We start from the raw sequence: 57,671 nt of genomic DNA, 5'->3' as shown, positions 1-57,671 counted from the left end.
CGCACCCAGAGCTACACCGAGAAATACCTGCAACAAAGCGCCAACTTCTATGCGGCGTTGGACCACAAGACCCAACACTGAAATATCGCGCAACGACCGAAGCCTGCGATCTTTTCATCTTCACTGACCCTAAGGTGCAAGAGAAAAGATCGCAGGCTTCGCCGTTTCCAGAGAAATCCTGCTGTAATATCACTTGGCCATGTGTTTAAATTTGACGCTGACAAATTGACTCCTTTGCCGATAAGGATCGACACCATGGCGATGCGTCTGGCAGTGATGCTGCTGTTTCTCTATTCCACCCCGATTGTCTCCGCGGCCCAGCCGGATTCCGGCGAGTTGGAAGTGGCGCGTGAGCGATTATTGAGTTTGTTGAGTGACTGATCGAGTCGTGCGCTCAACAGTGGGGTGGCATGATTGCCTTTGTGGCGAGGGAGCTTGCTCCCGCTCGATTGCGCAGCAATCGCAGAAAGGGGGCCGCTGCGCGGCCCAGCGGGAGCAAGCTCCCTCGCCACAAAAGCGCCTTTGGTTACAAAAGGGCGCTCGCCGGGCAAATGGTTACTTGGCCATGATCGCCACGAACAGCTCGCCATCCAGAAACCTCTGCAACCAGTCCTGTAGCCGAGGGTAGGGCGCCTGGGCAAACCAGTCGCGGTCGACATGGGCGAACTGGCGTATGAAGGGCATCACCGCCACGTCGGCCATGCTCGGGTGATGCGCCGCCAGAAACGCCCGGGTTTCAAGCAAGGCCTCCAGCCTGCGCAGAAAGCTTTCACCCTCGCTACGGTAATGTTCCTTCGGGTACTCGGGATGGCGCTCGGGGTATTTGTAGCGATTCAAGTGCAGCTTGAACACCTGGTCGTTTTCCTCGATCAACGCCGCCGCCAGCGCCTGGCCTTCGGGGTCGTCCCGTAGCCTCCAGTCTTGCGGATCGTGCTGGGCCAAGGCCCAGTTCATGATCTCCAGGCTTTCATCGATCACCTGGCCATCGACCTGCAGCACCGGCACCGTGCCTTTGCTGGAGAGTGCGAGCATCTCGGCTGGCTTGGCCTTCAGGCTGACTTCGACAATCGCCACCTCGACCGCGCTGTAGCGCAAGGCCATGCGCGCCCGCATCGCGTAGGGACAGCGGCGGAAGGAATAGAGCGTGGCGTGGCTCATTTCACCTCCACTGTGCTCAAGCCGTTGCCCTGGCGACGCACCTGGATCTGCACCGGAATCCGCTCGTGCATTTCCTGCACGTGGGAAATCACCGCGACCTTGCGGCCCTGGGCCTGCAAGCCGTCGAGGGCGTCCATCGCCAGTTGCAGTGATTCGGGATCGAGGCTGCCGAAGCCTTCGTCGATGAACAGCGATTCAATCTTCAGTGTGCTGGACGCCATCGAGGCCAGGCCCAATGCCAAGGCGAGGGAGACCAGGAAGGTTTCGCCGCCGGACAACGAATGCACCGAGCGCAGTTCATCGCCCATTTCCGTGTCCATCACCAGCAGCCCGAGCATGCTGCCGCCACGCTTGAGCCTATAGCGGCGCACCAGTTGCCGCAGTTGGGCATTGGCGTGATGCACCAGCAAGTCGAGGTTGTAGGCCTGGGCCAGCTTGCGGAAGCGGTCGCCAGTGGCCGAACCGATCAGGGCATCGAGGCGTGCCCAGCGCTGGTATTCGGCGTAGGCCTGTTCGATCTGCTGGGCCAGGGCCTGGTTGGCGTTCTGCCGGCGCTGGTCCTCGGCCTGTTCGGCGCGCAGTTCGGCACAGTGCTGTTCGCTGGCGGCGAATTGGCCTTGCAGTTCGGTGAGGGCTTGGGCGAGCTGCTCGGGCGCCAGGTTGCCGTTGTGTTGGGCCTGATGGTTTTGCAGGCGCTGCTCGCGTTCGGTGAGCAGGACGCGGGCTTGTTCGATGGCTTTTTCGCTATTGAGCAAACGCTGGCGCAACTGGCTGACGTGGTGGTCGTCCAGGCCGAGCAGGGCCACGAGGGCGGCATCGTCCAGTTCCGGATGGGTGGTTCGCCATTGCGCGATACCGGCGGCCAGCGCCTGGCGTTCGAGGTCCAGGGATTGCGCCTGTTCCTGTCGGGCCTTGAGTTCGGCGGCCAGTTGCACCAGGTCGTTGCGCAATTGCTGCAACTGCTGATTGGCCGTCGCCTCGGCATCCCGCGTCTGTTCCAGGCGCTGGTCGAGTTGTTGCTGCCACTGTTCGGCGCTGGTGTGCTCGCCGAGCAGTTGCGTGAGTTTCTCCTGGCAGGCCTGTTGTTGCTCGCTCAGGGCGCTGAATTGCAGGCGGGCCGCTTCCAGTTGCTGGAGGCGGGTCTGCTGGCGGTCCTGCTCTTTCTCCAGGGTCTGCTGGCGCTGGAGCTGTTCGCCCAGCTCGTCGCGCTGCTGTTCCAATTGCTCCAGGCGCTGGGCGATCTGCTGGTCGAGCTGCAAGAAGGTTGCGGCGGGTTCGCTGCGCAAGGCCTGCAGGGTGTCAGCGGGTAGCAGGGTGCTGAAGTGGCTCAGTTCCTCGTCCAGGCGCTGGCGGTCGCGGGACAGTTCCTGCTGCTGGTTGCCCAGGTGCTGTGATGCCTGTTGGCTGGCTGCCTCGGCTTCACGCAGTCGCTGTGCCATGCGCGCGGCGTCCTGCTGCAGGGTCAGCAGGGCGGTTTGCCGCTGTTCGTCCTGGCTGATGCGCAGGGTCAGTTGGCTGTTCTGCTGGGTCAGCCAGGCGTCGCGCTTGTTCGCATCCTGGGCCAGCAGTTGCGCCGACAACGGGTGGGCTTCAAGGCTGGGCGCCAGGCTCTGTTGCTGGCTGGCGAGCTGTTCCTGCTGCTGTTTGAGTTCCTTGAGCTGGGCGATGACCCCGCTGTATTGCGCCCGCAGGTCGATGACTTTTTCATTGAGCAGGTCGACGGCCTGGCGGGCGTTGGCCTCTTCGGTTTCATCAAAGCGCCCGAGGTTTTCCAGCAGGGCTTCGGGCTGATGATAAGGATGCTCGACACTGCCACACACGGGGCAGGGCTGTTCATCCTGCAACTGTGCGCGCAGTTGCTCGACACTTTCGCTACGGGCCAGGCGCTGGCGCTCCAGCAGCTCGCGGGTGACGGTCAGCGTCTGCTCGGCAATGGTCAGTTCGGCCTTGGCTTCGCCGCCTTCGCGCACCAGCCGGTCACGTTCCTGCAACGCTCGTTGCTGGCGTTGTTCAAGTTCGGCGCCACGTTTGTCCAGCTCTTGCTGACTGGCCCATAGCCGGGTCAGGTCTTCGAATGCACGCAATTGCTTGCGGTTGTCTTGCAGCAGGGTGCCGAGCAACTGGATCTGTTCGGCGACTGCCTCCGGTTCGGCGCCGGCTTCCTTGTACAGCACTTCGAGGTCTTGCCGGCGGCTGGCCAGTTCCTCGGCGGCGCGGGTGGCGCTTTGTTCCAGTGTGGCGAGTTCGGCCTGGCCCTGGTTCAGGCGATTGCCGATCAACATCAGTTGTTGGAGGCGATCGCGATAGGCGTTCCAGGCATCGCTCAGCGGGGCCAGGTGCGTGCTTTGCTCAAGCTCCCCGGCGATGCGCTGCAAGCGCTCTGCCACCTGCCTTTGCTGTTCGAGCAAGGTGTCGATGGTGCGCTGGCCTTCGGTGCAGGCCTGTTGCGCCTGTTCCTGGCGCTCGGCGCCCTGGCTGGCGTCCCTGGCGAGGCGGGCCAGGGTGCTTTGCTCTTCAAAGGCCTGGCGCAGCAACGGCGCGCTGTCGCTGCTGTGTTGCCGGGCCGCAGCCAGCGCCAGTTGCGCGGCGCCCAGACTTTTTTCCAGTTCGGCCTGCTGGTTATGGAGATTGAGCTGCTGCTGGGTAAGCTGCTGGATCTGCGCGGCCAAGGGGTCGAGCTGTCGGCTCAGTTCGGCCTGGCGGATGAACTGATGGCGTTGGGGCGCCAGTTGTTCCAGGCGGACCAGTTTCAGGCGCTCGTCGGCCAGGGCGTTCCAATCGGCCTGGGCCTGTTGCAGCTGTTGGGCGGCGCTGGCGTGTTCATCCTGCAATAGGCCCAGGTCGCGCAGCCAGGTGTGCTGCTGCTCCAGTTGCTTGAGTTGCGCCTGTTGGGCCTTGAGTAATTGCTGGGCGTCGTTGAAACGCTGGTCCAGCTCGGCCCGGGCCTCGGGGGCCAGCGGCGTGACACCGGTGGCCTGGTCCTGCAACTGCCGGTGGCTGTCCTTGGCTTGCTTGGCCTTGTCGAAGGCGCGGCGACCGAGGCGGGTATACAGGGCGGTGTCGGTGAGTTTTTCCAACAGTTCGCTGCGATCGTTGTCATCGGCCTTGAGAAACGCGCTGAACTCGCTCTGGGCCAGCAGCACGGCACGGGTGAACTGTTCGAAGTTCAGGCCCAGGGCCGCTTCGAGCTGGGTCTTGTATTCGCCTTTCTGGCTCGCCAGCAGTTGATCGTTGTCCAGGTCCCGCAGGCTCTGGCGGCTGGCTTGCAACTTGCCGCCGGCCTTTTCCCGGGCGCGATTGGCTTCCCAGCGGGCCCGATAGCGGCGCCCGTCGATGCCGCGAAAATCCACTTCGGCAAAGCCATCGCCGGTGCCGCGGCGCAACAGCGTGCGTGGGTCGCCCGTGGCAATCTCGCCATCGACGTCCGGCACCTTGGCGTCGCGTCCGGTGTTATTGAGGCGCGGCACGGCACCGAACAGCGCCAGGCACAGGGCGTCGAGCAACGTGCTCTTGCCGGCGCCCGTGGGGCCGGTAATGGCGAACAGGCCGGCGCTGGCCAAGGGTTCGGCGGTGAAATCGATTTCAAACGGCCCGGCCAGGGACGCCAGGTTCTTGAGGCGGATCGCGAGGATCTTCATGGCTGCTCGCTCTCCATCTGCACGTCTTGCAACAGCACGGCAAAGTCCTTGAGGGTCTGTTCGTCCACTTCGTTGCCGTAGGTGTCCTGCCAGGCGCGGCTGAACAACTCCTGCGGGCTGAGTTGATCCAGCTCCACCAGTGCGCTGCCATCATCGGCACTGCCGGCGCCGCCGTTGCCGGCGTACTCGGCGCCGATCCGCACCAGGCGTACGGCCTTGCCTTGCAGTGCGGTTTCCACCTGGTGACGCAGGTCCGGCTGCGGTTCATCGAGGCGCACCCGCACTTCCAGCCAGGGTTGGCGCTGGACATCGGCCAGCAGGTCGATGTCAGGCAGGTCCTTGAGTTGCACCAGGAGATCGGCCAGCGGCGCCGGGCCCAGGCGTTGCAGGTTGACGGCGCGTGGGATCAGGCGCGGCTCGACCTTGACCAGGGTTTCGCCGTCCAGGGTGATGTCGAGGATCTGATGCTGATAGCCGATCTCCGAAAATGACAGCGGGATCGGCGAACCGCTGTAGCGGATACGCTCTTCACCGTTGACCTTCTGCGGCTTGTGCAAATGGCCGAGGGCGACGTAGCTGATGCTCGGGCCGAACAGGCTGGCGGGCAGGGCCTCGGCGTTGCCGATGATCAGGCTGCGTTCGGAATCCTCGGACACCGAACCGCCGGCCATGTGCGCATGACTGATGGCGATCAGTGCCTGGCCTTTCTTGCGCTTGCTGTTGGCCGCGGCGATCAGCCACTCATGCACCTGGCCGATGCCCCGCAGGTAGTCGTCGCCCAGTTGCGCGCCGGTGACTTCGGCGGGGCGCAGGAACGGCAGGGCCAGGCACCACGCCTTGACCTTGCCTTTGGCATCGGGCAACGGCAACAACAGGCGCTCGACGTCCAGTTGGCCGTCGTCCAGCCACAACACCCGACCCAGGGCGTGAGTGCGCAAGCGTCGCATCAGCGGCGCAGGCAATTCGATACGCGAGCCGGAGTCGTGGTTGCCGGCGATCATCACGATGGTCAGGTTGGCGTTTTGTTCATGGGCGCTGACGATGAAATCGTACAGCCGCTCCTGGGCTTTGACCGGCGGGTTGACGGTGTCGAAGATGTCGCCAGCGATCAGCAGCACGTCGGGCTTTTCGTGGGTCAGTTGACGCAGCAGCCAGTCGAGGAAGCAGGCGTGTTCGAAATCGCGTTCCTGGCCGTGCAGGTTTTGCCCCAGGTGCCAGTCGGAGGTGTGAAACAGACGCAAGGCAAACTCCAGAAAACAGATGATGGCCGCGGTGAAGAGAAGGGCGGCTAAAAGAGGGAGAGTTTACTGGGAAACCGGGGGGAGGACTTGTTCAACTTCGTTGGATCTACTGAGCGGGTCGATACTTAACTGCGGCGAGGGGATTGCTGGGTTCTGTAGGAGCTGGCGAAGCCTGCGATCTCTTGATCTTTGGCTCCGGGCTCAATTGGCACTGGAAAGATCGCAGCCTCGTTGCACTCGGCAGCTCCTACAGGTTTGGCAAGGCTACACAGCAAAAAAACTCCGGGTTATTTGGGGTAAAGCGGCGGCAACCCCGAATCACCCGCCGAGCCCAACCCCGCTTCGGTGGGCGGGATGGTACGGATGGCCCGCCACAGGTCTTCACCCTGCCAATGCTGGCCGGTCTCGCTGTAGAGCGCGCCGTTGAGGCCGTCCAGGGCGTCGGACAGCGGCACGAAACGCGCCGCCATGTCGGCCAGGGTTTCCGGCTGCTGGCGGGCCCAGGCGTCGAGGGCCTGGCGGGTGGCGTGGGGGTCGTTGGCCAGGCAGGTACGTTTGAGATCATCCAGCAGGGTGCGTGGGCTCGGTCCGGTCTGGGTCGAGCGCAGGATCGCCGGTTGCCAGCGGGCGCGCCACCACAAGCCAAAGCCCAGCAGCGTGGTGCAGGCGAGGAGGAAGGTGCTCAGTTGCCAGTACCACAGGGCCTCGCTGTCGACCGTTGTCACGATCTGCGTCGTGCCGGCCGGCGTGTCCACCATCAGGCTTGGATTGTTCGCCACTTGCAGGGTCCGCGCCGGGAGACTGGTGCGGTCCAGGTGGTCTTCCAGGGTGTTCCACCAGACCACTTCCACCGGTGGCAGCTCGATGGTCCCGCTGCGGTTGGGCACCAGGGCCTCGCGGTCTTCGCGGCTGCCCACCAGCCCGCGCTCACTGTTGCGGCTGCTGAGTACCGGTTGGTCCGGGTAACGCCGCAAGCCATTGATCTCCGTGGCCGGCAGCGGTGGCAGCTGGGCGCTGGCCAGGCCTTCGGCTTCCAGGGTCAGGCTGCGGGTCAGGGAATCGCCGACCTGGCTGTGGGTCGGTTCCGGGCTCCAGCTTTCACTCAAGGACAGGCTGCGTGCGGGCAGCCAGGGTACGTCGGCCGGGTAGCTGGCCGGCTTGGGTTTGACGCTTAGCAGCAGTTGCGCAGAGCTTACCCGCTTCAACTGGCCGGGCTTGGGGCCCGAAGGTACGGCGTCCTGGGCCACCGGCTCGACCAGGGTGGCACTGAATGTCTGGGCCGGAATCGTCAGTTCGCCGCTGCGCTGTGGGTAGATGCCGTAGCGCAGTTCAATCACGCCATGGCGGACATCGTTGATGACTTTTTCATAGGTGCGCGATTCGCCCAGTTGCTCGGTGCGGGCATCGGGGATGTGCAGCGGCGTGAGGCTGCTGTCGTCGTACAGCGACACCGAATGGTAGATGCGCAGGGTCAAGATCGCCTGGGCCTGAACATACACTTCGGTCTGGTCGAGGCTGGCCTCGATGAACACCGCCGCCAGGGGCTCCGAGGCGTTGCGGGTTTCGCTTTCGATCACTTGCAGGGTAATCGGCTGGCTGGTCACTTCGCCCAGTTGCAACGGCGGAATGATCACGGTGCCGCTTTGGCGCGGCAACAGGGTCACGATCCAGCGGGTGGTGGCGCGGTTCTCACCGTCAAGGGTCGTCAACTGGTTGACCTGACGGGTACCGCGCACATCGAACAAGGCCTGGAGCGGGCCGAGGTCCGGTTTGCCGAACAAGGTGGCGTCGTTGGATTCCAGGGTCAGTTCCACCGTTTCCCCGGAGTTCAGGCGGCTGCGGTCCACACTGGCAGTCAGCTGTGCAGCCTGGGTTCCAGAGGCCCAGAGCAGCAACACGAGGAAGTAGGCGGTGAAGCGGGTCATTGGGTTTTTTCCTGGGCCTGATGGCTTTGCTGTTCATACCAGAATTTACGCCTGAGCAGCTCCCCTGGATTATCCGGGATCTGGCGCAGCCATTGTTCCAGTGCCTGGCGCTGTTCTTCTTCATTGCGCTGACCTGCGGCAGGACGCAGCGGCGGGGTGGTGGTCTGCTCATCGGGCAGTTCGCTGCCTGGTACATCCTGGGCGGTAGGCGGTTGTGCCGTCCGCGGGGGCTGGGACTCGTCCGCTGTCGCGCTTGCCTCGGCGGATGGCTGGCCCGGTTCGGAAGACTGGGTGGGTGAGTCGCTATCCGGCGATTGCTCGGCGGGGTCCGGTTCCTTGTTTTCGGCAGGCTTGGGTTCTTCCGGTACGGGGGCCGGCTCTTTCAACAAGCTTTCCACCAGGGCCTTGTTGGTCTGGGCGGGGCGCAGGTCGGGTTGCAACTCCAGGGCCTGCTCATAGGCATCCAGCGCGGCTTCCAGTTCGCCGCTCCTGGCCAGGGCATTGCCACGATTGTAGTGCGCGCGGGCGTCGTTGCCTTCGGCGAAGCGCTGGGCAGCTTCGCTGTATTGGCCGGCTTCGTACAGGGCGACGCCTTGCCACTGGCTGTCCTCAAAATGGGTGGCTGCCTCGGCGGGACGCTTCTGCTTGAGCAAGTGCTGGCCCTGTTGGTCGGCCCGCAACCACAGGTCCTGGAATTCGAAGGCGTGGCCGGTTTGCGGCAACACGAACAGCAGCGGCAGGCAAAACAGCCAGCCTCGCCGCCCGGCGCAGGCGGCCAGCAGCAACAGGGGCAGGAGTAGCCAATAGCCCTGGTCGGCCCAGGTGTCCAGGCGCAAGGTTTGTCCGTCGCTGCGCAGATGGCGAGGGCCGTCCAACAGGCCCAGGCCGCGCAGGTCGCTGTCGTCCAGGCGCGCCGGCCGGTAGCGGCCGTCCAGCTTGTTGGCAAAGGCCTTGAGGCCCGGGCTGTCCAGGCGTGGCAGCAGGATCGAACCCTGCGCATCCTTGAGGTAACTGCCATCTTCCTGGGGCACCGGGGCGCCTTCGCGGGTACCAATGCCGAGCATCAGCCATTGCGTGGCGGAACCGTCCAGGGCCTGGCGAATGCCTTGGCGTTCCTGCTCGTTCAGCGTCGAACCGATCAGCAGGATCCGGCCATGGCCCAGTTCGCCCTGGTCCAACAAGGCCAGCGCCTTGCGGACCGCCAGGTCGGCACGATGGCCGCTCTGCGGCATGATCGATGGCGCAAGGGCTTCGAGCAGGTTGGCGCTGGTGGACAGGTCGTCGGACAGCGGCACCAGCGTATGGGCGCTGCCGGCATAGACGATGATCGCGGTCTGGGCGTCGCTGCGGTTCTGCAACAGGTCCAGTACTTTGCGCCGGGACTGTTCCAGGCGCGTGGGCGAGACGTCGGTGGCGAGCATTTCCGGGGTGAGTTCCATCACCACCACCAGCGGGTCGGCGGGTTTCTGGCTGGCCTGTTCGACCCGCGCCCAACTCGGCCCCAGCAACGCCAGCACGATCAACAGCCAACCCAGGCCCAGGGCAATCCATGGCAGCCGGCTTTCACGGCCACTGCCGCCACTGAGCAACACGGCATGAAAGGCGGGAGGCAGGATCATCTGCCAGCGACCTACGCGTTTCTGCCGGTGCCACAGTTGCCAGAGCAACCAGCCCAGCAGAGGCAGCAGCAACACGAACCAGGGGCGTAGCCAGTGTGGCCAGAGGGCGATCATCGACGCCTCCGCAAGCGCAGGCGCTTGAGCCGCTGGCGCCACTCGGTGTGTTGGGCCGGCTGGAACAGCGGCTGGTTGAACAGGCGCTGCAACGGATTGTCCGGCCAGCGCGCCCGGGCCACCAGCAACATGCTCAACAGCAGCGCAACGGCCAGGGGCCAGTGATACAGCGCCAGGGCAGGACGGGCCTGGGTCGGTTGCTGGGTCACCGGTTCGAGCTGGTCGAGTGTGGTCTTGATCGCCAGTAATTGCGCGCCGTCCTGGGCACGAAAATACTGGCCGCCGGTGGCTTGGGCGATTTCCTTGAGTGTCGGTTCGTCCAGGTCCAGGCTCGGGTTGACGCCGAGCAAACCCGTGGTGCCGCTTTGTTCCGGGTCGGCACCGATGCCGATCGGGTAGATTTTCACGCCTTCGTCGGCGGCCAGTCGCGCGGCGGTGAGGGGGTCGATTTCGCCGCCATTGTTGGCGCCGTCGGTGACCAGGATCAACACGCGGCTGTGGGCCGGCCGCTGGCGCAGGCGCTTGAGAGCCAGGCCGATGGCGTCGCCGATGGCCGTATTCTTGCCGGCGATGCCAATACGCGCCTCATCGAGCCAATGGCGCACGGTGCGGCGGTCGAAGGTCAGCGGTGCCTGCAGATAAGCCTGGCTGCCGAACAGGATCAGGCCGACCCGGTCACCTTCGCGGTCTTCGAGAAAGTCCCCGAGCATGTGCTGGACCAGCGCAAGGCGACTGACCTCTTCGTCTTTCCATTGCATGTCGGGAAAGTCCATGGAACCCGAGACATCCACCGCCACCAGCAGGTCGCGGCCGCTGGCGGCAATGGGTAATGGCTCGCCCAACCAATGCGGCCGGGCCGCGGCGATCAGCAACAGCAGCCAGAGCAGGATGAAGGGCGCCTGTTGCCGCCAGGTTGGCAGATTGGCCCGGGCTCGCCGGCCCACCACGCCTTCCAGGTCCCCGAGGAAACTGACCTTGAGCGCCGGCTCGCCGCTGTCGGCGGCCGGTAGCACCAGGCGCATCAGCCAGGGCAGCGGCAACAGGGCAAAAACCCACGGCCAGGCGAACTCAAACATGTTTGCGAATCCAGATTTCGACCGCCTGGGTCAGGCCGGCGATGGCTTTGTCATCGAGCTTGCATTCGGGTTTGTAGGCGCCTTCCACCAGCACCATCCAGCGGGTCAGGCCGGCTGCCGGGCAGCGGTTGTCCAGGAAAGCCAGCCATTTGCGCCCGTTGAGGGTGTGGCTCTGGCTGTAGGGGTAATGGTTGCGACACAGGCGCTTGAGCAACCCGTTGAGCTGCTGCAGCCAGGCCCCGGCCGGTGCTCCATCGTAGGGTTTGGACAGCAGGGCGAGTTCGGCCAGCGCGGCCAATCGCACCGGGTCCAGGGGTTGTTCGACACGGGCGTCGGTGCGCTTGGCGGGAATGAACCGGCGCAACTGCCACAGGCCCAGGCCCAGCAAGGGGATCAAAACCAGCAGCAACCACCAGCCCGGCGCGGGAGGCCAGAAACCGATAGGGGGCGGCGCTATCAGCGGCTGCAATTGATCCAGGTTGCTCATCGACTTTTCCCGGCCCGCTTGGGGTTCAGGTATTCGCGCAGTTGCTCGACCATGTCGCCCTGGGTGCTCAGAGGCATCATCAGGATCCGCAGCTTCTGCGCCAGTATTTCCCAGCGCTCCTGGCGTGCTTCGGCCTGTGCGCGATAGGCCTGGCGCAGTTCGAAGTTCAAGGTGTCGAGCTCCAACTGTGAGTCGCGCTGGGTGAAGCGCAGCAGGCCGGCGGCGGGCAGGGCGTGATCCAGCGGGTCCGACAGCGGCAGCAGCAACAGGTCGCAATGGCGCGACAGCAGGCTCAACTGCTGTTCGGCGCTGTCGGACAACGCGCGCTCGTCGCAAATCACGATCACCAAGCTGCCGGGCCGTAGCACTTCCCTGGCCCGGCGCAGGGCGATGCCGAACGAGTCGCGATCCGGCTCGGCCTCGGTGTGCAGTGACTGATTGACCCGCACCAGCCGGTTGAGCAATTGCAACAGGCTCTGTTTGCTGCGTCGCGGCTTGACCTCGTAATGGGTGTTATTGCCGAACACCAGGCCGCCGACCCGGTCGTTGTGCCCCAGCGCGGCCCAGCCGATGAGGCTGGCGGCCTGAGCGGCGAGCACCGACTTGAACATCAGCCCCGAACCGAAGAACAGCCGGTGGCTTTGCTCGATCATGATGAAGATAGGCCGCTCGCGTTCTTCGTGGAACAGTTTGGTGTGGGGCTCCTGGGTCCGGGCGGTGACGCGCCAGTCAATGGTGCGCACATCGTCGCCGGCCTGATAGACCCGCACCTGGTCGAAATCGACCCCGCGTCCGCGCAGCTTGGAGTGGTGCAGGCCGATCAGCGGACTGCGCTGTCCCGGTGTCGAGAACAACTGCACCTCGCGCACACGATGGCGCATCTCGATCAGCTCCGAAAGGCTGACGCGGATGCCCGGTGCGGGCGCCAGTGGGTTATTCATGACTCATGCTCAAGCGACAGCGACGACGTCGAGAATCCGCTGCACGACCCGGTCCTGGTCGATGCCAGCGGCCTCGGCTTCGAACGACAGGATGATGCGATGGCGCAGCACGTCGAACAGCACGGCCTGGATATCTTCCGGGCTGACAAAGTCGCGTCCGGCCAGCCAGGCGTGGGCACGGGCGCAGCGGTCCAGGGCGATGGAGCCCCGCGGGCTGGCGCCGTAGGCGATCCATTCGGCCATTTCCGGATCGAACTTGGCCGGGTTGCGGGTGGCCATGATCAGTTGCACCAAGTATTCCTCCACGGCGTCGGCCATGTACAACCCGAGGATTTCCTTGCGCGCGGAGAAAATCGCCTGCTGGCTCACGCGGCGTTCGGGCTTGGTCTCGCCGTTCAGCGCTTCCCCCCGGGCCTGCTGGAGGATGCGGCGTTCCACCGCGGCATCGGGAAAGCCGATCTTGACGTGCATCAGGAACCGGTCGAGCTGGGCTTCGGGCAGCGGGTAGGTGCCTTCCTGCTCGATCGGGTTCTGCGTGGCCATCACCAGGAACAGCGGCGACAGTTCATAGGTGCTGCGCCCGACGCTGACCTGGCGCTCGGCCATGGCTTCGAGCAAGGCCGACTGGACCTTGGCTGGGGCGCGGTTGATTTCGTCCGCCAGCACCAGGTTATGGAAAATCGGCCCTTGCTGGAACACGAAACTACCGGTTTCCGGGCGGTAGATTTCCGTACCGGTGATGTCGGCGGGCAGCAGGTCGGGGGTGAACTGGATGCGATGGAACTGCGCTTCGACGCCTTCGGCCAGTTCCTTGATGGCCTTGGTCTTGGCCAGCCCCGGCGCGCCTTCCACCAGCATGTGGCCGTCGGCAAGCAGGGCGATGAGCAGGCGCTCGATGAGTTTTTCCTGGCCGAGAATCTGCGTTGAAAGAAAGGTTCGCAGCGCAAGCAGCGCTTCACGATGTTCCATCGGTGACTGTTCCTGGAAAGGGTGGCCCCAGGCGTTCGGATAACGCCGGGGCTGGGGGCGTTACTTTAATGCATGGCGGGGGGTGGCGACTAACGGGATTTTGATCGGCCGTGTGAATTGTGATCGGCTTGGAAACATTGTGGGCTGGGTTTGCTTGCCATGAATCCCACCCGGACAGGCGCACTTACCCCGTGGCGAGGGAGCTTGCTCCCGCTTGAGTGCGAAGCACTCATAAAATGAAGGGGTGTTTATCCGGGCGTAGGAGTGCTCTGGAACAGGCTACGTTGTCTTGCGCCATTGCCTACAACTGCGCCAGAATTCGCCGGCTTGTGCGCTTGGGAGGCAGGTTCTATCGTTTCCGGGTCGCTGATGAATCAGCGATCGGGTTTGGTAGCCCGGTTTTCTGGCGCAGGTGCAGCCTGATATAGGGGGCTTTTCGTCCTCTGTTTTATGGTGGTCATGCGCAGGGCGTCCTTGGACGCGCCGGGTTGCCAGGTAACCGGTCTACCAACCTTCGTATGGCCACCTCCCTTCGTTTGGTAGCGAGAGAGATGGCTCCAATTTTCTAATCTGGAGTTTCATCTATGTTCAAAGTAACCCCCAACCCACCGAACACCGATTCGTCCTCACCGCGCCCAAAAACCAAGTCCCAAAAACACGACGAAGTCACCGACCGAGTCCTCGACCATTACCTAAACCCCAAACCCGAAGCAGAACCTGCCCCCGGCCAACTCTTCACCGTCAACAAAGACATCGACACCGAAAGCTTGCTTGCCTACCTCAGCGAAACCCTGGCTTCGGCCAATGCCATGGCCGATGACCTGGCTTTCGACCTGGACGGTTCACGCCGGCATTTCCTCCTGGGCATTCAGCAACTGATCGAACTGGGCAGCCTGTTGGCGAACCGTGCACTGGACAACATCGAAACCCGTCAGCCGACATAACCCCCGTGGCGAGGGAGCTTGCTCCCGCTGGGCTGCGCAGCAGCCCCAAACCGAGCCGGCGCGGTTCCCCATACACACCGCGCCCGCCGGGCCTGCGACTGCTACGCAGCCGAACGGGAGCAAGCTCCCTCGCCACAGAAGCGCTGCTGTGCTCGGATGATTGCTCAGCCTACCCACGCCCCCGCATTCACCAGATTCACCGGCCGCTCCCCCGACAATGCCATCAGCAAATTGTCCACGGCACAACGCGCCATCGCTTCCCGTGTCTCGTAGGTGGCCGAGCCCATGTGCGGCGTCGCGACCACGTTGTCCATTTGCAATAGCGGCGAATCCGCACTCAAGGGTTCGCGCTCGAACACATCCAGCCCCGCGCCTCGGATCTGCTTGTTGCGCAGGGCGTCGATCAGTGCTGCTTCATCCACCACTTTTCCCCGGGAGATATTGATGAAGATGCTCTCGGGGCGCATCTGCGCGAACGCTTGTGCACCGATCAGTCCTTGGGTCTCAGCGGTCAAAGGTAAGGTCAGGCAAATGAAGTCCGCCTGCTGCAACAGTGTGTCGAGGCTGCAATAGCGCGCGCCGAAACGCTGCTCGACCGCGGGCTTGGGCGAATGGCTGTGGTAGAGCACCGGCATGCCGAAGCCGAAGTGCCCGCGCTGGGCCAGGGCTTCGCCGATGCGCCCCATGCCGATGATGCCCAGGGTCTTGCCATGGACGTCGGTGCCGAAATGCCGGGGACCGATGCTCTGTTGCCAGCCGCCTGCGCGAACCAGGTTGGCCAGTTCGACCACGCGTCGAGCGGTCGCCAGGATCAGGGCGAAACCGGTGTCCGCGGTGGTTTCGGTCAGCACGTCCGGGGTATTGCTGAGCAGGATCTGGCGTTCGGTCAGGTAATCGATGTCGTAGTTGTCGACCCCCACCGAGACGCTGGCGATGGCTTGCAGGTTCGGCGCCAGGTCCAGCAGCGCCGCATCCAGCTTGAGGCTGGCCCCCAGCAGGCCGTGGGCGGCGGGGAGGGCGTCGCGCAGTTGCGCCAGGCCCTGGGCATCGAGGCGCTCGATGAGCGTGACTTGGGCCTGGGCTTGCAGGTGGGCCATCAATTGCGGGGACAGCGCTTTGTACAACACCACGTGTTTTTTCATGGGACGGGTCTCGATTCAGGGACGGGCGGGCGCCGGGTGTGGCGTCGCGGTATTGGAGGCTTCCCGGTCGCTGGCGCCGGGCTTGAGGGCGAGGGTCAGTACCACCGACAGCAGCAACGCGCCGCTCATCAGCAGGAAGGACATGCCGGGGGAGCCGGTGGTGCCGTTGAGGTAGCCCACCAGGTACGAGCCGCCGAACGAACCCAGCGCGCCCATGCTGTTGATCAACGCCATGGCACCGCCGGCGACATTGGCCGGGAGGATTTCCGGAACGATGGCAAAGAACGGGCCGTACGGCGCATACATGCAAGCGCCGGCGACCACCAGCAAGCCATAGGACCACCAGAAATGCTCGGCCCCCAGCAGGTAGGAGGCGTAGAACGCGACGGAGGCGATCAGCAGCGGCGGCCAGACAAAACGCTTGCGCTTCTGCGCCTTGTCCGACGCCCAGGACACCACCAGCATGCCGATCACCGCCGCCAGGTAAGGCAAGGACGACAGCCACCCGGCCTCGACCATGTTCATCTGCAGGCCGGCCTTGAGGATCGACGGCAACCACAACACAAACCCGTAGACCCCGATGCTCCAGCAGAAAAACTGCAGCGCCAGGATGATCACCTTGGGCGAGCGAAAGGCCTCGGCGTAGTTCTTCACTGCCTTGATGCCGACTTGTTCGGCCGCCAAGGCACTTTCCAGATCGTGCTTCTCCTGGTCGCTGAGCCACTTGGCCTGGGCCGGGCGATCATCGGCCAGGCGCCACCAGACAAAGGCCCAGAGTACCGCTGGCAGGCCTTCGATGATGAACATCCAGCGCCAGTCGAACTGTTGCACCAGGTAACCCGACACCACGGACATCCAGAGCATGGTCACCGGGTTGCCAAGGATCAGGAAGGTATTGGCGCGCGAGCGTTCGGCCCGGGTGAACCAGTGGCACAGGTACACCAGCATCGCCGGCATCACGGCGGCTTCGACCACCCCGAGCATGAAGCGGATCACGATCAACCAGTAGGCGTTGGAGACCACGCCCGTCAGGGTGGCCAGCGAGCCCCAGAGGATCAGGCTGACGAAGATCAGCTTCTTCACGCTGTGCTTTTGCGCGTAGATCGCCCCCGGTACCTGGAAGAAAAAGTAGCCGAGGAAAAACAGTGCGCCGAGCAGCGATGACAGCCCCGGGGTGATCATCAGATCCTTGGCCATGCCCGAGGCAGCGGCAAATCCATAGTTGGCCCTGTCCAGGTAGGCCAGGCTGTAGGTGATGAACACAATGGGCATGATGTACCACCAGCGGCGGGTGGCGAGGTTGAGCGCTTGCATGTCGTTGACTCCTGAGCTTGTTGTTTTTGTTGCAGCAGGTGCGTTTTGTGGTGGTTTCATCGCGAGCGAGCTCGCTCCCACATGGGGTCGAGTTAACCCCTGTGGGAGCGAGCTTGCTCGCGATGGGCGGTTTCAAATTCAGCCAATAACTCAAGGCGGGTCGGCAACCCTTCCATGTCCCCACGGCTTTGCACCGCGCGGCTGCCAATCCAGTTGGCGCGCTGCACGGCCTCGCTGATGGCGCGGCCTTCGAGCAACGCACTGATCAGACCGACGGCGAAGCCATCGCCGGCGCCCACGGTGTCCACCACCTGGGTGACTGGCACGCCAGGGATAACGCCCTGGTCCAGATGCGTGCGGTAATAGGCGCCGTCCGCGCCGAGCTTGATCACAACGATTTCGGCGCCTTGGTCCAGATAAAACGCGGCGATGTCGGCCGGGTCGTCGAAACCGGTCAGCAAGCGACCTTCGCCGAGCCCCGGCAGGACCCAGTGGGCGAGGGCGGCGAGGCGATTGATTTGCGCAATCATCGTCGACTCGCTGGCCCACAGGCTCGGCCTCAGGTTGGGGTCGAACGACAGGCTGCGGCCGGCCTCGCGCATGCGGGTCATCAATTCAAAGGACATCTCGCGGGCCGTGACCGACAACGCCGGGACGATGCCGGTGGCGTGCAAGTGACGGGCTTCAAGCAGCGCTGGCGCGATGGAATCGATCGACAGATGACTGGCCGCCGAGCCACGACGGAAATACTCGACTTGCGGGTCGCTGCCATCGTCGGTACGCGACTTGAACTGAAAGCCGGTGGGGTGCGTTGGGTCGACCGTCACGTGACGACAATCCAGCCCTTCGTTTTCCAGGGTCTGCACGACGAAGCGTCCCAGGGAATCGGCGCCGACCCGGCTCAGCCACGCCACCTTGAAGCCCAGCCGTGACAGGCCGATGGCCACGTTGCTGTCGGCCCCGGCGATGCGCTTGTGGAACTGGTCGACGCAGGCCAGGTCACCGCGCTGGTCAGCCACCAGCATCGCCATGGTTTCGCCGAACGACAACACATCGAACTCAGGCATGGGCAGGCTCCCGGCGCGATTGTCCGAGACGGGACAGCGTGGCGACATGTCCAGTGGTCAATTGCAGCAAGTCTTCGCCTTGTAGCGGGTATTCGGCGGCGCGCATTACACCGATGGGCATGTGCTTGAGCAGTTGCTCCCACAGGTGCAGGTCGGTCAGGGCCGGAGGTACGGCGACCAGTTTGCCGTCGGCGCGCTGGACCACTGCCTTGCAATGCACGTAAGCCACATACCGTCCGAGCTGTCGGGCGGCGACGGCGGCCGATTGGTCCTGCCATTGCCAGTTGCCGATGTCGAAGGTCATGCCGACGGGTATTGCGTGCGCTTCTGCTGCGGTGAAGAAACGTTGCAACGGTTCGATCCGTCCGCCTTGCAAGGTCTGGTCGTTTTCCACCAGCAACTGCACCGGGCTTGCGCCGAGCACATCCGCCAGTGCCGACAGATCATGGGAGTCGGTGAAATGCCCGAGGGAGACTTTCAGCCATGCCGAGCCGAACGTCTCGGACCGTTGCAGGGTCAGCGCCAGGGCCGGGTTGGGCCTGGACTGCCCGGCGAGCCACAGCTCCAGTGGCGACGAGAAAACACTTTGCAGCCCCTGGGCGCGAGCGCGAGCGGCCAGCTCGGCGGGCTGTTCGGTGGTGAGCAATTCTTCGCGCCATTCGATGCGCGAGGCACCGGCTGCTGCCAGCAGATCGATGAAACTGCCTTGGCCTTGTTGCCGTACCAGGTCGGCGCCGTAGCTGGAAAGACTGATGGAGACGGGTGGGTTGTGCATTGTTCTTATACCTCTGAAACCGGTTTCAGTTTTGTGCAAAAAAAGTGGTGTGCTTCAGGGCCTCATCGCGAGCAAGCTCGCTCCCACAGGGGGTCCGCGTCGCGCTGGAAATCCCTGTGGGAGCGAGCTTGCTCGCGATAGGGCCCGGCCGATCACCGGGAAACCCCAAGCGTCGACCCACGCTCGATCAACCGCGCCGCAAAATCGAGGGTCCGCACTGGCCCGTTGTCGCCGCGCAAACGCTTGAGCAGACATTCGAATGCACTGGCGCCGATCTCCGCCGTCGGTTGGGCCAGGGCGGTGATGCCGCTGCCCACCAAGGGGTACCAATCCAGGTCGTCGAGGGCAATCAGGCCCACGTCGTCGAACAAGTGACAACCGAGCTCGCGCAACACCGTCGTGGCGGCCAGCGCGGCAATGCCATTGGCACAGAACAGCGCCTTGGGGCCTTGCCCCGGTTGGGCCAGGAAAGCCTTGATGCGCGCGCTCAATTGGTCGCAGGTTTCCACCACGGCGCCGGTCAGGGCAGGGCGTCGCATGATGCCAGCCTTGAAACTCTCGACCCGTTCGATTCGTGAACTGGTGCCATCGAACGGTTCGGTCACCAGCAACAGATCGCGGTAGCCCCGTTGTTCGAGGTGATCGAGGGCCATCTCGACGGCCTTTGGGTTGTCCAGCCCGACCAGGTCGCTGTCGAGGCGATCGACCTTGCGATCCACCAGCACCAGGGGCATTTCGCTGCGCAGTTCAAACAGTTCGTCGCGGTGATGCCCCAGGGTGTTCACGATCAACCCTTCGATGTTGTAGGCGCGCAACAGCGCCAGGTGCTGGCGCTCCTGCTCGTCATCACGGTCGGTGTTGCACACCACCAGGCTGTAGCCATGGCGACGACAGGCGGTTTCCACGCCATGCATCACGGCGATCGAATAGGGGTTGCGGATATCGGCCACCAGCATGCCGATCAGGCGTGTGCGCCCGCGCTTGAGGCCGCGGGCCATCTGGTTCGGCCGGTAGCCCAGCTCGCTGATGGCTTGCTCGATACGCTTGGCAATGGCCTCGGAGAGCAAGGCGCGGTCCTCGCCAATGAAACGCGAGACACTGGCCTTGGAGACCCCGGCGCGTTCGGCGACGTCAAGCATGGTCACGCGGTTGCGCTGGGCGGCGGAGAAAGAAGTCACGGATTGAAACCTGCTTATTGGAGTTATTAGCGGTTCTGAAACCGGTTTCAGGAAACACCAGAACCCAATCGGACGTCAAGGGCGACGTGTCAGAGGCACGACCGACGGTGGTTCACTTCAGCCGGACAATGGCGACGCTCAAGGCAGGTCGGCAGGCCGAAGTAACAGAACAGGCCCTCCAGGCGATTTGCGGCGCGCAAGGCCGTGTGGTTAGCTGCCTGCCTTCCCCAACCCCTTTGACGACCGAAGCCTCCATGAACTTTTCCCAGCCTCGTTTGAGATTGCTGTCGATACTGAGTGTGACCCTGTTGGTGGTGGGCTGTACGTCCTATTACCTGTTCCGCCACAGCGGCGCGCCGGCCGATGAAGGTTTCGCCGCCGAGCAACTGAACGAAGGGGGCATGGAAGACATCGGCACGCTGGCACCGCCCGAGGTGGAGAAACGCCTCAATTATTTGATTCAGGACGCCGGTGAAAGCCTCAGGTCCCTGGAGTTGGTCAGTGATGTGCAACTGAGCCTGACCGTCGAGACGACCGGGCCCGCCGACGAGCAGCCGTTGCAGTACGAGCCGCTGTTTGTCCCATTAACCAGCGCGCAACTGAAAACCGAACTGGTGTCGATCCAGGGCCTGCGTTTTGCCCAGCGGTTATTCGCCGACGGTTCCGAAGTGAGGCTCGACACCAGCAGCCTCGATCCGCTCTGGAAGCGCGCCGCCACGCCGGATGAGCCGGCGACCGAGCAGTACATGCCCCAGCGCCTTCGGTTTCGCGATGGCAGCGAAAAATTCTTCGCCGATCTCAAGGCGCCGCCCAAGGTCGAGTCCGACGACATGATCGCGTCCCATGATGCCTTTGCACTTGCGGTCAACAAACCGCTGGCGAGTCTCGGCCTGACGGTCTCCTACCGCAGTTATCCGGCGTTCAGGAAAGTGGTGCTGGACAAGGATCACCCGAAGGTGACCCTGGACGACGGCCAGTCCTTCCAGCTCACTGCCCTGGGTGACGGCAGCGCCTCCGTGCGCTTGAGTACGCCGAAATTGTCGACCTTCGTGGTGCAGGGGTTGGACGACGCTGGCAAGGCGCTCTACAGCAACGGTAACAACTCTCGGGCGTTTCCCTCCGACAGCGATATCGCGGCGTTGCATGACTATTACAAAGCGCTGCTGCAGACCAAGGACGATCTCAAGCAACTCAAGACCGGCCAGGCGGTGCAACAGCAGCTGGAGCGCTTGACCGAGGCGCTGACCGCTCAGGTGGGGCCGTTGAAAAACACCGAGGTCGACTATCAATTCGAGGCCACCCCGCAACGCATCGTCATTCATGTGCTCGATCCGATGGAAGACAACACCGTTGAGTTCACCCAGGTCGACAACGTCCTGGCGGAGCAGGCGCATTACATCGCTCTGGACCGGAAAGCCGAGCGCTACGGCTTCATCGACCAGGCCGGCCAGTGGTTGATCAAGCCCCGTTGGGTGCAGGTGCAAGATAGCCAGGTGGCCGATACCTACACGTTGTTTTCCCCGGAAAAGTCCAGCGACCCGGACTCGGACTGGCAGGCATTGCGCAGCCAGCTCGCCTATTTTCCTGCCGGCAGCAACAAGCTCGTGGACCTGCCGTTCGAAAACATCGCCGAGGCGTTGAGCAATGGCCTGCTGTTGGTGGAGCGGGAAACCAACGGACCTTATGGGCTCTACGATGCCAAGGGGCATCGTTTCGTATTGCCGATGAAGTTCGTCAACCCCTCCGTGACCGATAACCTGTTCATCGCCCGTCTCGGCATGCGAACCGATGTCACGGAAGGCCTGTACGGTGCCTATACCCTGGATGGCAAGCAGATCCTGCCGACGCAATTCTCGGGCATCGAGCACAGCGCGGGTTTGCTCTACGCCAGCTCTGCCGATCGGAGCCGCCAGGATGTTTTCGACCTGGAAGGCAAACGGATCAACCTGCAGGGTGACAACGTGATTGGCCGGTTTGTCGGGCAGCAACCGCTGTTGGTGCAGGACACTAAAAGCAGGAAGTTTGCTTTTATCAATCGCCAGGGGACGCGGTTGCCCATCAAGTTACCGTATGACGAGGTGGAACCGTTTTCCAACGGCATGGCGGTGGTCGGGCGCGATGGCAGCTATGGCGCCATCGACCTGGCGGGCACCTTACGAGTCCCGCTGGAGTACAGCCAGCTCAACGCGTTCCAGACTCGGTACGCAGCAGCCATTCGGGCCGGTGGCGGTTCCGGGCTGGTCCTGATCAGTCAAAACAACAAACTGATCAAGGAGCTGGGTGCCTACACCAGCCTGAAGGTGCCAGATAACGGCAATGAGGCCCGTTATTACGTGAGGGACCCGAATGATAGTGACGCGTACCTGGCCTATGACGCTGACGGCAATCTGGTGCAGAAAGAGCAATAGCGGCAACTACGCTGAACCCGTGGCGCGGGAGCTTGCTCCCGCTGGCCTGTAGGAGCGGTGTAGGAACTGTGTAGGAGCTGTCGAGCGAAGCGAGGCTGCGATCTTTTCCCAGKCRCTTGARTCTCAAGCGAAAGATCAAAAGATCGCAGCCTCGCTTCGCTCGGCAGCTCCTACAGTTGAGCGGGAGCAAGCTCCCTCGCCACGGGATGCCTTTGGATCAGGGGTGGCTGATGCCACAGGAGCGTGTTCGTGTCCGGATCTCAGAGCTGGCTTACATAGGTCCCCGACCCCTTGAGGATGTTCTGCAACGTCAGTTCCACTTCCGCCAGGTCCGCCGCATCGGTGTCATGGGTGATCTCCAGCACGTCGTCGCCATTGAGCGCATCGGCATCCGCCGGGGCAATTTCAATCAGCAAGCGGGTAGGGCTGAGCGTGACCTTCACGCCGTCCAGTGTCGAAGGCTCGCCATCGAGGGCGATTTCCAGTTCGTCTTCGTCGGGGTAGCGGGTCATCAGGAACATTTCGCCCTGGGCGCTGTGGCAGCAGAGCATGGCCATGTTGTCTTCTTCGTCGTCGCACGGGTTGGCGATCAGCAGGGTGGTGGTCATTTGCATGGTGATGGCTCCTGGCTCGATGAGCCGAAAAAAGTGGATTTTGCCAGCCTGGAGGACTTTGCGCTGGATTACCGCAATCGGGCTGCGATTTCACACTGCCAGGTGCCGTTTCGCCCCTGGGCTGCTAGGGTTGTTCGATGAACTCGGGCCGGTTTAGCTTGCCGATGACCGAATATGTCGCAGCGCTGCAAGCAGGCACATTGTCGCACTCGTTAAGCTGCGCAACGGATGTGCACCTGCAAAGGCCACCCTGGAGTGGTTTTTGCAGGTGTCCATGACATGAAATTACATGGAAAAGGATGTGACCTGCCGGTCCTGTCCAGCTTCATCCACCTGTCATCCTGTTTCCTCTGCCCGAGAATCAGGAACGGGATGGCCGACAGCCCCGCAGGGGTTGCACGCGACGCTTCAATCAATAACAAGCCCAAGCGGAGTACCACAGATGGCGTTCTTCACCGCAGCCAGCAAAGCCGACTTCCAGCAACAACTGCAAGCGGCACTGGCGCAGCACATCAGTGAACAGGCACTGCCACAAGTGGCGCTGTTCGCTGAACAATTCTTCGGCATTATTTCCCTCGATGAACTTACCCAGCGCCGGTTGTCCGACCTTGCCGGCTGCACCCTGTCTGCTTGGCGCCTGCTTGAGCGCTTCGACCACACGCAACCGCAGGTGCGCGTCTACAACCCTGATTACGAACGCCACGGCTGGCAGTCGACCCACACGGCAGTGGAAGTGCTGCACCACGACCTGCCATTCCTGGTGGACTCGGTCCGCACCGAGCTGAACCGTCGCGGCTACAGCATCCATACCCTGCAAACCACCGTGCTGAGCGTGCGTCGCGGCAGCAAGGGCGAGTTGCTGGAAATCCTGCCAAAAGGCACCCAGGGCGACGGCATCCTGCAAGAGTCGTTGATGTACCTGGAGATCGACCGCTGCGCCAACGCCGCCGAACTCAACGTCCTGAGCAAGGAACTTGAGCAAGTGCTGGGCGAAGTGCGCGTGGCCGTGGCCGACTTCGAACCGATGAAAGCCAAGGTCCAGGAAATCCTCGACAGCCTGGACAGCAGCGCCTACGCCATCGACGCTGATGAAAAGAGCGAGATCAAGAGCTTCCTGGAATGGCTGGTGGGTAACCACTTCACCTTCCTGGGCTACGAAGAGTTCGTGGTTCGCGATGAGGCCGATGGTGGCCACATCGAGTACAACCCCGATTCGTTCCTGGGCCTGACCAAATTGCTGCGCGCCGGCCTGACCGCCGAAGACCTGCGCATCGAAGACTACGCCGTCAATTACCTGCGCGAACCGACGCCGCTGTCGTTCGCCAAGGCCGCGCACCCGAGCCGCGTACACCGTCCGGCCTACCCGGACTACGTGTCGATCCGTGAAATCGACGCCGACGGCAAGGTCATCAAGGAATGCCGCTTCATGGGCCTGTACACCTCTTCGGTGTATGGCGAGAGCGTGCGGGTCATCCCGTACATCCGCCGCAAGGTCGCGGAAATCGAGCGTCGCTCGGGCTTCCAGGCCAAGGCGCACCTGGGCAAGGAACTGGCCCAGGTGGTCGAAGTGCTGCCCCGTGACGACCTGTTCCAGACCCCGGTGGACGAGCTGTTCAGCACCGTCATGTCCATCGTGCAGATCCAGGAACGCAACAAGATCCGCGTGTTCCTGCGCAAAGACCCGTATGGCCGTTTCTGCTACTGCCTGGCCTACGTCCCACGCGACATCTACTCCACCGAAGTGCGCCAGAAGATCCAGCAAGTGCTGATGGATCGCCTGAAGGCCTCGGACTGCGAGTTCTGGACCTTCTTCTCCGAATCCGTGTTGGCCCGCGTGCAGTTGATCCTCCGAGTGGACCCGAAGAACCGTCTCGACATCGATCCGGTCTTGCTGGAAAAAGAAGTCGTGCAGGCCTGCCGCAGCTGGAAGGACGACTACGCCAGCCTGGTCGTCGAAAGCTTCGGCGAAGCCCAGGGCACCAACGTGCTGTCGGATTTCCCGAAAGGCTTCCCGGCCGGCTACCGCGAGCGTTTTGCCGCGCATTCGGCCGTGGTCGACATGCAGCACCTGCTGAGCCTGAACGAAAAAAATCCGCTGGTCATGAGCTTCTACCAGCCGCTGGGCCAGGTCTCCGGCCAGCGTGAGCTGCACTGCAAGCTGTATCACGCCGACACGCCGCTGGCGTTGTCCGACGTGCTGCCGATCCTGGAAAACCTCGGCCTGCGCGTGCTGGGCGAGTTCCCGTACCGCCTGCGCCACACTAACGGCCGCGAGTTCTGGATTCATGATTTCGCGTTCACCGCCGCCGAAGGCCTGGACCTCGACATCCAGCAGCTCAACGACACCTTGCAGGACGCCTTCGTCCACATCGTGCGTGGCGATGCCGAGAACGATGCGTTCAACCGCCTGGTGCTGACCGCCGGCCTGCCATGGCGCGACGTGGCGCTGCTGCGTGCCTACGCCCGTTACCTGAAGCAGATCCGCCTGGGCTTCGACCTGGGTTACATCGCCAGCACCCTGAACAACCACACCGATATCGCTCGCGAGTTGACCCGGTTGTTCAAGACCCGCTTCTACCTGGCGCGCAAACTCACTGGCGATGACCTGGAAGACAAGCAGCTGCGCCTGGAGCAAGCGATTCTCTCGGCCCTGGACGACGTCCAGGTGCTCAACGAAGACCGCATCCTGCGTCGCTACCTGGACCTGATCAAGGCCACTCTGCGGACCAACTTCTACCAGACCGACGCCAACGGCCAGAACAAGTCCTACTTCAGCTTCAAGTTCAACCCGCACCTGATCCCGGAACTGCCGAAACCGGTACCCAAGTTCGAGATCTTCGTCTACTCGCCACGGGTCGAAGGCGTGCACCTGCGCTTCGGCAACGTTGCCCGCGGCGGCCTGCGCTGGTCCGACCGTGAAGAAGACTACCGCACCGAAGTGCTTGGCCTGGTAAAAGCCCAGCAAGTGAAGAACTCGGTGATCGTGCCGGTGGGCGCCAAGGGTGGTTTCCTGCCACGTCGCCTGCCGTTGGGCGGCAGCCGGGACGAGATCGCGGCCGAGGGCATTGCCTGCTACCGCATCTTCATCTCGGGCCTGTTGGACATCACCGACAACCTGAAGGACGGCGCGCTGGTACCGCCGGCCAACGTCGTGCGTCATGACGACGATGACCCGTACCTGGTGGTGGCGGCGGACAAGGGCACTGCGACCTTCTCCGACATCGCCAACGGCATCGCCATCGACTATGGCTTCTGGCTGGGCGATGCGTTCGCCTCCGGCGGTTCGGCTGGCTACGACCACAAGAAAATGGGCATCACCGCCAAGGGCGCGTGGGTCGGCGTGCAGCGCCACTTCCGCGAGCGCGGCATCAATGTCCAGGAAGACAGCATCACCGTGGTGGGCGTCGGCGACATGGCCGGCGACGTGTTCGGCAACGGCTTGTTGATGTCCGACAAGCTGCAACTGGTCGCGGCCTTCAACCACCTGCACATCTTCATCGACCCGAACCCGGAGCCGGCCAGCAGCTTTGCCGAGCGCCAGCGCCTGTTCGACCTGCCGCGTTCGGCCTGGAGCGACTACGACGCCAGCATCATGTCCGAAGGCGGCGGTATCTTCTCGCGCAGCGCGAAAAGCATCGCCATCTCGCCACAGATGAAAGAACGCTTCGACATCAAGGCCGACAAGCTGACCCCGACCGAGCTGCTCAACGCCTTGCTCAAGGCGCCGGTAGACCTGTTGTGGAACGGCGGTATCGGCACCTACGTCAAGGCCAGCACTGAAAGCCACGCCGATGTCGGCGACAAGGCCAACGATGCACTGCGCGTGAACGGCAACGAGCTGCGCTGCAAGGTCGTGGGCGAGGGCGGCAACCTGGGCATGACCCAACTGGGTCGCGTCGAGTTCGGCCTCAATGGCGGCGGTTCCAACACCGACTTCATCGACAACGCGGGCGGCGTGGACTGCTCCGACCACGAAGTGAACATCAAGATCCTGCTCAACGAAGTGGTGCAGGCCGGCGACATGACCGACAAGCAACGCAACCAGTTGCTGGCGAGCATGACCGACGAAGTCGGTAGCCTGGTGTTGGGCAACAACTACAAGCAGACCCAGGCCCTGTCCCTGGCGGCGCGTCGTGCCTTCGTGCGGATCGCCGAATACAAGCGCCTGATGAACGATCTGGAAGGCCGCGGCAAGCTGGATCGCGCCATCGAGTTCCTGCCGGCTGAAGAGGCGATCAACGAGCGCGTCGCGGCGGGCCATGGCCTGACCCGTGCCGAACTGTCGGTGCTGATCTCCTACAGCAAGATCGACCTCAAGGAAGCGCTGCTCAACTCCCTGGTACCGGACGATGATTACCTGACCCGTGACATGGAGACGGCTTTCCCGCCGACGCTGGTGAGCCAGTTCTCCGAGGCCATGCGTCGCCATCGCCTCAAGCGCGAGATCGTCAGCACCCAGATCGCCAACGACCTGGTCAACCACATGGGCATCACCTTCGTTCAGCGGCTCAAGGAGTCGACGGGCATGAGCCCGGCGAACGTGGCTGGCGCTTATGTGATTGTGCGTGACATCTTCCACCTCCCGCACTGGTTCCGCCAGATCGAAGCCCTGGACCACCAGGTCTCGGCCGACGTACAACTGGAGCTGATGGACGAGTTGATGCGCCTGGGTCGTCGCGCCACGCGCTGGTTCCTGCGCAGCCGCCGCAACGAGCAGAACGCTGCCCGTGACGTCGCGCACTTCGGTCCGCACCTGGCCGCGTTGGGCCTCAAGCTCGACGAACTGCTGGAAGGTCCGACCCGCGAAGGCTGGCAGACCCGCTACCAGGCCTACGTGGCCGCCGGCGTGCCGGAGTTGTTGGCGCGCATGGTTGCCGGCACGACGCACTTGTACACCTTGCTGCCGATCATCGAGGCGGCCGACGTCACTGGCCAGAACGCCGCCGATGTGGCCAAGGCCTACTTCGCCGTGGGCAGCGCCCTGGACATCACCTGGTACCTGCAACAGATCAGCGCACTGCCGGTGGAAAACAACTGGCAGGCACTGGCCCGTGAAGCGTTCCGTGATGATGTCGACTGGCAACAGCGGGCGATCACCATCTCGGTCCTGCAAGAGGGCGATGGCGCCCAGGACGTGGAAACTCGCCTGGCACTGTGGCTGGAGCAGCACCACGAAATGGTCGAGCGCTGGCGTGCCATGCTGGTGGACATCCGTGCTGCCAGCGGTACCGACTACGCCATGTACGCGGTCGCCAACCGCGAGCTGTTGGACGTGGCAATGAGCGGTCAGGCGGTCGTGACGGCCAACTGATCCGGCGTTGAATGAAAAAGCCCCGCATTGAGAGATGCGGGGCTTTTTTTTTAGATTCGTTGTGAGTCCCTGTGGGAGCGAGCTTGCTCGCGATGGCGGTGTATCAGTCAAGTTCAATGTCGCTGACCCACCGCTATCGCGAGCAAGCTCGCTCCCACAGGGGGACAGCTATGTCGTGGCGGTTAGTTTTTCAGCGGTATCAACACCGCCTCATCCTCACCCATCACCATGAACACCAGCAGTTTCGCCGGTTGGCTCGCGCTGGCGTTTTTCGAGACCAGGTGCTCGGACCCCGCCGCTTCATACCAGAACTCTCCAGCCTTGTAGGTCTTCGCCGGCTCACCCTTGACCTGGGAAGTGATGGCGCCTTCCAGTACGTAGGCCATCGCTGTGCCCTCATGCTTATGGGCAATGGACGCTTGGCCGGGTGCATAGTTGACGGTCAGCATCATGGTTTTTTTACCTGGAACGTTTTTCAGCAATTGCTCCTGCAGCACCGTGACCTTTTCCGAAGGCGCGGCTTCGTGGGCGTAGGTCTGGGTAATGGGCAGCAGGCTCAGGGCGGCGATCAGATAGAGTGTTTTCATAAAGGTATGGCCTGTGTGGTTTCGAGTGATTTCGCGCTGTCGCGGCGATGGATTCACCCTAAGCCCCACGGTGGGGCAAGCAAACGTCCAATCTTTCGGAAGGTGGGTAGACCAATACCGCGATCCATCCAGTTTGAAAGGTAACCCTCTGTAGGAGCTGCCGAAGGCTGCGATCTTTTGATCTTTCGCTTGAGACTCAATTGGATTGGGCAAGATCGCAGCCTCGTTGCACTCGGCAGCTCCTACAGCCGCGGGGTGTCAGCTGTTGAAGTCGACGCTTCGGGCCAGGCGGTTGTCGATCAGGCTGATGAAGCCTTGCACTTCCGGGCAGTTGAAGTGGGCTTGCATGGCCGCTTCCGACTGCCAGCGGGCACTGACGCTCCAGCGGTCGCCATCGTCCGGGCAACGGTCGACCAGATAGGCATCGCAGCCCGGCTGCGTACGCAGGGTCTCGACGATTTGTTGCAATTGCCGGCCCAGTTCTTCCGAGCGACCGGCGGCGGCTTGCACCTGCACGGTATTGATCACTTGGCGAGACATTGTTCAGGCTCCTGAATCAAGTCCGAGGGGTTGCTCAATATCAATGACACCCGTGCAGGATAGGCCCACCGGGGCAAGGCTCAAACAGCCAATGGGCGGATAAATGCCCAGTCCAATCCCTCAGGCCACTTGCTGGAGAATGTCGCGCAAGCGGTCCAGGGCGATGTCGATGTCCAGGGTTTCGATAGCGCCGAAACCGAAGAACAGGCCCGTCCGCACCGGGGCCTCATTGAAAAAGCCATCAAGGCTGTAGAGCCCGACTTCGGCTTTTTTCGCCAGCTCGATCACCAGCGCCAGGTCCATCGGGACCTTGCACAACACCGCCATATGAAAACCCGCGGTGGTGGGCACGGCCTCGAACCAGGGCGACAAGTCCCCGGCCATGCGCGCCAGGATTCGCTCGCGACGACCGGCATACAGGGTGTGGCAGCGGCGGATGTGCTTGAGCAGGCAGCCCTCGGCGATGAACTTCGCCAGCGCCCACTGGGGCAGGGTGGAGGTGTGCTGGTCGGTGAGGCGCTTGGCCAGGATCACCGCTTCAAGAATCGCTGGCGGCAGGATCGCATAGCCGAGCCGCAGTTCCGGCAACAGGGTCTTGGAGAAGGTGCCGACGTACGCCACGATCCCGCGCTCATCCAGGCTCTGCAACGAATCGGCGGGCCGGCCTTCGTAGCGGAATTCGCTGTCGTAGTCGTCTTCGATAATGATCGCCCCCAGCTCATAGGCCCGCGCCAGCAAGGCCTCGCGGCGAGCCTGGCTCATGGGCATGCCCAAGGGAAACTGGTGGGAGGGTGTCACATAAATCAACCGCGTGCCGTCGGGGATCAGGTCGACCCGCATGCCTTGCTCGTCCACTGGCACCCCGGCCACCGTGGCGCCCTGGGAGCCGAACAGCAACCGCGCCGGCGGATAGCCCGGGTCTTCCATGGCCACCAGGCTGCCGGGACGGGTCAACACCCGCGAGATCAGGTCCAGGGCCTGCTGCGCGCCGTTGCACACCACCACGTCTTCATCCTGGCAATTGACCCCGCGGGAAAACGCGATGTGCCGGGCAATGGCATTGCGCAGCGACGGCAGGCCTTCGGGCTGGCTGTAGAAGCCCTTGGCACTGGCGATCTGGCGCAGCGCGTGGGCCGTGCAGCGCCGCCAGTCGTCCAGCGGAAACAGGCCCTTGCCCGTGGCGCCGCCGATGAAGTCGTAGCGCAACGCACCTTCGAGGGTGGGATGGCGCATCAGGTCGGGCATGGTGCGCCAGGCTTCGACGACGTCGGCACCGGCCAGCTCGCGGTGGCTCTGCTTGCGCACGATCCTGGCCGGCCGTGCGTTGACGTAGGTGCCTTTGCCAATGATGCCGGTGAGCAGGTTTTCGTAGGTCAGTTGGGCATAGGTGTCGGAGACGGTCTTGCGCGAGACCCCCAGTTGTTCGGCCAGCAGGCGGCTGGGCGGCAGTTGCGTGCCGGCCGCCAGGCGACCGCTTTCGATGGCGCTGCGTAATTGTTGATACAACTGGCTCGACAGGTCCTTGCGGCCGTTGATGACAACATGAAGTTCCATACCCGCAAGCTCCTGGGCGATTGTTGGCGGCCAACGTCAAAGGCGCAAGATTACCCGCATTGTGCGACTGCATAGAAGTTGCGTGGGGAAAATCCCGCCCATTGGACTTGCCTCCGGGTTTTTCGCCGAATTGGACCTGTCATTGACCGGTCCCTGGGCCTACCGTGAAGGTCTCGAATGCCACGGAGCCCGCCATGAGCCCGCGTCTGGATTACTACACCGCATCGCCTGGGGCGATGAAAGCCATGATCGGCCTGGAAGCCCTGACCAGTCGCCTGAGTATCGAAGCGGCGTTGCTGCACCTGATCAAGATCCGCGCTTCGCAACTCAATGGCTGTGCCTTCTGCACCGACATGCACTCGGTGGAGGCACGACGCCAGGGCGAGACCGAGCGTCGGCTCTACGCGGTGGCGGTGTGGCGCGACAGCGGTTTTTTCACGGCCCGCGAACGCGCTGCCCTGGCCTGGACCGAGGCGGTGACGCTGTTGGCTGAGAGCCAGGTGCCGGACGACGTCTATGCCCAGGCCCGGGCCTGTTTCAGTGAGGAGGAACTGGTGGACCTGACCCTGGCGATCAGCACCATCAACAGCTGGAACCGGCTGGCGGTGAGTTTTCGCCAGAGTCCGGGTGGCTGAATTTTTAGTTGTTTAGCGCCTGGCAGGCCGCTATCGCGAGCAAGCTCGCTCCCACAGGGGGGCTTGAGGTGTTCATGAGTTTTGCATGCACCGCAGGCCTATGGTGGGAGCGAGCTTGCTCGCAATGGCAGTGGGGAAGTGTGTTACAGCCACCTCGGCGTGGTGAAGAACGAGGCCATTTCCGAGCGGGCCAGGGCCGCGCCGAAGTAGGGGCCTTGGACATGGTCGCAGGCCACGTTGCGCAGTTGGCTGAATTGCCGGGCGTTTTCGATGCCTTCGGCAGTGACCATCAGCCCTACACTGCGGCTCAAGCGGATCATCGCCAGGACGCCTTCCTTGTCATCCTCCAGACCCAGCTGCGTGAGGATGTTGCGATCGAAGCGGATGCCATCGAACGGCTGGTCCAGTACCTCGCGCAGGGAGGCGATGCTGGTGCCGAACTTGTCGATGTTGATCCGCACGCCGAGTTCCTTGAGCGCATGGAGGGTGCAAGCGACGGTCTTGTGGTCGGCCAGCAGGACCCCTTCGGCCACTTCCAGGGTCAGCCGGTGGGGCTCAAGGCCGCTCGTTTCGAGGGCCTCTTGCACTTGGTTGAGCAGGAAGCTGCTGTTGAACCACCGGGGTGAAACCGCGATGGAAACACTGACGGCGCTCGGCCAGGTGGCAGCCTCTTCACAGACGTTGATCAGCATCCAGGTGCCCAGCTCTTCAAGCTGGCCCGAGGTTTCGGCCACCGGTATGAAGTCGGCCCCACCCAGTTCACCTTTCTCGGGGTGGTGCCAGAAGGTCTGGGCTTCGAAACCGTGCAGTTGCTCGGCGCTCACGTCGAAGCGAGGCAAGTAGCGCAGTTCCAATTGATCCCGTTGCATGGCGTCGCGCAGTTGCTGTTCGTATTGCCGCCGGTCGCGGGCCAGGTTGCCCATGGCTTCCACATACACGCGCCAGGTGTTGCGGCCGGCTGCCTTGGCCGCATACAAGGCGATGTCGGCGTGGCGCAACAGTTCATCGGCACGTTCGTCGCCGGGCTGCGCCCAGGCAACGCCGATGCTCACCCCCAGGTACAGGGTATTGCCGTCCAGGTGCATGGGCCGTTGCATGCAATCGATCAGCCGTTCACAGAGTTGATCGAGATCGCCGGCATCGCCCGGGTCGGGCATGACAATGACAAACTCATCACCGCCCAGGCGGGCCACCAGATCGGTGCCGCGCACGTTTTGTTGGAGAATATGCGCCACTTCCTTGAGCACTTTATCGCCGACGGCATGCCCGAGGGAGTCGTTGACCGGCTTGAAACGGTCCATGTCCAGGTTCAGCAGCGCGAGGGGCGGACGATCGGCTCGGCCCAGGTGTTCGCGCAGGCAATCGAACAAGCGGTTGCGGTTGGCCAGCCCGGTCAGTGGATCATGCAGGGACAGGTGCTTGATCTGGGCCAGTGCCCGTAATTCGTCGGTGATGTCAGTGGCCGTGCCGCGAAAACCCAGGGTGCCAGCTTCGATGGCCCGCACCGAGAGTTTGCAGGTGCGGATGCGCTGGTTGCGCGCGGTGTACTCGCACAGCAGCGGCGCCGAGGAGAGACTGTTGGCACCGCCGAGCAGCCATTGGGCAATCGAGATCGAGCCACCATGGGGGTGAAGCAGCCGGTGCAGAGGTTTGCCCAGCCACTCCGTGGGACTGAAGCCGGTCACTTGTTCGAAGCGTTCCGACAGATAGGTCAGGGTGCCGGTCGAATCGACCTCCCACAACCAGTCGGAGGACACTTCGGCAATGTCGCGGAAACGTTCTTCACTGCGCTCCAACGCCTTGCGGTGGGCCAGCAGGCTGGCGTACTGGCGTTCCTGGGCGCGGAGCATGGCCAAGGCATGGCGCAGAACGGCCAGGGCCAGAACCCCAAGCACCAGTAACGCCACGGCCAGCAACGGCAGGAGGAATTTGCGCAGATCCTGGCCCGGGGTCTGCGGCCGCCAGGCCAAGGCTTCCAGGGTCAGGTTGTCGAGCAGCAGTTGGGCGGTATCGGCTGGGCCCGGGGTCCTGGCGATATGGGCATCGGGCAGGGCGAAGTCCCGCGCCAGGTTTTCCAGGGCTCCGGGATCAAGGGCCTTGACGAAGAGCATCACGCTGGGCGGGCCGGGGATTTCGGGCACGCTGGTGTCCGTGCCGATGGTAATGACGGACGCAGCGACAAACGCAGGGGCGTCCTCGTGATGCAGCATCTCGACGACCACTTCGTCGTGATTTTCCGCGGCGTTGGCTTTTTTCAACAGCGCTCGCAAGTCGCCGGTCAGCCAGGTGTCGGCATCGACCTCACTCATCTGGCCGTCGATCACCGAATAGACGGTCTGGCCGGTCGGCGAAATGACAAACACCGCCTGGTAGCCATAGAGCGAATACACGCTGCTGCCGACGTTTTCCTGGTCATAGGCCCATTCCTTGTCGACGCTGACATGCAGGTGCCGGTAGGCGTCGCTCCACTTGGAATAATCGCTCAGGTCCCGTCCGATACCTTTGCGGATCCCCTCGACGGCCCGCTGGGCGAAAAACAGGCTCTGTTCGCGGGCACGGCGGTCCTGGGCGCCGGTGATGTTGAGCAGCACGGCGATCGCCAGTGCAGACATGACAAACAGCAGGAGCATGATGGCCGGAAAAGTGCGACGGGTGAAACTTCGGGTTGGCGAACCCGGGGAAAGGACAGTTGAGTCATTGCCAGCAATTTCAATCATAAAAATAAGTCATCAGCCAAAAAGCGATTTCACCCGCACCTGTCTTATATCGGCTGGTGAGCTGATTTACTTAGTCGTGATCACACAGGAACTGGCGGATATGGGGGCTTGCGTCACGTGCGGGCCTTGAAGCGCAACGTCCATTCGAGGGCGAAGTCCCGCTGGCGCAGGTAACTGACCCCGGCGGCGGCCAGCAGGGTCATGAACGCGGCCAGCGCCGCCAGGGCCATGTCTTTTTGTGAATCCCACGGGTCCTGCTGGGCGCCGACAAAGGCCTTGGCGGTATCGCCCCCGATGTAGGCGCCGCCCAGCCATTCGATGATTTCGTAAATCGCCGACGACGCAAGAATCAGGCTCCAGGCCAGGAAGTAACCCCTGAACCCCGTTGCTGGCGCAACCCGTAGCAGGGCCTCGCGCAGCGGATAGGCCAGCAGCAGGCCGTAGCTGAAATGCACCAGTCGGTCGAACTGGTTGCGCTGGAAACCCATGAATTGATCAAGCGACTGGCCCCCCGTCAGGGCCTGCCACCACTGGTTGTAAGGCACCTTGGCATAGGTGTAATGGGCGCCGACTTCATGGATGCAAAGGAAGACGAACAACAGCGTGGCGGACAGTCGGGAAAAGCTGAATTGCCGATGAACGGTCACCATGACCACCAATAACGCGATGACCAGCAGGTTCTCCGCCAGCCAGTCGCTGCGCTTTATCGGCGCAATGGCCAGCCACCCCCACACCACGCAGAAAGCCAGGAGCAGGGACCGTTCATAGCGACGATGCAGCTCAACGGTTGGCATCGCGTCGTGCCTCACTCTTTATCCGTGCACTGGCAAGCGAGGCTGCGATCTTTTGATCTTTCGCTTGAGACTCAAGTGTCTGGGGAAAGATCGCAGCCTCGCTTCGCTCGACAGCTCCTACAGACCAGCCGCGTGTGGCGGCCGTTGGCGTCGCTGGGTGGCCTGGGCCAGCTTGCCCACCAGGCGGATGGCGGTGGCGGCGCAGATCAGGCCGAAGGGCAGCACATACCAGGCGCTCATGGGGATGCGTTTGAAATTGGAATAGGCAAAGATCGCCGCCAGGACCCACATGCCGGTGACATGCAGGCGCTTCCAGGCCCTGAGACCGATCAGGCGCGTGGTGCGTTTGAACGAGGTCAGTGCCAGCAGCAGGATGAACACGTAGCCCACGGTGCCGGGCACGTTGCCAAGGGTGGTGCGGCCGGGCCAGAACTCGGGATTGAGCTGGCCGTAGCTGTAGATCAGCACGGCATGGACCAGATGGGAAAACGCAAAGGCCAGCCCGATGAAGCGCCGTTCGCGCACCAGGGACCGGCTCAGGGGCGAGGGCACCAGCAGCGCGAATGCCGAGGCGGTGAAGGCCAGCAGGAACAAGATAAAAGACGAGCGCGCCGTGGCGCGAATGGCACTGCGCACGCCTTCGGTCAGGTCCGGGTTGAGCACCAGGATCAACCCGGTCATCAACAGCACCAGGGCGGCGAGCAGGCTGAATAGCGACCAGCCCTGATAACGAAAGGGGGATGCAGTTGTGATAGGCATGTAAAGGCTCCTTGGATGGTGAGACCCGGTCGTGACAGCGGCCGGGAACAGGGGGGAGTCTTTCAAGCAGGTGTAAGCGGGGTGTGTCCGCAATGCAGGCCTGTGCAAGTTTGTGTATGCCGATCATCCGCAGACACACTGGCATACAAACCCGCATCCAAATCCAACCTCCAACCCTTGTGGGAGCGAGCTTGCTCGCGATGGCGTCAGGTCAGTTGAACAGGTGCTGGCAGATACACCGCTATCGCGAGCAAGCTTTGCTCCCACAGGTCCTGCTCAAACAGATCTGATGGGTGTACGACCGGGAGAGCCAGGTCGGCTGTTAGGCCGCCTCGCTTTGGCTTTTGATCTGGGGCGCCCCGTTAACCACGCTGGCCGAACGCAGGCATTGTGCAGTGGGTATCCCGGCATGGATGCCGGGATAGCCGCGCTGGGCCATGGATGGCCCTTCGCGGCGGGCCCACGGAACAATGCCGGAGTGAGGGTACACCGAGCCTAAGCGAGGTGCCGAGTGGTGGGGCAAAGCGCTTTTGGTTACTTTTGGCGCTCTTCCAAAAGTGACCCGCTGTAAGAGCGGAACCATAAGCAGCCGTTACCGCAGCAATGGATATGTACCCAGTCAACAACATCCCAGCCGACGGTCAAGGCCGCCATCGCGAGCAAGCTCGCTCCCACAGGGGCTGTGTCAGCTTGCGAATGCCAGGCGCAACTCGGCGCACAAGCCGCCGCCGTCGCGGTTGCTCAGGGTCAGTGAGCCGCCCATGGCGATCGCCAGTTGCTGGGCGATGGCCAAGCCCAGGCCGGTGCCGCCGGTTTCCCGGTTGCGCGAGCTTTCCACCCGGTAAAACGGCTTGAGCACCTCGACCAGTTCCTGCTCGTTGATCCCGGGGCCGCGGTCCAGTACCTGGATCGCCAATTGCCCGCTGTCGGCCAGTTGCACATGGATCTGCGCTGCGCCACCGAACTTCAGGGCGTTGTCCACCAGGTTGACCAGCACCCGCCGCAGGGCATGGGGACGGGTGTCGATGACCGCGGCGTTTTTCCCGGTCAATTGCACGTCCTTGCCCGTGTCCTGGTAGTCGAACGCCAGGCTGTCGAGGAACGCATCCAGGCTGATCCGGCAACTGGCCTCGGTGGCGCCGTGGATGCTGCGGGCATAGGCCACGCCTTCACGCACCAGGTGCTCCATTTCACTCAAGTCGCTCCACAGCTTGTCTTTCTCGATCCCCTCGTCCATGAATTCAGCGCGCAGCTTCATGCGTGTGATGGGGGTCTGCAAGTCGTGGGAAATCGCCGCCAGCAACTGCATGCGCTCCTTGAGGTAGGCAGCGATGCGGTCCTGCATGGCGTTGAACGCTTTGGCGGCATGCACTACTTCGGTCGGGCCTTTCTCGTCCAGGCGCACGCTGTGGGCGTTAGGATCGAGGGTTTCCACCGCCTCGGCCAGTCGGGTCAATGGGCCGGCGGCGAGGCGCACGGCCAGCCAGGTGCAGCCGATCAACAGCGCCAACTGCCCCAGCAACACCATCGGCAGCCAGGGGGAGAGGGGCATCATCGCCGGGCGTACATCGATGGTCAGCGGGCTGCCGTCCCCCAGGCGCAGGTGCGCCTGATAGTGCATTTTCGGCCCGGGAATCTGTTTGAAGGTAAGGCCATAGGCCTGGCCGATGGCTTCCTGGATCGAACTGACCGAGATCGGCGCGTCGGCCAGATCCATCGGTTGGCCGGCCTGGCCTTCGTCGAGCAGATAGCCATAGTTGCGTCGGGCGAGTTTCGGCAGCCAGGCCTGGCGCTCGGCGGCAGGCAGGCGGTCGAGAATGGCGACGGAGGTCGAAACGTCGGTTTCCAGGTTGCCGAGCATGGTCGACTTGGCGCTTTGGTAGCGCTCGTAGTACTGGACGCCGAAGGACAGCCCCTGGGCCAGGATCAGGCCGATCAGGAAGATCAGCGATAGCCTCGAGGCCAGCGTACGCGGCCAGCGCAACGACAGGCTCATACCGAGGCCTCGAGGATCTCCACCGGCAGCGAGAACACATAGCCTTCGCTGCGCACGGTCTTGATGTAGGCCGGCTCCCGCGCGTCGTCCAGCAGGCGCTGGCGCAGGCGGCTGACCAGCAAATCGATGGAGCGATCGAACAAGTCGGCGTCCCGGCCCTGGGTCAGGTTAAGCAACTGGTCGCGGTTGAGCACCCGTTGCGGATGGTCGAGGAATACCCGCAACAAACGATATTCGGCGCCGCTCAAGGCAACCATGGTGCCGTCGGTGTCCAGCAGGTGGCGGGCGGTGGTGTCCAGGCGCCAGCGCCCGAACGCCAGCAGGCGACCGCTTTCGGTGACCACCAGGTTGGGCGGCAGCATGCGGGTGCGGCGCAGCACGGCATTGATACGGGCCAGCAGCTCACGGGCGGCGAAGGGCTTGACCAGGTAATCGTCGGCGCCCATTTCCAGGCCGATGATGCGATCGGTTTCGTCGTTGCGCGCGGTGAGCATCAGCACTGGCGTGGCCTTGTGCTTGCCGGCACGCAGCTCTCGGCACAGCACCAGGCCGTCATCGCCGGGCATCATGATGTCCAGCACGATCAGGTCCACCGGGGTGGTTTCCAGGAAGGCGCGCATTTGCCGGCCATCGGCAACGACAGTGGTGCGCAGGCCGTTCTTTTTCAGGTAGTTGCCAACCAGTTCTCTGATCTCGCGATCGTCATCCACTATCAACACATGATCGACATGATCCATGGTGTCCAGCTCCTCGGCGTTTCGTTGTGAGCAGTCTACAGGCGCCGGCCGGCCGGGCTCGCGGCGGTTTGTATTGCAGTGTATCTGGCGCGCGACGGATACACAGCGATGCAAAAAGCCACCTGGCTCGATACAGGCGCGATACCTGCGCGGCATTCAATGGCGTCCATCGAGGCAACGCAACAAGCCTCGGCAGATAAACCCATTGAATCGAGGAATCGCCATGAACAGCAAAGCCATCTACGCCGCCTGCCTTTTCGCCGCACTGAACATTTGCACGCTGTCGGCCCGGGCCGAAAGCAACGTGCCGGCGCAAACCTACACCTACGGCACCCACCTGGACGTCCAGAAGGTGCTGTCCCTTAGCGAAGGCGCCGAGCCGACCTGCGGCGTGGTCAACGCCCACATGACCTACCTGGATTCGGCAGGCCACAAGCAGGCGTTGGACTATCGCAAGTTTTCCGATAACTGCAGCAACCAGAACTGACTTGCTTTTGTGGCGAGCGAGCTTGCTCCCGCTGGGGCGTAGGAACTGTGTAGGAGCTGTGTAGGAGCTGTGTAGGAGCTGTGTAGGAGCTGTGTAGGAGCTGTCGAGTGCAACGAGGCTGCGATCTTTCCAAGGACACTTGAATCTCAAGCGAAAGATCAAAAGATCGCAGCCTTCGGCAGCTCCTACACAAGCCCAGCGGGAGCAAGCTCCCTCGCCACAGGGTCTATGTCAGCTTTTTATTTTGAGGTGTTGCCATGCTTCTGATCGCTTTTCTCGGCGGGATCCTGACGATCCTCAGCCCCTGTATTCTTCCAGTGGTGCCGTTTCTGTTCGCCCGGGCCGATCGCTCCCGTGGCTCGGTGCTGCTGACCCTCGGCGGCATGGTGCTGACGTTTGCCCTGGTCTCCAGCCTGGCGGTGGTCAGCAGCGAGTGGGTGCTGCGTGCCAGCAGCGTCGGCCGGCAAGTCGCCTTGGTGGTGATGGTGGTGTTTGCCTTGTCGCTGATCTTCAGTCGGGTCGGCACCTGGTTGGCGCGGCCGCTGGTCAGCCTGGGCAATCGCCTGGACACCGGCGCCGGGCGGATGGCCGGGCCTGTGGCTTCAGTGCTGATCGGGGTCGCCACCGGGCTGCTCTGGGCACCGTGCGCCGGACCGATACTCGGGGTCATCCTGACCGGGGCCATGCTGCAAGGCGCCAGCACACAAACCAGCCTGCTGTTGCTCGCCTACGGCCTGGGCAGTGCCTTGTCCCTGGGGACGCTGATCCTGGCCGGGCGCGGACTGGTCGGACGCCTGAAACTCTCGCTGCCGATCACCACCTGGCTGCGCCGGGGAACGGGGGTGGCGGTATTGCTGGCGGCCGTAGCGATTGGCACCGGGGCGGATGACCGCTTGTTGGCGGCGACTTCCTCCCAACAATCGGCCAGCTTGGAAAAAAGCCTGCTGCAGAACGTGCCCAAGGCCATCGACTATATGGTGAGCAAGGCTGGCGCAAGTTCCATGCCTGCCCTCGAATCCCAGGGCGCCATGCCTGCGCTGGACGGCGCGGTGCAATGGCTGAACTCGCCGCCGCTGAGCAGCGAATCGCTCAAGGGCAAGGTGGTGCTGGTGGACTTCTGGACCTACGACTGCATCAACTGCCAGCACACCTTGCCCTATGTGAACGGTTGGGCGAAGAAGTATGAAAAGGACGGCTTGGTAGTGATCGGTGTCCACACCCCGGAGTACGGCTACGAGAAGATCATCGACAACGTCCGCGAGCAGGTGCGCAAGCTGGACATCCACTACCCGGTGGCGATCGACAATCAGTATGCGATCTGGCGTGCCTTCAACAATCAGTACTGGCCGGCTCATTACTTCATCGATGCCAAGGGGCAGGTGCGCTACAGCCATTTTGGCGAAGGACGCTATGGCGAGCAGGAGCAGGTGATCCAGCAACTGTTGCAGGAGGCGAAGGTTAGCCAAATTGATAACTAAATCGTTTAAATTCAATATATTGTAGTTATGTTATCAACTTGTTTCTAGTTCGGCGCGCCACTTGCGAACGAATGTCGCAGATGGCGAAGGAAAGCTGTCCCGTGGCGAGGGAGCTTGCTCCCGCTGGGTCTGTAGGAGCTGTGTAGGAGCTGTGTAGGAGCTGTCGAGTGCAACGAGGCTGCGATCTTTCCAAAGACGCTTGAATCTCAAGCGAAAGATCAAAAGATCGCAGGCTTCGCCAGCTCCTACAGAGCCCAGCGGGAGTAAGCTCCCTCGCCACAGGGTTGCATGCGGATTCGAGAATGGCATGCAAATGCTGGCCCCTTGCTCAGTTACATAAGGTCAAACTTCTTTCCTTTCAGAAAGTTGGGCGACAAACCTATGCGTATTTCTATGTGGGTCGTGGCGACGTTTCTCCTGGCCGCCGTTTCGCTTGAGGCCCAGGCCAGGGTGCTGACGCAAAACCAGCAGTCGGTGTGCCGCTGGGGGGCGGATATCGCGGCAGGGGCGCAGGCGTCGAAGCTTTCCGGCGTCAGCCTGTACGGCGCGCGCAAGAAGCTGCAAGTGCGCAAGTTTCCCCGGCCCTGGATGCGCATGACCGCCCTGGGCATTACCGAGCAGACCTACAACAGCGCTTCGCGCCTCAAACCGGTCGCGGTCAAGCAGACTTACTACGAACAATGTGTGCGTCACGAACTGGCGCGACGCTAGGCCCTCAGGCCGGGCTACGGCCCGGCATTTCGATGCCATGCAGGTTTACCCGTCGATACAGGGTCGCCCGGGAAATGCCCAGGGCCCGGGCGGCGGCGGTGGGTTTCCAGCGATGGCGCACCAAGGCATCGAGCAGTGCCTGGCGTTCCGGGCTGGCGCTCGGCTCCGGCCCGTGATCGGCGGCGTCCGCGCGGTGCATTGACTCGGGCAGGTGGCTGAGCTGGACCACGCTGGCTTCGCACACCGCGCACGCGTAGCGCAGCACATGGCGCAACTGGCGCACATTGCCTGGCCAGTGATAGCCGAGCAGGCATTCCAGGGCCGCGCCGCTCAATTGCACTGTTGCCCCGCACAGCGCCGACTCCTCGGCAAGAATTCGATTGATCAACGCCAGCCGGTCGCTGCGCTCGCGCAACGGTGGCAGCTGGAAGCGCGCGCCACCCAGGCGGAAATACAAATCCTCGCGAAACTCGCCGGCGGCTACCAGGGTCTCCAGGTCGCGGTGGGTGGCGCAGATCACCTGGATGTCGACGGCCTTGCGGCGGGACCCGCCCAGTGGCGCCACTTCACCCTCGGCCAATACGCGTAGCAGGCGGGTCTGCAAGGCCAGCGGCATGTCGCCGATTTCATCCAGGAACAAGGTGCCGCCATCGGCCTGTTGCAACAGGCCCTGCATGCCTTTTGCCGAGGCACCGGTGAAGGCGCCGGCGACGTAGCCGAACAATTCGCTTTCGATCAGGCTTTCGGGAATAGCGGCGCAGTTCAACGCCACGAAAGGGCGATCACGGCGCTGGCTGGCCTGGTGCAACTGACGGGCGAACACTTCCTTGCCGGAACCGGTTTCGCCCTGGATCAGCACCGGCAGGTTGCGATCTTTCACCCGCACCGCCAGGCGCAGGCTGTCGGCCAGGCGTGGATCGATTTCCAACGGGGTCATCGCCACCCGCGAACGTGAACTGGCCCGCTGGCGTGGCGCGCTCAAGCGCCCGTGCATGGCGTGGTCGAGCGAGCAGAGGCTTTCGTCCCGGGCACGGTGCAGCAACTGCTGGTCGAACACCTGGCTGATGTGTTGCGGCAACTGCCCGTAATGTTGCAGCAGGTACTGGCGGGCGGCCGGGTTCAAGGCTTGCAGGCAACCGTCGTCGTCCCAGGCGAACAGGAAGTCCGGCTGGCTGTCGACGTAGCCGGCGTTGCGATGGGCCCGCAGCACCCAGTAACCCTGGGCGCTRCTCATGAAAAACGCCTGTTCGATCTCCCGGGCGCTCTGCACCACCATTTGCCGGATCAGGTGCTGCGAGCGCCGATCATCCGGCGAGCGCACCGCCGAGACGTCCAGCACCCCGAGCAATTCGCCCTGGGGGTCGAAGACCGGCGCGGCGGAGCAGGTCAGGCCAATGAACGCCGCCCGGAAATGGTCGCGCTTGTGCACCGTCACCGGGGCCTTGGCCGTGAGCACCGCCGCCACGCCGCAGGTGCCTTCCTCGCCCTCCGACCAACAGGTGCCCAGGTACAGCCCGGCCTTGCGGCAGTCATTGCGGATCGTGGTTTCCACCCGATAGTCGATGGTCTGGCCTTGGGCATCGGTCAGTAGCACGCAGTAGTCAGCATCGCGGACCCGGCCATGGAGGCGAGCCACTTCTTCGCTGGCGATATTGAGGAACAGCTCGGAGCGCTCACGGCATTGCTTGAGCACGTCCTGGGACAGGATGCGCGGGCCCTGTAGCGAACCGGGGTCCAGGTGATGTTGCTCCATGGACCGGCGCCAGGAGTCGAGGATCAGGTCCGGGACGGGCAGTTGTGGCAATTGGTTCGCGTTTTTCACCACGCGGCTGACGCAATCCACGTGCGCCCGGGAGTGAGCGGAAAGCATAGGGGCCTCCGATTCAGCTTCTTATCGTTGTGCGCACATTAAGCGCCGTTCGCCGGGTGCAGACAAGCTCGACGGGTTCTTCGGGCGGTGTGAGACGCCACGTCTCAGCGTCTCGCCGCAACCTCGTACAGGCTGACATGGGGCGTCTCACCGGGGCTCGGTTCGCTTCATCGAAAATCCCATGGGGGCCGCTCTGGCCCGGGCTTCTAGCAGGTTCTTTTCACAACTGGCACCGCCCTTGCTCTACCTCTGGAGCCCGCTCGACGGGTCATCCAAGAATAACAACGAGGTGTCTATGGTTTCCTGCCCAGGCCGTGTGCCTGCCCCCTCCACGGTGGTGTCATGAGTCGCCGGCCGTTGACCGTGGGCATCATCGCCAACCCCGCATCGGGCCGTGACGTGCGGCGCCTGACCGCCAATGCCGGGCTGTTTTCCAGCACTGACAAGGTCTCGGTGATCCAGCGCCTGCTGGCCGCTTTCGGCGCCACCGGCATCGAACAGGTGTTGATGCCCACCGACATGATTGGCATGGCCGCCGCCGTGCTGAAGAACAGCCACAGCCGCCAAGCCCGCAGCAGCCACTGGCCGGCCCTGGAGTTTCTCGACCTGACCCTGCGCCAGACCGTCGAAGACACCCGCCGCGCCGCACGCCTGATGGCCGAGCGCGAGGTGGCGCTGATCGCCGTGCTTGGTGGCGACGGCACCCACAAAGCAGTGGCCGCCGAAGTCGGGGACATCCCGTTGCTGACCCTGTCCACCGGCACCAACAACGCCTTTCCCGAACTGCGCGAGGCCACCAGTGCCGGCTTGGCCGGAGGGTTGTACGCCAGTGGCCGGATCCCGGACTCGATCGGCTTGCGCCGCAACAAACGCTTGTTGGTCTGTGATGCCGGACGTGGCTTGCGCGAAGTCGCCCTGGTGGATGTCGCCGTGTCGCCGCTGCGGTTTGTCGGCGCCCGGGCGATCAGTCGCGCACAGGACCTGGCCGAAGTCTTCGTGACCTTCGCCGAACCGCAATCCATTGGCCTGTCGGCGCTGTGCGGCTTGTGGTTTCCAGTGTCACGCCAGGCACCGGGTGGCGCCTGGATGCGCCTGGACCCGCAATCCCCCGAAGCGCTGCTGGTGCCGCTCGCGCCAGGGCTGCTGCAAGGCTGTGGCGTGCTCGCTGCCGGGCCCCTGGAACCGGGCATCGCCCACGGTCTGTCGCTCTCCAGCGGCACCCTGGCCCTGGACGGCGAACGGGAAATCGAATTCAACGCGCAGGACCGGCCCACGGTCACCCTCGATGCCGGCGGCCCGCTGAGCATCGACGTCAACGCGGTGCTGGCCTACGCCGCGCAACACCGTTTGCTGGCCATCGGCCGCGAACACCCGCAACACCCTCTGAATCTTCAAGAAGACACCCCAGGAGAATAAAAATGTCGACACCGCTCACCCACGATCAACTGCTGCACGCCTACCAGGTGATGCGCACCATCCGCGCCTTCGAAGAGCGCCTGCACGTGGAATTCGCCACGGGCGAGATTCCCGGTTTCGTCCACCTGTATGCCGGTGAAGAAGCCTCGGCCGCCGGCGTCATGGCCCACCTGGGCGATGACGATTGCATCGCGTCCAACCACCGTGGTCACGGCCATTGCATCGCCAAGGGCGTGGATGTCTACGGAATGATGGCCGAGATCTATGGCAAGAAAACCGGCGTCTGCCAAGGCAAGGGCGGTTCGATGCACATCGCCGATTTCGAGAAGGGCATGCTCGGTGCCAATGGCATTGTCGGTGCCGGCGCGCCGCTGGTGGTGGGCGCCGCGCTGGCGGCCCGGCTCAAGGGCACCGACAGTGTCGCCGTGGTGTTTTTCGGCGACGGCGGCTCCAATGAGGGCGCGGTGTTCGAAGCCATGAACATGGCCTCGGTGTGGAACCTGCCGTGCCTGTTCATCGCCGAAAACAATGGCTACGCCGAAGCCACCGCCTCCAATTGGTCGGTGGCCTGCGATCACATCGCCGACCGTGCGGCCGGGTTCGGCATGCCCGGGGTGACGGTGGATGGCTTTGACTTCTTTGCCGTGCATGAGGCCGCCGGGGCCGCTGTCGAGCGCGCCCGTGCCGGGGAAGGGCCGTCGCTGATCGAGGTCAAGCTGACCCGCTACTACGGCCACTTCGAGGGCGACGCCCAAACCTATCGGGCGCCCGACGAGGTCAAGCATTTTCGCGAGAACCAGGATTGCCTGATGCAGTTCCGCGAGCGCACCACCCGAGCCGGACTGCTCACCGTCGAGCAGTTGGACCAGATCGACAAGGAAGTGGACATGCTGATTGAAAACGCCGTGAACAAGGCCAAATCCGATCCCAAACCCACCGCGGCGGACCTGCTGACCGACGTCTACGTCAGCTATCCCTGAACGTCCTCCTGAATAACAACAATAGAGAATCCCATCATGGCGAGAAAAATCAGCTATCAGCAGGCAATCAACGAGGCCCTGGCCCAGGAAATGCGCCGCGACTCCAGCGTCTTCATCATGGGTGAGGACGTGGCCGGTGGTGCCGGCGCACCCGGTGAAAACGACGCCTGGGGCGGCGTGCTCGGCGTTACCAAGGGGCTTTACGACCAGTTCCCCGGACGCGTGCTGGACACGCCGCTGTCGGAAATCGGTTACGTCGGCGCGGCGGTCGGGGCCGCCACTTGCGGCGTGCGCCCGGTGTGCGAACTGATGTTCGTCGACTTTGCCGGCTGTTGCCTGGACCAGATCCTCAACCAGGCGGCGAAGTTTCGCTACATGTTCGGCGGCAAGGCCTCCACGCCCCTGGTGATCCGCACCATGGTCGGCGCCGGCCTGCGCGCCGCCGCCCAGCATTCGCAGATGCTCACATCGTTGTGGACGCACATTCCGGGACTGAAAGTGGTGTGCCCATCGTCGCCTTACGACGCCAAGGGCCTGCTGATCCAGGCGATCCGCGACAACGACCCGGTGATCTTCTGCGAGCACAAGTTGCTCTACAGCATGCAGGGCGAGGTGCCGGAAGAGCTCTACACCATTCCCTTTGGCGAGGCCAATTTCCTGCGCGATGGCAAGGACGTGACCCTCGTGTCCTACGGGCGCACCGTCAACACCGCCATGGACGCGGCGCGCAGCCTGGCCGGACGTGGCATCGACTGCGAAGTCATCGACTTGCGCACCACCAGCCCGCTGGACGAGGACAGCATCCTGGAAAGTGTCGAGAAGACCGGGCGCCTGGTGGTGATCGACGAGGCCAACCCACGCTGTTCCATGGCCACCGATATTTCGGCGCTGGTAGCGCAAAAAGCCTTTGGCGCGCTCAAGGCGCCGATTGAAATGGTCACCGCGCCGCACACCCCGGTGCCGTTCTCCGACTCGCTGGAAGACCTGTACATCCCTGACGCGGCGAAGATCGAACAAGCCGTGCTCAACGTGATCGAGTGGAGCAAGCGCTGATGAGCCAGATTCATACCCTGACCATGCCCAAGTGGGGCCTGTCGATGACCGAGGGCCGGGTCGATACCTGGCTCAAGGAGGAGGGCCAGGCCATCACCAAGGGCGATGAAGTGATGGACGTGGAGACGGACAAGATCTCCAGCAGCGTCGAAGCGCCGTTTTCCGGCATCTTGTGCCGGCAGATTGCCCGGCAGGACGAAACCCTGGCGGTCGGCGCCTTGCTCGGCATCGTGGTCGACGGCGACGCCAGCGATGCCGAGATCGATGCGGTCATCGAGCAGTTCCAATCGACCTTTGTCCCCGGTGACGCAGCCGATGAAGACAGTGGGCCGAAACCGCAGAAAGTCGAGTTGGACGGCCGGGTGATCCGCTATTTCGAGCGAGGCGAGGGCGGCACGCCGCTGTTGCTGGTGCATGGTTTCGGCGGCGACCTGAACAACTGGTTGTTCAACCATGAGGCGTTGGCGGCCGGGCGTCGGGTCATTGCGCTGGATCTGCCGGGCCACGGCGAATCTTCGAAAACCCTGCAACGCGGCGACCTGGATGAACTGAGCAGCGTGGTGCTGGCCTTGCTCGATCACCTGGACATCAACGCTGTGCATCTGGTGGGGCATTCCATGGGTGGGGCGGTGTCGCTGAATGCCGCACGCCTGATGCCCCGGCGAGTCCGGTCGCTGACCTTGATCGGCAGCGCCGGGCTGGGCGCAGAGATCAACGGCAGCTACCTGCAAGGTTTTGTCGAAGCGGCCAACCGCAACGCCCTCAAGCCGCAACTGGTGCAACTGTTTTCCAATGCCGAGCTGGTCAACCGCCAGATGCTTGACGACATGCTCAAGTACAAGCGCCTGGAGGGCGTGGACGCGGCGCTGCAGCAACTGTCAGCGACGCTGTTCGCCGACGGCCACCAACAGGTGGATTTGCGCGAAGTGGTGCAGGCCGGCGACGTAGCGACCCTGGTGATCTGGGGCAGCGATGACGCAATCATCCCGGCGGCCCATGGCGAGGGGCTGAGTGCCCAGGTCGAGGTGCTGTCCGGCCAGGGCCACATGGTGCAAATGGAAGCGGCCGAGCAGGTCAACCGGCTGATCCTCGGCTTCATCGAGCAGCACTGATCAAGCGGGCGGCGACACGCGTCGTCGTCCCTACAAATTCTGGAGGCAACGTTATGAATGTTTCAATCAAGCCGACCCGCAGCATGCGCGCCGCCGTCTGGCATGGCCGCAACGACATCCGCGTCGAAGACGTGCCACTGCCGGTTTCGCCGCCCGCCGGTTGGGTGCAGATCCGCGTGCAATGGTGCGGCATCTGCGGCTCCGACCTGCATGAATACGTGGCCGGGCCGGTGTTCATTCCAGTGGACGCGCCGCACCCGCTGACCGGGATCAAGGGCCAGTGCATCCTCGGCCATGAGTTCTGCGGCGAGATCGTCGAACTGGGCGCCGGTGTCGAAGGCTTCAGTGTCGGTGAACCAGTGGCGGCGGACGCCTGCCAGCACTGCGGCACCTGCTATTACTGCACCCACGGGCTCTACAACATTTGCGAGAACCTGGCCTTCACCGGGCTGATGAACAACGGTGCGTTCGCCGAACTGGTCAATGTGCCAGCCAACCTGCTCTACAAACTGCCCGCCGATTTCCCGGCCGAGGCCGGTGCGCTGATCGAGCCGTTGGCGGTGGGCATGCATGCGGTGAAAAAGGCCGGCAGCCTGCTGGGCCAGAACGTGGTGGTGGTCGGTGCCGGGACCATCGGCCTGTGCACCATCATGTGCGCCAAGGCCGCCGGGGCGGCCCAGGTGATTGCCCTGGAAATGTCCGGCGCGCGCAAGGCCAAGGCCCTGGAAGTCGGGGCCAACCATGTGATCGATCCGAACGAATGCGACGCCCTGGCCGAAGTCCGCCGTCTGACCAGTGGCCTGGGGGCCGATGTCAGTTTCGAATGCATCGGCAACAAACACACCGCCAAACTGGCCATCGACCTGATCCGCAAGGCCGGCAAGTGTGTGTTGGTGGGCATTTTCGAGGAACCCAGCCAATTCAATTTCTTCGAACTGGTTTCAACCGAAAAACAGGTACTCGGTGCGCTGGCCTACAACGGTGAATTCGCCGATGTGATTGCCTTCATCGCCGATGGACGCCTGGACATCTCCCCACTGGTCACTGGTCGCATCCAGCTGGAGCAGATTGTCGGCCAGGGCTTCGAGGAATTGGTCAATAACAAGGAGCACAACGTGAAAATCATCGTGTCTCCCGCACCGATCTGAGAGCGCCTGACGTGGGCGATTTGGCGATGGCTGGCAGCGGCCATCGCATTTTTTTTGAGGCCAGGGGCGACGTTCAGTCCGGACGATAGTCTTGCCAGACGGTCCTTTCGTTGAGTTGCAGTTGCTGCTCTTCTTCTTGCCGAAACGTACGGTCGCAGTCGAGGAAGAATTCATCGAGCTGCGGTGGCTTGATGCCGGTGCCACTGAGCATCGAATGCACCTGGCCGCGGTGATGGATCTGATGTTCGAACAGGTGCAACAGCAGCCGGTCGATGCGCTCGCGCACCACACCGTCGACACGCACCAGCTCCACGTAGCGGGCGAGGTCTTTTTTCCGCAGGGCTTCGCAGAACGCCACCAGCCGCTGGTCGGTCCGGGTTTGGCTTTGCTTCAGTTGGGCAAAGGCCAGGGTCTCGGAGAAGTCTTTTATCTGCCCATCCCGGTCGCCTTCCAGGGCGGTGAGGTAATAGCGGTCAACTTCCAGGATGTGGCAAAGCGTGGCTTGCATGGACGGGAAGAACCCCGTGCGCGGCGCTTCGTATTCGGCCTCGCTTAACTGCGCGCAGGCGCTGAGCAGCCTGTGGTTGGCCCATCGGTTGTTCAGGGCCTGGGCCAGGAAATAATTCATGGGAAGCCTCGTCAAGACTTTGTGGGAGCGAGCTTGCTCGCGATTTGGTCGGCACATCCAGCATAGCCGGCTCTGGCAGACCGCTATCGCGAGCAAGCTCGCTCCCACAGGTTGAGTCGCATGAACTCACTATTGTGTATTCACCACAAATCCCTGTGGGAGCGAGCTTGCTCGCGATAGCGGCGGCACCATCACCGCCAGTTAGCGCCATGCCCTTGGGTCAAAGCCCCACATCCGGCAACACTGGCCGATTGGCCAGGGCCTTGGCCATGATCTGCTCCACATACACCCGGTCCGCTTCCGGCAGGGCCAGGCGCGGTGGGCGGGTGAGGGCGCTGCCGCGGCCGGCGATGGCTTCGCACAGCTTGATGCATTGCACCAGGTCGGCGCGGGCGTCCAGGTGCAGGATCGGCATCAGCCATTCGTAGATTGGCATCGCCTCGGCGAAGCGTCCGGCGCGGGCCAGGCGGAAAATGGTCTCGCCTTCTTTTGGGAACACGTTGGACATGCCCGAGACCCAACCTTCGGCCCCCACGGCGAGGCTTTCCAGCACCACGTCATCGAGGCCTGCAAACAGCACAAAGCGATCGCCGACTTCGTTGCGCACGTCGATGAAGCGCCGGGTGTCGCCGGAGGAGTCCTTGAAACACACCACGTTGTCGCAATCGGCCAGGGAAATCAGGATGTCCGGCGTCACGTCATTCTTGTAGATCGGCGGGTTGTTGTAGACCATCAGCGGCACGTCGGCGTGGCGGGCCACGTAGCGGAAATGCTCGGCGGTCTCGAAGGGCTTGGAGCCGTAGACCAGCGCCGGCATCAGCATCACCCCATCGACGCCGACCTTGCGTACCGCGTTGGCAACCTTGGCGGCTTGCACGCTGGTGAATTCGGCCACGCCGCAGATCACCGGCACGCGGCCACGGGAGGCGTCTACCGCGACTTCGGTCACGGCGATTTTTTCCTCGGCGCTCAAGGAAGTGTTTTCCCCCACCGACCCGCAGACCACCAGGCCGGAAACGCCATCACGGATGACGTTGGAAATCACTTGGTGGGTTTTTTCCAGATTGATGGAAAAGTCATCGTTGAATTGGGTGGTGACGGCAGGGAAGACGCCGCTCCAGTTGATGCGTTTGCTCATGGGTTGTCTCCGTTTTTGATAGTGTTTTTGTGGCGAGGGAGCTTGCTCCCGCTGGGTCGCGAAGCGGCCCTCAGGATCTGACTGACACACCGAGTTGTCAGTCTTCAGGACTGCTTCGCAGTCCAGCGGGAGCAAGCTCCCTCGCCACAAGGGTTTTGGGTGAATCTGAAAGTCATGCGCCCGGCCAGGTATCCGAAAGCCGATAGCCCTCGGGCCACGGATCGGCTGGGTCGAGCAACAGCTGATGGGTCCCGGTGATCCACGCCCGTCCGGCGATGCACGGGTAAATCGCCGGGCGTCCGGCCACGTCGGTCAGTGAGTCGATGCGGCAGTGGAATTCGGAGCCGATGATCGAGCGGCCGATAAAACCCTCGCCGACCTGCATCAAACCCTTGGCGTGCAGCACCGCCATGCGTGCCGAGCAGCCGGTGCCGGTGGGCGAGCGGTCGATCTTGCCGGGCTGGATCACCACGGCATTGGCGCCGGTGGCGATGCCGTTTTCCTGGACGATGGGCGCGGCGATCTGGCAGAACGAGATGTGTGACCAGTCGGGGTTCAACGGGTGCACGAAGCCCAATTGCTCGTTGGCGGCGCGGGTGATCTTCAAGCCCACGGCCACCAGTTCGGCGGCTTCGTCAGGGCGAATGGCAAAGCCCAGGCGCTGGGCATCGACGATGACGAAGCTGTCGCCGCCATAGGCCGTGTCCACCTGCAACGAGCCCAGGCCCTCGACTTCGATCCAGGCATCGAGGCGGTCGGCGAAGGAGGGCACGTTCTTGATCTCGACCCGTTGTACCTTGCCGTCGCGGCAGTCGGCCACGGCTTCGATCAGGCCGCCCGGCGCTTCGAGCACCAGGCGGGTCTGGGGCTCGGTCATTGGCAGGATGCCGCTGTCCAGCAGCACGGTGGCAACGCACAACGAGTTGGAGCCGGACATCGGCGGCGTGTCGGCCGGTTCCATGATGATCCAGGCCATTTGCGCCCGCGGGTCCTTGGCCGGCACCAGCAGGTTGACGTGGCGGAACACACCGCCGCGGGGCTCGTTGAGGACGAAGTTGCGCAGGGTTTGGTCCTGGGCGATCCAGCGTGACTGTTCCCACACCGTGGCGCCGGGTGGAGGGGCGACGCCGCCGACGATCACATCGCCGACTTCGCCTTCGGCGTGGCAACTGACTACATGGATGATTCTGGATGAGCGCATGGATCAAATCCTTGTGTTGTCTGGTCGGGCCTCATCGCGGGCAAGCCTTGCTCCCACAAAGAGCTCTGTGGTGTACATAAGGCCCTGTGGGAGCGAGCTTGCTCGCGATGAGGCCATCGGCTATTTCACCGACTTGAGAAAAGCCGCCGTCTGCGGCTGCACCGGATTGCCAATCACCTGGTCCGGCGGCCCGATCTCATGGACCCGGCCATTGCAAAAGAACGCCACGCGGTCGGACACGTCCCGGGCGAAGCGGATCTCGTGGGTCACCAGCACCATGGTCATGCCGTCTTCGGCGAGCATGCGCATGGTGTCCAGCACTTCACCTACCAGTTGCGGGTCGAGGGCCGAGGTGGCTTCGTCGAAGAGCATGTAGTCCGGCGACATCGCCAGCGCCCGGGCGATGGCCATGCGTTGCTGCTGGCCGCCGGAAAGCTTGCCGGGAAAGGCCTTGAGCTTGTCCCCCAGGCCCACATGTTCAAGCTGTTGCACCGCCAGTGCTTCGGCGTCCTGCTTGCTTTTGCCCAGCACCTTGCGCGGCGCCAGCATCACGTTTTCCAGCACGGTCAAGTGGGGGAAGGCGTTCCATTGCTGGAACACGATGCCGATCTTCTGCCGCAGGCGATTGAGGTCGGTGGCGCGGTCATGGACCTCGACGCCGTCCACGCGGATGCAGCCTTTCTGGATCGGTTCCAGGCCGTTGATGCACATCAGCAGGGTCGACTTGCCAGAGCCGGAACCGCCGATGATCGACACCACTTCGCCCTTGTCCACGGTCAGGCTCACACCCTTGACCACTTCCAGGTCACCGAAGGATTTGTGCACGTTTTCGATCTCAATCATTTTCCTGCCACCTTCTTTCCAGGCGTGCGCCGAGGCGGGCGACCACCAGGCTCATGACGTAGTAAATGAGGCCCGCGATGCACAGCACCAGCAGGGGTTCCTGAATGCGCGTGACGATGGTTTGCGATGCTCGCAGCAATTCGACGATGCCGATCCACATCACCAGGGCGGTGTCTTTCATCACGCCCAGTACCAGGTTCAGCCAGCCGGGAAAGGCCACCCGCGTGGCAATCGGCAGGACGATGAACCGCAGGTCCTGCACGTAGCTCAGGCCCAGTGACCGACTGGCCCGACGGGTGCTCAACGGCACCGCCAGCACGCCACCGCGGACGATCTCGGTGAAGTAAGCGGCGGCATAGACGCCGAGGACGATGCAACCGACGGCAAAGGCGCTGAGGTTCAGGCCGGCGATGCTCTTGAGCGAGTTGAACAGCACGAACTGGATCAGCAACGGCACGCTGCGGAACACGTCCAGCAACCAGGCCAACGGCAGGCTGGCCCGCGGCAACAACGCCCGCAGCAGACCGAACAGCAACCCGGCCAGGGTGCCCAAAAGGATCGACCAGACGGTCAGTTGCAGCGTGACCCAGGCCCCCTCGAGCAAATACAGCAGGTCGTTGACGCTGAGGCTTGTAGAAAACATGACCCACGCTCCTCAATAACGAAACAACCGCCAGGACAACAGCCGGGCCAGCCCGACGATCAGCTTGGCGATCAGGTAATACAGCACCGCCGCGAGGGCGAAGTATTCGAAGGTGCGGAAGGTCTTGACGTTGTATTCCTGGGTGACACCGGTGAGGTCGTTGTTCAGGCCGACCACCACCCCCAGGGACGTCATCAGCACCGCCCAGACCATCTGGTTGGTCAACGGGTAGAACACAATGCGCAACAGTTGCGGGACGATGATCATCCGGTACGCCTGGAAGGCGCTCATCCCCAAGGAGCGGGCGGCGCGCATTTGCGTACTGGGCACGGCCTTGAGGCCGCCGCGAAAGTTTTCCGCCAGGTAGCCGGCATTGTTGAAGGTGATCCCGGCCAGCAAGGCCAGCCAGGAACTGACGTGCAGGCCGAGGGAGCCGAGGCCGAAGTAGAGGATGTAGATCTGGAACAGCGAGGGCGTGTTGCGGGCGATGGACACCCAGCCATTGCCCACGCCCCGCAGCAAGCGATTCGGGGCCTGGCGCATTACCGTCAGTACCAGGGCGATCAGCACGCCGAAAATCATCGACAGCGCGGCGGTCTCGAACGTCACCCAGGCCCCGGCGAGCATGTCGGGCAGGGCGCGCAAGGCAGGGCGCCATTGGAAGCTGTAGTCAAACATGAGTCGGGCTCCCGGTGCGGGCGGTGGGTTGCAGCCACGTCGGCGGCTGGCCGCGGGCCGCGGCGGTGCAGGCGGCCTCGACGCATTCGGCGAGGGCGGCAAAGTGCACCCCACGCCCGACCAGGCCCGGTGCGTAGTGGGCGTATTTGCCGGAGTTGGTCATCAGGGTGGTGGCGTGGGGCGGGATCACCGGTTCGCCCAACATGCACCAGCAGGTGTCGGTCACCAGCACCGCGCCGAACGCCTCGATGGCGGTCAGATACCCGGCTTTGCGGGCCTGCTCCAGCACTGTCCGGCCGCAGGTGATCGCCAGCACCACATACGGATGCTTGACCCGGCCCGCGCACAAGGTCGCCAGGGCGGCGAATTCGCTGAGGGAGAAATGCGGGTTACCCAGGGACACCACGTCCACCCAGTTGTCCCGGGCGCTGTTGAGCTCACGCCAACTGACAAGCAGGCCGGCGGCATCGACGCTTTCCTGCGGCAAGGTGACGTCGCTCTCCAGGACATCGGCCGGGTCGAGGGCTTCCGGCGTTACCCCGGCGATGTGGAACAACGGCGCGGCACTGGTGGTGGCGAACGCAGCGCCGAAGGCCTTGAGATCGTCCAGGGTGGGCGCGGCGTGTTCCAGCCCACGTATCAGCGGGATGCGCCGGCCCGCCAGGATGCCGATGTGATAGCCCAGCAGTGGATAGAAACTGTCATCCACCTGACCCAGCGCCGGCACGTCGACGATCAGCCGGGCCTTGCGCGGGTCGTCGAGATGGCAGCCGGTCAACGGTGCCCGTCCGCACAGGGCGATGCAGATATCGAGGAAGTCCGGGTACTTCTGCGTGCGCGCCCCCAGCACGCTGTTGGCGTAGACCACCGCGTTGGATTCGGCCCAGACGATCTGTTCGCCGGCCTTTGGCGCGGTGTCCAGCAGGTAGGGCGCGCAGGTGAAACTCAGTTGGGCGCCCATTGCCATGTAGGCATCGCCCAGGGCACTGGCCGGCTCGCCCAGGGCCGGATCGACGCCCAGTTCCCGCCAGCGACGTTGGTCCACGGAAATGGAATTGAGGGTGGTGGGTACGCGAACCTTTGCCCCCCACTGCACCAGTTGTTCGGCAAAGCGCAGGCTGGCCGGGCCGGTGTAGATACAGCCGTCGATGTGGGCCTGGGTCACGTCCAGCAGTTGCGTGGCGCCCTGGATCTCGGCCATGCGCAGCACGATTTGCATCGCCACTTGGGCGGCCTTGCCGTAGGTGCCGTCGAGCAACGCCCGGTCCTGTTCGCTCAGCACCAGGGTTGAGGACGTGGGCGGCAGCGGCGCTGGGTCAGAACCTTGCCAACCGTCATTTGGGGGCCGGCCAGACAGTGTCAGGACGTCGCCTTCCAGGCGCACGAAACCCTGGCCGCGCAGCCCATTGAAGGCCTCGTGCCCCACGCACACCACTGGCAGCGAGCGTTGGAAAATCACCTGCGCCACCAGCACGCCCAGGGTCAGGATTTCATCGGCTTCGGCGAGCACCAGGGCCGCGGGCGCGTGGCCGTTGCTGATCAGCTCCATCAAGACGCTGCTGCCGGTGCAGGAACCGCGTCCGCTGGGGATCGCCAGCACGCGCCCGGCCAGGCGCTGACCACTCAAGGGATGGTGGCGGTCGATGACTTCGCCGCTGGCTGGATCGACCCCGCCCCAGAAACTAAGCCCTACCTCGGCGAACAGCAGGGCGCCCTGGGCGGCACCCTCCACCAGGCTGCGGCCTTTCACACGGACAGGCGTGCTTGGCATGCGCCGATCCTCAGTAATAGACCTGGGGAACGGTCAGGTTGGCCGGCGGGATGTCGGTGCCGACCCATTTGACGAACAGTTCCTTGTAGCGACCCGTGCGCACCTGCTGGTTGACGAACAGGTTGAGGTAGTTGAGCAGGCCGTATTCGCTGCGCTTGGCGCCCAGGGACACGTAGTCGATGACGTAGGGCGCGTCACCGGCGATCTTCAGGCCCTTGTACTTGCCCGATTTGAGGGTCGCGGCGGCCACGGTGTTGGTCACCACGGTGGCATCGATGTGCCCTTGGGCGACGGCCAGCAAGGTGTCGTTCTGCGACTGGTAGGCGCGGAAGCTGCCGCTGCCCCAGCTCTTCTGGTCCTTCTCCAGGGCGATGGCTTCGTAGGTGCTGCTGGTGTTGCCCAGGGCTTTGCCCTTAAGGTCGGCGTAGCTGTTGATGCCGGTGTTGTCGCGGGTCAGCACGACCATCTGGAAGGCGAAGTAGGGCACGGTCAGGCCCACGGTCTTGGCTCGCTCCAAGGTGTCGGAGGTGGAGGCGACGATGACATCGGCGCGGCCGGACAGCAGCGCGGGGATTCGGTCGGAGAATGGGGTTTCCACCACTTCGGCATCGACACCGAGGACCTTCGCCAGATCGTTGCAATAGTCCACGTCGAAGCCCGCCGGTTTGTTGCTTTCGTCGCGAAAGCCCATCGGGGGGAAGTCCAGGGTCACGGCGCAACGCAGCTTGCCGGAGCCGATGATGTCATCGAGCTTGTCGGCGTGGGCGGAAGCGATGAAAAGCGGGGTGAGGACAATGCTGAGGGCTACGGCCAATGCAGGGTTTTTCATAAATGCCTCGCTGTCGAATAAATGCGGTGAGATATCGTATTGAGGATTTCGTATACGATATTAGATAAGCAATCGGCGTGCCTGTTTCTGCTTGCGGCGCAGTAATCGTGCTGGAGGGCTGACCTAGAGGCGTTCCTGACGGGCGGCACACATAAGCGCGGGGTGCTACGTTGGATTCGGGGTGTTACAGATGGGAGCAGCCACAGGATCCGATGCCCCATCAGGGAACAAGGATCAGCGCTGATTCTCGCGATATTGGCTGGGCGACAGGCTGGTCAGGGCCCGGAACTGGCGGCTGAAGGCGCTGTGGTCGGTGTAACCGCAGCGCAGGGCGATCTCGGTGATCGGCAGGTCTTTGTCGAGTAACAGCCGTGAGGCCTCTTCCAGTCGCGCCTTGTGAATCATCTGCCGTGGCGTGAGTTGGAAGATGCGTTTGCAGTGCCGCTCCAGTTGCGCCACCGACAATTCGGCAATGGCGGTCAGCTCGGCAAGGCTGATGGGGCGGGCGAAGTACTGCTTGATATGGGCGTCCACCGCCGCCAGTTTGTGGAACGCCGGATGGCTCGATTGCGGCAGTTGCAGGTCGCGGGAAATACCGGCCAGGCCGACGATCTGACCGTCTGGATCGTGCAGGGCGAGCTTGTGGGTCAGGCACCAGACGGGCTGGTTACCGTAATACAAATGCAGTTCGAGCTGGTCGGCCAACTCCCGCCCGCTGGCCAGCACCCGGCGGTCCTGTTCGGTGTACAGCGGGCCGAAGCGCTCGGGGAACACCTGGTCGGCGGTGAGGCCGAGCAGGTCACCGCTGTGTTTGAAACCGCAGCGCCGGGCCAGGGTCTGGTTGACGAAGGCGTAGCGGGCTTGCTTGTCCTTGATGAAAAACACCACGTCCGCGAGGGTGTCCAGTAGCGGGGCGATGGGCTGCAGGCTGCGCAGCAGGGTATCGAGGTCGCAGGGCGCTAGGGAAGTGAGCGAGGGGTACATGGCCGGCGGCGTCTTTTTTTGTGGGAGCGATGGCGCAGTGTCAGTCGAAAATGTGCTGGCTGTCACGCCGCTATCGCGAGCAGGCTCGCTCCCACAGGGTTCCGGTGTGTTCATAGATCTGGGGGTTATGGCAATCCCCTGTGGGAGCCGAGCTTGCTCGCGATGACGGCGGCACAGGCAGCATCTCTACCAACTGACCCACCGCTATCGCGAGCAAGCTCGCTCCCACAGGGTTCCTGTGTGTTCACAGATCTGGGGGTTATGGCAATCCCCTGTGGGAGCCGAGCTTGCTCGCGATGACGGCGGCACAGGCTGAGCTGGTCTAATAGTCCCGGACACCTCAATAGGTGAAACTACACCTATTGAGGAATATTCCATGACCAAGAAGTACAGAAAATTCGACGCCGCTTTCAAGCTAAGAGTCTGCAAGATGATTGTTGACCAGGGCCTGAGCGTGAACT

47 protein-coding genes (1 of these 47 running past the window's edge) are annotated in these 57,671 nt (G+C 63.1%); 14 read left to right on the top strand and 33 right to left on the bottom strand.

Features of this window, described 5'->3' with window-relative positions:
* Positions 1-81: the 3' end of a hypothetical protein gene (locus AB4Z20_RS18630; protein ID WP_018611529.1), read on the top strand. Its footprint begins 99 nt before the window's first position; the window shows 81 of its 180 coding nt (coding positions 100-180); its start codon lies beyond the left edge, outside the window; its stop codon occupies positions 79-81.
* A gap of 174 nt (positions 82-255) precedes the next feature.
* Positions 256-381: a hypothetical protein gene (locus AB4Z20_RS18625; RefSeq protein WP_003180680.1), complete on the top strand. Its 126-nt coding sequence runs from the start codon at positions 256-258 to the stop codon at positions 379-381.
* A 174-nt stretch (positions 382-555) separates the two neighbouring features.
* Here AB4Z20_RS18625 and AB4Z20_RS18620 read toward each other — a convergent pair whose 3' ends face one another.
* The 9 genes from AB4Z20_RS18620 to AB4Z20_RS18580 all read right to left on the bottom strand — a co-directional run bounded on the left by AB4Z20_RS18620 (position 556) and on the right by AB4Z20_RS18580 (position 13,168).
* Positions 556-1,158 (bottom strand): glutathione S-transferase, encoded by a 603-nt coding sequence (locus AB4Z20_RS18620; protein ID WP_258688343.1) that lies wholly within the window; start codon positions 1,156-1,158, stop codon positions 556-558.
* Positions 1,155-4,796: an AAA family ATPase gene (locus AB4Z20_RS18615; protein WP_442090376.1), complete on the bottom strand. Its 3,642-nt coding sequence runs from the start codon at positions 4,794-4,796 to the stop codon at positions 1,155-1,157. The genes AB4Z20_RS18620 and AB4Z20_RS18615 overlap by 4 nt, the downstream gene beginning before the upstream one ends.
* Positions 4,793-6,037, bottom strand: a complete 1,245-nt coding sequence (locus AB4Z20_RS18610) for an exonuclease SbcCD subunit D C-terminal domain-containing protein (protein ID WP_442090375.1) — start codon at positions 6,035-6,037, stop codon at positions 4,793-4,795. The genes AB4Z20_RS18615 and AB4Z20_RS18610 overlap by 4 nt, the downstream gene beginning before the upstream one ends.
* A 287-nt stretch (positions 6,038-6,324) precedes the next feature.
* The gene (locus tag AB4Z20_RS18605; RefSeq protein WP_442090374.1) at positions 6,325-7,962 is read right to left on the bottom strand and encodes a BatD family protein; all 1,638 of its coding nucleotides are present in this window, start codon (positions 7,960-7,962) and stop codon (positions 6,325-6,327) included.
* Complete coding sequence (locus AB4Z20_RS18600) at positions 7,959-9,695, bottom strand: VWA domain-containing protein (RefSeq protein ID WP_253475571.1); 1,737 nt, start codon at positions 9,693-9,695, stop codon at positions 7,959-7,961. Before AB4Z20_RS18600 ends, AB4Z20_RS18605 begins: the two co-directional genes overlap by 4 nt.
* Complete coding sequence (locus AB4Z20_RS18595; protein ID WP_442090373.1) at positions 9,692-10,771, bottom strand: vWA domain-containing protein; 1,080 nt, start codon at positions 10,769-10,771, stop codon at positions 9,692-9,694. Before AB4Z20_RS18595 ends, AB4Z20_RS18600 begins: the two co-directional genes overlap by 4 nt.
* The gene (locus AB4Z20_RS18590; protein WP_442090372.1) at positions 10,764-11,258 is read right to left on the bottom strand and encodes a DUF4381 domain-containing protein; all 495 of its coding nucleotides are present in this window, start codon (positions 11,256-11,258) and stop codon (positions 10,764-10,766) included. Before AB4Z20_RS18590 ends, AB4Z20_RS18595 begins: the two co-directional genes overlap by 8 nt.
* Complete coding sequence (locus AB4Z20_RS18585) at positions 11,255-12,199, bottom strand: DUF58 domain-containing protein (protein WP_258688325.1); 945 nt, start codon at positions 12,197-12,199, stop codon at positions 11,255-11,257. Before AB4Z20_RS18585 ends, AB4Z20_RS18590 begins: the two co-directional genes overlap by 4 nt.
* A gap of 9 nt (positions 12,200-12,208) precedes the next feature.
* A complete protein-coding gene (locus AB4Z20_RS18580) occupies positions 12,209-13,168 on the bottom strand; it encodes an AAA family ATPase (RefSeq protein WP_003202654.1) in 960 nt (319 codons plus the stop codon).
* A gap of 584 nt (positions 13,169-13,752) precedes the next feature.
* On the opposite strand from AB4Z20_RS18580, the gene AB4Z20_RS18575 reads away from it, so the two are divergent.
* The gene (locus AB4Z20_RS18575; RefSeq protein WP_442090371.1) at positions 13,753-14,112 is read left to right on the top strand and encodes a DUF6124 family protein; all 360 of its coding nucleotides are present in this window, start codon (positions 13,753-13,755) and stop codon (positions 14,110-14,112) included.
* Between the two features lie 164 nt (positions 14,113-14,276).
* Here the strand turns inward: AB4Z20_RS18575 and AB4Z20_RS18570 are convergent, their stop codons facing one another.
* From AB4Z20_RS18570 to AB4Z20_RS18550, 5 genes are all read right to left on the bottom strand, one after another.
* The gene (locus AB4Z20_RS18570) at positions 14,277-15,254 is read right to left on the bottom strand and encodes a 2-hydroxyacid dehydrogenase (protein WP_442090370.1); all 978 of its coding nucleotides are present in this window, start codon (positions 15,252-15,254) and stop codon (positions 14,277-14,279) included.
* 15 nt (positions 15,255-15,269) lie between these two features.
* Entirely contained in the window at positions 15,270-16,568 is a 1,299-nt protein-coding gene (locus tag AB4Z20_RS18565; RefSeq protein WP_442090369.1) for an MFS transporter, read from the bottom strand.
* A 92-nt stretch (positions 16,569-16,660) separates the two neighbouring features.
* Positions 16,661-17,635 (bottom strand): sugar kinase, encoded by a 975-nt coding sequence (locus tag AB4Z20_RS18560; RefSeq protein ID WP_253475551.1) that lies wholly within the window; start codon positions 17,633-17,635, stop codon positions 16,661-16,663.
* On the bottom strand, positions 17,628-18,410 hold the full coding sequence (locus AB4Z20_RS18555; protein WP_442090368.1) for a sugar phosphate isomerase/epimerase family protein: 783 nt from the start codon (positions 18,408-18,410) through the stop codon (positions 17,628-17,630). Before AB4Z20_RS18555 ends, AB4Z20_RS18560 begins: the two co-directional genes overlap by 8 nt.
* Before the next feature lie 152 nt (positions 18,411-18,562).
* The gene (locus AB4Z20_RS18550) at positions 18,563-19,588 is read right to left on the bottom strand and encodes a LacI family DNA-binding transcriptional regulator (protein ID WP_320388785.1); all 1,026 of its coding nucleotides are present in this window, start codon (positions 19,586-19,588) and stop codon (positions 18,563-18,565) included.
* A 254-nt stretch (positions 19,589-19,842) separates the two neighbouring features.
* Between AB4Z20_RS18550 and AB4Z20_RS18545 the strand changes: the two genes are divergently transcribed.
* Entirely contained in the window at positions 19,843-21,996 is a 2,154-nt protein-coding gene (locus AB4Z20_RS18545) for a WG repeat-containing protein (RefSeq protein WP_442090367.1), read from the top strand.
* Positions 21,997-22,256: 260 nt separating this feature from the next.
* Here the strand turns inward: AB4Z20_RS18545 and AB4Z20_RS18540 are convergent, their stop codons facing one another.
* A complete protein-coding gene (locus AB4Z20_RS18540) occupies positions 22,257-22,610 on the bottom strand; it encodes a hypothetical protein (protein WP_442090366.1) in 354 nt (117 codons plus the stop codon).
* A gap of 442 nt (positions 22,611-23,052) precedes the next feature.
* On the opposite strand from AB4Z20_RS18540, the gene AB4Z20_RS18535 reads away from it, so the two are divergent.
* Positions 23,053-27,921 (top strand): NAD-glutamate dehydrogenase, encoded by a 4,869-nt coding sequence (locus AB4Z20_RS18535; protein WP_253475538.1) that lies wholly within the window; start codon positions 23,053-23,055, stop codon positions 27,919-27,921.
* A gap of 182 nt (positions 27,922-28,103) precedes the next feature.
* Here AB4Z20_RS18535 and AB4Z20_RS18530 read toward each other — a convergent pair whose 3' ends face one another.
* The 3 genes from AB4Z20_RS18530 to pdxR all read right to left on the bottom strand — a co-directional run bounded on the left by AB4Z20_RS18530 (position 28,104) and on the right by pdxR (position 30,602).
* A complete protein-coding gene (locus AB4Z20_RS18530; protein ID WP_253475535.1) occupies positions 28,104-28,508 on the bottom strand; it encodes a cupin domain-containing protein in 405 nt (134 codons plus the stop codon).
* A gap of 258 nt (positions 28,509-28,766) precedes the next feature.
* Positions 28,767-29,048, bottom strand: coding sequence for an antibiotic biosynthesis monooxygenase family protein (locus AB4Z20_RS18525; protein ID WP_013693545.1), 282 nt, complete (start codon positions 29,046-29,048; stop codon positions 28,767-28,769).
* A gap of 120 nt (positions 29,049-29,168) precedes the next feature.
* Positions 29,169-30,602, bottom strand: coding sequence for a MocR-like pyridoxine biosynthesis transcription factor PdxR (pdxR, locus tag AB4Z20_RS18520; protein WP_442090365.1), 1,434 nt, complete (start codon positions 30,600-30,602; stop codon positions 29,169-29,171).
* 194 nt (positions 30,603-30,796) lie between these two features.
* Between pdxR and AB4Z20_RS18515 the strand changes: the two genes are divergently transcribed.
* Positions 30,797-31,237: a carboxymuconolactone decarboxylase family protein gene (locus tag AB4Z20_RS18515; protein WP_253475529.1), complete on the top strand. Its 441-nt coding sequence runs from the start codon at positions 30,797-30,799 to the stop codon at positions 31,235-31,237.
* A gap of 143 nt (positions 31,238-31,380) precedes the next feature.
* On the opposite strand, the gene AB4Z20_RS18510 is transcribed toward AB4Z20_RS18515, so the two are convergent.
* The 5 genes from AB4Z20_RS18510 to AB4Z20_RS18490 form a co-directional block, all read right to left on the bottom strand.
* Positions 31,381-33,849: a bifunctional diguanylate cyclase/phosphodiesterase gene (locus AB4Z20_RS18510; RefSeq protein WP_442090364.1), complete on the bottom strand. Its 2,469-nt coding sequence runs from the start codon at positions 33,847-33,849 to the stop codon at positions 31,381-31,383.
* Between the two features lie 218 nt (positions 33,850-34,067).
* Positions 34,068-34,748: a DUF2238 domain-containing protein gene (locus tag AB4Z20_RS18505; RefSeq protein ID WP_320388779.1), complete on the bottom strand. Its 681-nt coding sequence runs from the start codon at positions 34,746-34,748 to the stop codon at positions 34,068-34,070.
* Between the two features lie 117 nt (positions 34,749-34,865).
* Complete coding sequence (locus AB4Z20_RS18500) at positions 34,866-35,507, bottom strand: ferric reductase-like transmembrane domain-containing protein (RefSeq protein WP_442090363.1); 642 nt, start codon at positions 35,505-35,507, stop codon at positions 34,866-34,868.
* Between the two features lie 685 nt (positions 35,508-36,192).
* Positions 36,193-37,503, bottom strand: coding sequence for an ATP-binding protein (locus AB4Z20_RS18495; protein ID WP_442090362.1), 1,311 nt, complete (start codon positions 37,501-37,503; stop codon positions 36,193-36,195).
* Positions 37,500-38,240, bottom strand: a complete 741-nt coding sequence (locus tag AB4Z20_RS18490; RefSeq protein WP_003202589.1) for a response regulator — start codon at positions 38,238-38,240, stop codon at positions 37,500-37,502. Before AB4Z20_RS18490 ends, AB4Z20_RS18495 begins: the two co-directional genes overlap by 4 nt.
* Positions 38,241-38,463: 223 nt before the next feature.
* Here AB4Z20_RS18490 and AB4Z20_RS18485 point away from each other — a divergent pair, with 223 nt between their 5' ends.
* The 3 genes from AB4Z20_RS18485 to AB4Z20_RS18475 all read left to right on the top strand — a co-directional run bounded on the left by AB4Z20_RS18485 (position 38,464) and on the right by AB4Z20_RS18475 (position 40,916).
* Positions 38,464-38,727, top strand: a complete 264-nt coding sequence (locus tag AB4Z20_RS18485) for a DUF2790 domain-containing protein (RefSeq protein ID WP_442090361.1) — start codon at positions 38,464-38,466, stop codon at positions 38,725-38,727.
* A gap of 257 nt (positions 38,728-38,984) precedes the next feature.
* Complete coding sequence (locus AB4Z20_RS18480) at positions 38,985-40,205, top strand: cytochrome c biogenesis protein DipZ (protein ID WP_442090360.1); 1,221 nt, start codon at positions 38,985-38,987, stop codon at positions 40,203-40,205.
* A gap of 381 nt (positions 40,206-40,586) precedes the next feature.
* Positions 40,587-40,916 (top strand): hypothetical protein, encoded by a 330-nt coding sequence (locus AB4Z20_RS18475; protein ID WP_253475509.1) that lies wholly within the window; start codon positions 40,587-40,589, stop codon positions 40,914-40,916.
* A 4-nt stretch (positions 40,917-40,920) separates the two neighbouring features.
* Here the strand turns inward: AB4Z20_RS18475 and AB4Z20_RS18470 are convergent, their stop codons facing one another.
* Positions 40,921-42,786: a sigma-54-dependent Fis family transcriptional regulator gene (locus tag AB4Z20_RS18470; protein ID WP_442090359.1), complete on the bottom strand. Its 1,866-nt coding sequence runs from the start codon at positions 42,784-42,786 to the stop codon at positions 40,921-40,923.
* A 342-nt stretch (positions 42,787-43,128) separates the two neighbouring features.
* On the opposite strand from AB4Z20_RS18470, the gene AB4Z20_RS18465 reads away from it, so the two are divergent.
* The 5 genes from AB4Z20_RS18465 to AB4Z20_RS18445 all read left to right on the top strand — a co-directional run bounded on the left by AB4Z20_RS18465 (position 43,129) and on the right by AB4Z20_RS18445 (position 48,495).
* A complete protein-coding gene (locus AB4Z20_RS18465; protein WP_024616710.1) occupies positions 43,129-44,202 on the top strand; it encodes an ATP-NAD kinase family protein in 1,074 nt (357 codons plus the stop codon).
* A 2-nt stretch (positions 44,203-44,204) separates the two neighbouring features.
* Entirely contained in the window at positions 44,205-45,182 is a 978-nt protein-coding gene (locus AB4Z20_RS18460; RefSeq protein WP_003202577.1) for a thiamine pyrophosphate-dependent dehydrogenase E1 component subunit alpha, read from the top strand.
* A gap of 36 nt (positions 45,183-45,218) precedes the next feature.
* Positions 45,219-46,235, top strand: coding sequence for an alpha-ketoacid dehydrogenase subunit beta (locus tag AB4Z20_RS18455; protein WP_014339122.1), 1,017 nt, complete (start codon positions 45,219-45,221; stop codon positions 46,233-46,235).
* Entirely contained in the window at positions 46,235-47,347 is a 1,113-nt protein-coding gene (locus AB4Z20_RS18450; protein ID WP_442090358.1) for an acetoin dehydrogenase dihydrolipoyllysine-residue acetyltransferase subunit, read from the top strand. The genes AB4Z20_RS18455 and AB4Z20_RS18450 overlap by 1 nt, the downstream gene beginning before the upstream one ends.
* 83 nt (positions 47,348-47,430) lie before the next feature.
* A complete protein-coding gene (locus AB4Z20_RS18445; RefSeq protein WP_442090395.1) occupies positions 47,431-48,495 on the top strand; it encodes a 2,3-butanediol dehydrogenase in 1,065 nt (354 codons plus the stop codon).
* A 73-nt stretch (positions 48,496-48,568) separates the two neighbouring features.
* Here the strand turns inward: AB4Z20_RS18445 and AB4Z20_RS18440 are convergent, their stop codons facing one another.
* From AB4Z20_RS18440 to AB4Z20_RS18400, 9 genes are all read right to left on the bottom strand, one after another.
* Positions 48,569-49,123, bottom strand: a complete 555-nt coding sequence (locus tag AB4Z20_RS18440) for a DinB family protein (RefSeq protein WP_442090357.1) — start codon at positions 49,121-49,123, stop codon at positions 48,569-48,571.
* Positions 49,124-49,343: 220 nt separating this feature from the next.
* A complete protein-coding gene (locus AB4Z20_RS18435; RefSeq protein ID WP_046062708.1) occupies positions 49,344-50,261 on the bottom strand; it encodes a dihydrodipicolinate synthase family protein in 918 nt (305 codons plus the stop codon).
* A gap of 172 nt (positions 50,262-50,433) precedes the next feature.
* Positions 50,434-51,462, bottom strand: a complete 1,029-nt coding sequence (locus tag AB4Z20_RS18430) for a trans-3-hydroxy-L-proline dehydratase (protein WP_442090356.1) — start codon at positions 51,460-51,462, stop codon at positions 50,434-50,436.
* Positions 51,463-51,582: 120 nt separating this feature from the next.
* Complete coding sequence (locus AB4Z20_RS18425) at positions 51,583-52,305, bottom strand: amino acid ABC transporter ATP-binding protein (protein WP_258688289.1); 723 nt, start codon at positions 52,303-52,305, stop codon at positions 51,583-51,585.
* Entirely contained in the window at positions 52,298-52,948 is a 651-nt protein-coding gene (locus tag AB4Z20_RS18420; protein WP_003202560.1) for an amino acid ABC transporter permease, read from the bottom strand. The genes AB4Z20_RS18425 and AB4Z20_RS18420 overlap by 8 nt, the downstream gene beginning before the upstream one ends.
* Before the next feature lie 12 nt (positions 52,949-52,960).
* The gene (locus tag AB4Z20_RS18415; protein WP_013693525.1) at positions 52,961-53,626 is read right to left on the bottom strand and encodes an amino acid ABC transporter permease; all 666 of its coding nucleotides are present in this window, start codon (positions 53,624-53,626) and stop codon (positions 52,961-52,963) included.
* Entirely contained in the window at positions 53,619-55,397 is a 1,779-nt protein-coding gene (lhpI, locus tag AB4Z20_RS18410; RefSeq protein WP_442090355.1) for a cis-3-hydroxy-L-proline dehydratase, read from the bottom strand. Before lhpI ends, AB4Z20_RS18415 begins: the two co-directional genes overlap by 8 nt.
* Before the next feature lie 10 nt (positions 55,398-55,407).
* The gene (locus tag AB4Z20_RS18405) at positions 55,408-56,226 is read right to left on the bottom strand and encodes an ABC transporter substrate-binding protein (RefSeq protein ID WP_258688287.1); all 819 of its coding nucleotides are present in this window, start codon (positions 56,224-56,226) and stop codon (positions 55,408-55,410) included.
* Positions 56,227-56,460: 234 nt separating this feature from the next.
* Positions 56,461-57,210, bottom strand: a complete 750-nt coding sequence (locus AB4Z20_RS18400; protein WP_320388761.1) for an AraC family transcriptional regulator — start codon at positions 57,208-57,210, stop codon at positions 56,461-56,463.
* Between the last annotated feature and the right edge of the window lie 461 nt (positions 57,211-57,671).

Origin of the sequence: Pseudomonas sp. KB_12 (assembly GCF_052114545.1) — a bacterium.
In the GTDB taxonomy this organism is placed as follows: Bacteria; Pseudomonadota; Gammaproteobacteria; order Pseudomonadales; family Pseudomonadaceae; genus Aquipseudomonas; species Aquipseudomonas brassicacearum.
This window is presented reverse-complemented; position numbering and strand designations above follow the sequence as displayed.

Coding starts and splice junctions, on each gene's coding strand:
- AB4Z20_RS18625 (WP_003180680.1), top strand. CDS start 256: ATGGCGATGCGTCTGGCAGTGATGCTGCTGTTTCTCTATTCCACCCCG.
- AB4Z20_RS18620 (WP_258688343.1), bottom strand. CDS start 1,158: ATGAGCCACGCCACGCTCTATTCCTTCCGCCGCTGTCCCTACGCGATG.
- AB4Z20_RS18615 (WP_442090376.1), bottom strand. CDS start 4,796: ATGAAGATCCTCGCGATCCGCCTCAAGAACCTGGCGTCCCTGGCCGGG.
- AB4Z20_RS18605 (WP_442090374.1), bottom strand. CDS start 7,962: ATGACCCGCTTCACCGCCTACTTCCTCGTGTTGCTGCTCTGGGCCTCT.
- AB4Z20_RS18600 (WP_253475571.1), bottom strand. CDS start 9,695: ATGATCGCCCTCTGGCCACACTGGCTACGCCCCTGGTTCGTGTTGCTG.
- AB4Z20_RS18595 (WP_442090373.1), bottom strand. CDS start 10,771: ATGTTTGAGTTCGCCTGGCCGTGGGTTTTTGCCCTGTTGCCGCTGCCC.
- AB4Z20_RS18590 (WP_442090372.1), bottom strand. CDS start 11,258: ATGAGCAACCTGGATCAATTGCAGCCGCTGATAGCGCCGCCCCCTATC.
- AB4Z20_RS18585 (WP_258688325.1), bottom strand. CDS start 12,199: ATGAATAACCCACTGGCGCCCGCACCGGGCATCCGCGTCAGCCTTTCG.
- AB4Z20_RS18580 (WP_003202654.1), bottom strand. CDS start 13,168: ATGGAACATCGTGAAGCGCTGCTTGCGCTGCGAACCTTTCTTTCAACG.
- AB4Z20_RS18575 (WP_442090371.1), top strand. CDS start 13,753: ATGTTCAAAGTAACCCCCAACCCACCGAACACCGATTCGTCCTCACCG.
- AB4Z20_RS18570 (WP_442090370.1), bottom strand. CDS start 15,254: ATGAAAAAACACGTGGTGTTGTACAAAGCGCTGTCCCCGCAATTGATG.
- AB4Z20_RS18565 (WP_442090369.1), bottom strand. CDS start 16,568: ATGCAAGCGCTCAACCTCGCCACCCGCCGCTGGTGGTACATCATGCCC.
- AB4Z20_RS18560 (WP_253475551.1), bottom strand. CDS start 17,635: ATGCCTGAGTTCGATGTGTTGTCGTTCGGCGAAACCATGGCGATGCTG.
- AB4Z20_RS18555 (WP_442090368.1), bottom strand. CDS start 18,410: ATGCACAACCCACCCGTCTCCATCAGTCTTTCCAGCTACGGCGCCGAC.
- AB4Z20_RS18545 (WP_442090367.1), top strand. CDS start 19,843: ATGAACTTTTCCCAGCCTCGTTTGAGATTGCTGTCGATACTGAGTGTG.
- AB4Z20_RS18540 (WP_442090366.1), bottom strand. CDS start 22,610: ATGCAAATGACCACCACCCTGCTGATCGCCAACCCGTGCGACGACGAA.
- AB4Z20_RS18535 (WP_253475538.1), top strand. CDS start 23,053: ATGGCGTTCTTCACCGCAGCCAGCAAAGCCGACTTCCAGCAACAACTG.
- AB4Z20_RS18530 (WP_253475535.1), bottom strand. CDS start 28,508: ATGAAAACACTCTATCTGATCGCCGCCCTGAGCCTGCTGCCCATTACC.
- AB4Z20_RS18525 (WP_013693545.1), bottom strand. CDS start 29,048: ATGTCTCGCCAAGTGATCAATACCGTGCAGGTGCAAGCCGCCGCCGGT.
- pdxR (WP_442090365.1), bottom strand. CDS start 30,602: ATGGAACTTCATGTTGTCATCAACGGCCGCAAGGACCTGTCGAGCCAG.
- AB4Z20_RS18515 (WP_253475529.1), top strand. CDS start 30,797: ATGAGCCCGCGTCTGGATTACTACACCGCATCGCCTGGGGCGATGAAA.
- AB4Z20_RS18510 (WP_442090364.1), bottom strand. CDS start 33,849: ATGTCTGCACTGGCGATCGCCGTGCTGCTCAACATCACCGGCGCCCAG.
- AB4Z20_RS18505 (WP_320388779.1), bottom strand. CDS start 34,748: ATGCCAACCGTTGAGCTGCATCGTCGCTATGAACGGTCCCTGCTCCTG.
- AB4Z20_RS18500 (WP_442090363.1), bottom strand. CDS start 35,507: ATGCCTATCACAACTGCATCCCCCTTTCGTTATCAGGGCTGGTCGCTA.
- AB4Z20_RS18495 (WP_442090362.1), bottom strand. CDS start 37,503: ATGAGCCTGTCGTTGCGCTGGCCGCGTACGCTGGCCTCGAGGCTATCG.
- AB4Z20_RS18490 (WP_003202589.1), bottom strand. CDS start 38,240: ATGGATCATGTCGATCATGTGTTGATAGTGGATGACGATCGCGAGATC.
- AB4Z20_RS18485 (WP_442090361.1), top strand. CDS start 38,464: ATGAACAGCAAAGCCATCTACGCCGCCTGCCTTTTCGCCGCACTGAAC.
- AB4Z20_RS18480 (WP_442090360.1), top strand. CDS start 38,985: ATGCTTCTGATCGCTTTTCTCGGCGGGATCCTGACGATCCTCAGCCCC.
- AB4Z20_RS18475 (WP_253475509.1), top strand. CDS start 40,587: ATGCGTATTTCTATGTGGGTCGTGGCGACGTTTCTCCTGGCCGCCGTT.
- AB4Z20_RS18465 (WP_024616710.1), top strand. CDS start 43,129: ATGAGTCGCCGGCCGTTGACCGTGGGCATCATCGCCAACCCCGCATCG.
- AB4Z20_RS18460 (WP_003202577.1), top strand. CDS start 44,205: ATGTCGACACCGCTCACCCACGATCAACTGCTGCACGCCTACCAGGTG.
- AB4Z20_RS18455 (WP_014339122.1), top strand. CDS start 45,219: ATGGCGAGAAAAATCAGCTATCAGCAGGCAATCAACGAGGCCCTGGCC.
- AB4Z20_RS18450 (WP_442090358.1), top strand. CDS start 46,235: ATGAGCCAGATTCATACCCTGACCATGCCCAAGTGGGGCCTGTCGATG.
- AB4Z20_RS18445 (WP_442090395.1), top strand. CDS start 47,431: ATGCGCGCCGCCGTCTGGCATGGCCGCAACGACATCCGCGTCGAAGAC.
- AB4Z20_RS18440 (WP_442090357.1), bottom strand. CDS start 49,123: ATGAATTATTTCCTGGCCCAGGCCCTGAACAACCGATGGGCCAACCAC.
- AB4Z20_RS18435 (WP_046062708.1), bottom strand. CDS start 50,261: ATGAGCAAACGCATCAACTGGAGCGGCGTCTTCCCTGCCGTCACCACC.
- AB4Z20_RS18430 (WP_442090356.1), bottom strand. CDS start 51,462: ATGCGCTCATCCAGAATCATCCATGTAGTCAGTTGCCACGCCGAAGGC.
- AB4Z20_RS18425 (WP_258688289.1), bottom strand. CDS start 52,305: ATGATTGAGATCGAAAACGTGCACAAATCCTTCGGTGACCTGGAAGTG.
- AB4Z20_RS18420 (WP_003202560.1), bottom strand. CDS start 52,948: ATGTTTTCTACAAGCCTCAGCGTCAACGACCTGCTGTATTTGCTCGAG.
- AB4Z20_RS18415 (WP_013693525.1), bottom strand. CDS start 53,626: ATGTTTGACTACAGCTTCCAATGGCGCCCTGCCTTGCGCGCCCTGCCC.
- lhpI (WP_442090355.1), bottom strand. CDS start 55,397: ATGCCAAGCACGCCTGTCCGTGTGAAAGGCCGCAGCCTGGTGGAGGGT.
- AB4Z20_RS18405 (WP_258688287.1), bottom strand. CDS start 56,226: ATGAAAAACCCTGCATTGGCCGTAGCCCTCAGCATTGTCCTCACCCCG.
- AB4Z20_RS18400 (WP_320388761.1), bottom strand. CDS start 57,210: ATGTACCCCTCGCTCACTTCCCTAGCGCCCTGCGACCTCGATACCCTG.